This is a genomic window from Actinomadura sp. NPDC048955 (genome assembly GCF_040649435.1).
Classification (GTDB): Bacteria; Actinomycetota; Actinomycetes; order Streptosporangiales; family Streptosporangiaceae; genus Spirillospora; species Spirillospora luteofluorescens.
In genome coordinates, this window is record NZ_JBEZJI010000030.1 from 56780 (window position 1) to 106005 (window position 49226).

At 72.9% G+C, this 49226-nt stretch carries 44 protein-coding genes (1 of these 44 cut by a window edge); 20 read left to right on the top strand and 24 right to left on the bottom strand.

The genetic code is table 11. From position 1 onward, the window contains the following. Together AB0C84_RS26320 and AB0C84_RS26325 are read right to left on the bottom strand one after the other, a co-directional pair. A protein-coding gene (locus AB0C84_RS26320) for an ABC transporter substrate-binding protein (protein ID WP_361071296.1) crosses the window boundary here: on the bottom strand, positions 1 to 199 show its 5' end (the start). 1562 nt of this gene lie to the left of the window's left edge; 199 of the gene's 1761 nt are visible here — the first part of the coding sequence; the start codon lies at positions 197 to 199; its stop codon lies beyond the left edge, outside the window. Then, positions 196 to 1533 (bottom strand): aminotransferase class V-fold PLP-dependent enzyme, encoded by a 1338-nt coding sequence (locus tag AB0C84_RS26325; RefSeq protein WP_361071299.1) that lies wholly within the window; start codon positions 1531 to 1533, stop codon positions 196 to 198. Before AB0C84_RS26325 ends, AB0C84_RS26320 begins: the two co-directional genes overlap by 4 nt. Before the next feature lie 348 nt (positions 1534 to 1881). On the opposite strand from AB0C84_RS26325, the gene AB0C84_RS26330 reads away from it, so the two are divergent. Further along, positions 1882 to 3576 (top strand): ABC transporter substrate-binding protein, encoded by a 1695-nt coding sequence (locus tag AB0C84_RS26330; RefSeq protein ID WP_361071302.1) that lies wholly within the window; start codon positions 1882 to 1884, stop codon positions 3574 to 3576. Positions 3577 to 3598: 22 nt separating this feature from the next. Here the strand turns inward: AB0C84_RS26330 and AB0C84_RS26335 are convergent, their stop codons facing one another. Continuing rightward, positions 3599 to 4603 carry a methyltransferase gene (locus tag AB0C84_RS26335; RefSeq protein ID WP_361071305.1) on the bottom strand — a complete coding sequence of 335 codons (1005 nt, stop codon included), beginning with the start codon at positions 4601 to 4603 and terminating at the stop codon, positions 3599 to 3601. 133 nt (positions 4604 to 4736) lie between these two features. Between AB0C84_RS26335 and AB0C84_RS26340 the strand changes: the two genes are divergently transcribed. The 3 genes from AB0C84_RS26340 (at position 4737) to AB0C84_RS26350 (ending at position 7953) form a co-directional block, all read left to right on the top strand. Further along, positions 4737 to 5495, top strand: coding sequence for a class I SAM-dependent methyltransferase (locus tag AB0C84_RS26340; protein WP_361071308.1), 759 nt, complete (start codon positions 4737 to 4739; stop codon positions 5493 to 5495). A gap of 32 nt (positions 5496 to 5527) precedes the next feature. After that, complete coding sequence (locus AB0C84_RS26345; RefSeq protein WP_361071311.1) at positions 5528 to 6727, top strand: macrolide family glycosyltransferase; 1200 nt, start codon at positions 5528 to 5530, stop codon at positions 6725 to 6727. 80 nt (positions 6728 to 6807) lie between these two features. Then, the gene (locus AB0C84_RS26350; protein WP_361071315.1) at positions 6808 to 7953 is read left to right on the top strand and encodes a DegT/DnrJ/EryC1/StrS family aminotransferase; all 1146 of its coding nucleotides are present in this window, start codon (positions 6808 to 6810) and stop codon (positions 7951 to 7953) included. Positions 7954 to 8047: 94 nt separating this feature from the next. Here the strand turns inward: AB0C84_RS26350 and AB0C84_RS26355 are convergent, their stop codons facing one another. The 3 genes from AB0C84_RS26355 to AB0C84_RS26365 form a co-directional block, all read right to left on the bottom strand. Continuing rightward, positions 8048 to 8323, bottom strand: coding sequence for a MoaD/ThiS family protein (locus AB0C84_RS26355; protein WP_361071318.1), 276 nt, complete (start codon positions 8321 to 8323; stop codon positions 8048 to 8050). A 9-nt stretch (positions 8324 to 8332) separates the two neighbouring features. Continuing rightward, positions 8333 to 9241, bottom strand: a complete 909-nt coding sequence (locus AB0C84_RS26360) for an SUMF1/EgtB/PvdO family nonheme iron enzyme (RefSeq protein ID WP_361071321.1) — start codon at positions 9239 to 9241, stop codon at positions 8333 to 8335. A gap of 81 nt (positions 9242 to 9322) precedes the next feature. After that, positions 9323 to 10675 (bottom strand): nucleotide sugar dehydrogenase, encoded by a 1353-nt coding sequence (locus AB0C84_RS26365; protein ID WP_361071324.1) that lies wholly within the window; start codon positions 10673 to 10675, stop codon positions 9323 to 9325. A gap of 203 nt (positions 10676 to 10878) precedes the next feature. On the opposite strand from AB0C84_RS26365, the gene AB0C84_RS26370 reads away from it, so the two are divergent. The 6 genes from AB0C84_RS26370 to AB0C84_RS26395 are packed head-to-tail and all read left to right on the top strand — an operon-like array spanning position 10879 to position 16964. Next, positions 10879 to 11676, top strand: coding sequence for a crotonobetainyl-CoA--carnitine CoA-transferase (locus AB0C84_RS26370; protein WP_361071327.1), 798 nt, complete (start codon positions 10879 to 10881; stop codon positions 11674 to 11676). Next, the gene (locus AB0C84_RS26375) at positions 11669 to 12976 is read left to right on the top strand and encodes a cysteine desulfurase (RefSeq protein WP_361071330.1); all 1308 of its coding nucleotides are present in this window, start codon (positions 11669 to 11671) and stop codon (positions 12974 to 12976) included. Before AB0C84_RS26370 ends, AB0C84_RS26375 begins: the two co-directional genes overlap by 8 nt. Before the next feature lies 1 nt (position 12977). Next, positions 12978 to 14096 carry an aminotransferase class I/II-fold pyridoxal phosphate-dependent enzyme gene (locus AB0C84_RS26380; protein ID WP_361071333.1) on the top strand — a complete coding sequence of 373 codons (1119 nt, stop codon included), beginning with the start codon at positions 12978 to 12980 and terminating at the stop codon, positions 14094 to 14096. An 18-nt stretch (positions 14097 to 14114) separates the two neighbouring features. Beyond that, complete coding sequence (locus tag AB0C84_RS26385) at positions 14115 to 15059, top strand: homocysteine S-methyltransferase family protein (RefSeq protein WP_361071336.1); 945 nt, start codon at positions 14115 to 14117, stop codon at positions 15057 to 15059. Between the two features lie 37 nt (positions 15060 to 15096). After that, positions 15097 to 16095: a dTDP-glucose 4,6-dehydratase gene (gene rfbB / locus AB0C84_RS26390; RefSeq protein WP_179848732.1), complete on the top strand. Its 999-nt coding sequence runs from the start codon at positions 15097 to 15099 to the stop codon at positions 16093 to 16095. Continuing rightward, complete coding sequence (locus AB0C84_RS26395) at positions 16092 to 16964, top strand: class I SAM-dependent methyltransferase (protein WP_258942983.1); 873 nt, start codon at positions 16092 to 16094, stop codon at positions 16962 to 16964. Before rfbB ends, AB0C84_RS26395 begins: the two co-directional genes overlap by 4 nt. Positions 16965 to 16994: 30 nt before the next feature. Here AB0C84_RS26395 and AB0C84_RS26400 read toward each other — a convergent pair whose 3' ends face one another. Further along, positions 16995 to 17708, bottom strand: a complete 714-nt coding sequence (locus tag AB0C84_RS26400) for a hypothetical protein (protein ID WP_361071340.1) — start codon at positions 17706 to 17708, stop codon at positions 16995 to 16997. A gap of 300 nt (positions 17709 to 18008) precedes the next feature. Between AB0C84_RS26400 and AB0C84_RS26405 the strand changes: the two genes are divergently transcribed. The 4 genes from AB0C84_RS26405 (at position 18009) to AB0C84_RS26420 (ending at position 22907) form a co-directional block, all read left to right on the top strand. Continuing rightward, positions 18009 to 20897 (top strand): M36 family metallopeptidase, encoded by a 2889-nt coding sequence (locus tag AB0C84_RS26405; protein ID WP_361071343.1) that lies wholly within the window; start codon positions 18009 to 18011, stop codon positions 20895 to 20897. Between the two features lie 256 nt (positions 20898 to 21153). Continuing rightward, a complete protein-coding gene (locus AB0C84_RS26410; RefSeq protein ID WP_361071346.1) occupies positions 21154 to 21747 on the top strand; it encodes a lytic polysaccharide monooxygenase in 594 nt (197 codons plus the stop codon). 96 nt (positions 21748 to 21843) lie between these two features. Beyond that, positions 21844 to 22500 carry a TetR family transcriptional regulator gene (locus tag AB0C84_RS26415; protein ID WP_179848736.1) on the top strand — a complete coding sequence of 219 codons (657 nt, stop codon included), beginning with the start codon at positions 21844 to 21846 and terminating at the stop codon, positions 22498 to 22500. A 2-nt stretch (positions 22501 to 22502) separates the two neighbouring features. Next, a complete protein-coding gene (locus AB0C84_RS26420) occupies positions 22503 to 22907 on the top strand; it encodes a phosphomannose isomerase type II C-terminal cupin domain (RefSeq protein ID WP_361071349.1) in 405 nt (134 codons plus the stop codon). Here AB0C84_RS26420 and AB0C84_RS26425 read toward each other — a convergent pair. From AB0C84_RS26425 to AB0C84_RS26480, 12 genes are all read right to left on the bottom strand, one after another. Next, entirely contained in the window at positions 22892 to 23953 is a 1062-nt protein-coding gene (locus AB0C84_RS26425; protein ID WP_361071352.1) for an oligopeptide/dipeptide ABC transporter ATP-binding protein, read from the bottom strand. The genes AB0C84_RS26420 and AB0C84_RS26425 overlap by 16 nt on opposite strands. Beyond that, entirely contained in the window at positions 23950 to 24984 is a 1035-nt protein-coding gene (locus tag AB0C84_RS26430) for an ABC transporter ATP-binding protein (protein WP_258942977.1), read from the bottom strand. Before AB0C84_RS26430 ends, AB0C84_RS26425 begins: the two co-directional genes overlap by 4 nt. Before the next feature lie 25 nt (positions 24985 to 25009). After that, entirely contained in the window at positions 25010 to 25888 is an 879-nt protein-coding gene (locus tag AB0C84_RS26435; RefSeq protein ID WP_179848739.1) for an ABC transporter permease, read from the bottom strand. Then, entirely contained in the window at positions 25885 to 26811 is a 927-nt protein-coding gene (locus tag AB0C84_RS26440) for an ABC transporter permease (protein WP_258942976.1), read from the bottom strand. The genes AB0C84_RS26435 and AB0C84_RS26440 overlap by 4 nt, the downstream gene beginning before the upstream one ends. Beyond that, entirely contained in the window at positions 26811 to 27872 is a 1062-nt protein-coding gene (locus AB0C84_RS26445) for a LacI family DNA-binding transcriptional regulator (RefSeq protein ID WP_361071358.1), read from the bottom strand. Before AB0C84_RS26445 ends, AB0C84_RS26440 begins: the two co-directional genes overlap by 1 nt. Beyond that, positions 27869 to 29383 (bottom strand): ABC transporter substrate-binding protein, encoded by a 1515-nt coding sequence (locus tag AB0C84_RS26450; RefSeq protein WP_361071361.1) that lies wholly within the window; start codon positions 29381 to 29383, stop codon positions 27869 to 27871. Before AB0C84_RS26450 ends, AB0C84_RS26445 begins: the two co-directional genes overlap by 4 nt. Before the next feature lie 11 nt (positions 29384 to 29394). After that, entirely contained in the window at positions 29395 to 29736 is a 342-nt protein-coding gene (locus AB0C84_RS26455; RefSeq protein WP_361071364.1) for a hypothetical protein, read from the bottom strand. Positions 29737 to 29750: 14 nt separating this feature from the next. Continuing rightward, on the bottom strand, positions 29751 to 30701 hold the full coding sequence (locus tag AB0C84_RS26460; RefSeq protein ID WP_361071367.1) for a DUF6772 family protein: 951 nt from the start codon (positions 30699 to 30701) through the stop codon (positions 29751 to 29753). Beyond that, a complete protein-coding gene (locus tag AB0C84_RS26465; protein ID WP_361071370.1) occupies positions 30698 to 31810 on the bottom strand; it encodes a hypothetical protein in 1113 nt (370 codons plus the stop codon). Before AB0C84_RS26465 ends, AB0C84_RS26460 begins: the two co-directional genes overlap by 4 nt. A gap of 167 nt (positions 31811 to 31977) precedes the next feature. Then, positions 31978 to 34773 carry a family 20 glycosylhydrolase gene (locus AB0C84_RS26470; RefSeq protein WP_361071373.1) on the bottom strand — a complete coding sequence of 932 codons (2796 nt, stop codon included), beginning with the start codon at positions 34771 to 34773 and terminating at the stop codon, positions 31978 to 31980. A gap of 138 nt (positions 34774 to 34911) precedes the next feature. Next, a complete protein-coding gene (gene mctP, locus AB0C84_RS26475) occupies positions 34912 to 36522 on the bottom strand; it encodes a monocarboxylate uptake permease MctP (protein ID WP_361071376.1) in 1611 nt (536 codons plus the stop codon). Positions 36523 to 36526: 4 nt separating this feature from the next. Further along, positions 36527 to 36778, bottom strand: a complete 252-nt coding sequence (locus AB0C84_RS26480; protein ID WP_258942970.1) for a DUF3311 domain-containing protein — start codon at positions 36776 to 36778, stop codon at positions 36527 to 36529. A 499-nt stretch (positions 36779 to 37277) separates the two neighbouring features. Between AB0C84_RS26480 and AB0C84_RS26485 the strand changes: the two genes are divergently transcribed. From AB0C84_RS26485 to AB0C84_RS26495, 3 genes are all read left to right on the top strand, one after another. Continuing rightward, positions 37278 to 39440, top strand: coding sequence for an anthranilate synthase component I (locus AB0C84_RS26485; RefSeq protein ID WP_361071380.1), 2163 nt, complete (start codon positions 37278 to 37280; stop codon positions 39438 to 39440). Between the two features lie 263 nt (positions 39441 to 39703). Further along, on the top strand, positions 39704 to 39850 hold the full coding sequence (locus AB0C84_RS26490) for a GPGG-motif small membrane protein (protein WP_165959128.1): 147 nt from the start codon (positions 39704 to 39706) through the stop codon (positions 39848 to 39850). 68 nt (positions 39851 to 39918) lie between these two features. Next, the gene (locus tag AB0C84_RS26495; protein WP_361071383.1) at positions 39919 to 40836 is read left to right on the top strand and encodes an SDR family oxidoreductase; all 918 of its coding nucleotides are present in this window, start codon (positions 39919 to 39921) and stop codon (positions 40834 to 40836) included. Here the strand turns inward: AB0C84_RS26495 and AB0C84_RS26500 are convergent. Next, the gene (locus AB0C84_RS26500) at positions 40833 to 41819 is read right to left on the bottom strand and encodes a YafY family protein (RefSeq protein ID WP_361071386.1); all 987 of its coding nucleotides are present in this window, start codon (positions 41817 to 41819) and stop codon (positions 40833 to 40835) included. The two genes, AB0C84_RS26495 and AB0C84_RS26500, sit on opposite strands and share 4 nt — an antisense overlap. Before the next feature lie 99 nt (positions 41820 to 41918). Here AB0C84_RS26500 and add point away from each other — a divergent pair, with 99 nt between their 5' ends. Beyond that, positions 41919 to 42944 carry an adenosine deaminase gene (gene add, locus AB0C84_RS26505; RefSeq protein ID WP_361071389.1) on the top strand — a complete coding sequence of 342 codons (1026 nt, stop codon included), beginning with the start codon at positions 41919 to 41921 and terminating at the stop codon, positions 42942 to 42944. Positions 42945 to 42953: 9 nt separating this feature from the next. On the opposite strand, the gene AB0C84_RS26510 is transcribed toward add, so the two are convergent. After that, the gene (locus tag AB0C84_RS26510) at positions 42954 to 44207 is read right to left on the bottom strand and encodes a DUF1266 domain-containing protein (protein ID WP_361071392.1); all 1254 of its coding nucleotides are present in this window, start codon (positions 44205 to 44207) and stop codon (positions 42954 to 42956) included. Between the two features lie 77 nt (positions 44208 to 44284). Between AB0C84_RS26510 and AB0C84_RS26515 the strand changes: the two genes are divergently transcribed. After that, complete coding sequence (locus AB0C84_RS26515) at positions 44285 to 44686, top strand: NUDIX domain-containing protein (protein WP_361071395.1); 402 nt, start codon at positions 44285 to 44287, stop codon at positions 44684 to 44686. Between the two features lie 33 nt (positions 44687 to 44719). Here the strand turns inward: AB0C84_RS26515 and AB0C84_RS26520 are convergent, their stop codons facing one another. From AB0C84_RS26520 to AB0C84_RS26530, 3 genes are all read right to left on the bottom strand, one after another. Next, a complete protein-coding gene (locus AB0C84_RS26520) occupies positions 44720 to 44974 on the bottom strand; it encodes a GrpB family protein (RefSeq protein ID WP_361071398.1) in 255 nt (84 codons plus the stop codon). Positions 44975 to 45008: 34 nt separating this feature from the next. Next, positions 45009 to 45527 carry a DinB family protein gene (locus AB0C84_RS26525; RefSeq protein ID WP_361071401.1) on the bottom strand — a complete coding sequence of 173 codons (519 nt, stop codon included), beginning with the start codon at positions 45525 to 45527 and terminating at the stop codon, positions 45009 to 45011. A 504-nt stretch (positions 45528 to 46031) separates the two neighbouring features. Continuing rightward, positions 46032 to 48143 carry a molybdopterin oxidoreductase family protein gene (locus AB0C84_RS26530; RefSeq protein WP_361071404.1) on the bottom strand — a complete coding sequence of 704 codons (2112 nt, stop codon included), beginning with the start codon at positions 48141 to 48143 and terminating at the stop codon, positions 46032 to 46034. Between the two features lie 161 nt (positions 48144 to 48304). Between AB0C84_RS26530 and thyX the strand changes: the two genes are divergently transcribed. Next, positions 48305 to 49102, top strand: a complete 798-nt coding sequence (gene thyX, locus AB0C84_RS26535) for an FAD-dependent thymidylate synthase (RefSeq protein WP_179848758.1) — start codon at positions 48305 to 48307, stop codon at positions 49100 to 49102. Positions 49103 to 49226: the final 124 nt, after the last annotated feature.

The window sequence follows — 49226 nt, forward strand, 5'->3', positions numbered from 1 at the left end:
AGTCGCGCAGGTCCGGCGCGGGGGCGTAGCCGAACAGCTGCCGGGCGAACAGCCTGATGATCTGGTCGGCGGGCGCCTGGTGGGAGGCCGAGGGGTCGAGGCGGTGCACGGGGGCCGGGCCGTGGAGGCGGAGCGTCCCGCCGAGCCGCGGCCGATCCCCGCTCCACGGGACGGTCTGGGGGCGGTCGGAGACGGTCATGACATCTCCTCGCCGATGCGGGCCATGATGCCGATCGCCCGGTCGATCTCCTCGCGGGTGTTGAACAGATGGGTGCAGACCCGCGCCGCGTAGTGCTGGTGCGGCGAGTCCGGGACGTCGAACTCGGTCCACCGGATCCAGATGCGGTGCTCCCGCTCCAGCCGGTCGGTGAACGCGGTGAACTTCTTGATGTTCCAGGCGGCCTCGGGGTCGCGGAACGGGTTGAAGGCGATGAGGGGGGACTTCAGCAGCGGATCCTCGCCGGGCGAGAAGATCGACTCCTTGCCGAAGGCCTCCACGAGGCGCCGCCGGGCGTGGTCGCCGAGCTCCATCGCGCGCCTCTCGATGCGGTCCCGGCCGATCTCGTCCCAGATCTCGCAGGCCCGCGCCAGCGCGGCGCCCCTGGCGATGCTCGCGCTGCCGGCGCTCTGCACGTACAGGGCGGTGTCGTCGCTCTCGACCGACGTCCTCGTCCGCGGCGGGGGACTGCCGATCATCGGGTACCAGGTGGAGATCACCGGCCAGAACGTCGGCAGCGGCAGCGGGTTGTACTCGGGGAAGACCTTGTTGCGCAGGTAGAGGATGCCGGTTCCCAGCGGGCCGCACTGGAACTTCGAGCCCGAGCAGGCGATGAAGTCGGCGCCGAGCGCCCGCATGTCCAGGTTCACGAGGCCGGGCAGCAGCGCGCCGTCGATCACGGTGGTCAGGCCGTGCCGCTGCGCCAGCTCGCACAGCCTGCGCATCGGCATCATCGTGCCGGTGAACAGGGTGATCCCGGCGAACGCGAGCACCTTGGTGCGGGGGGTGATGGCCGCCTCGAACAGCTCGACGATCTCGTCGGCCGTGACGTCGTAGCCGGTCGGCATGGTCAGCGTCTTGATCGTCAGGCCGTACCGGTTCCGGACGAGGTTGAAGTTGGAGAGCACCGAGTAGCACTCGTGGCTCGTGGTGATCACCTCGTCGCCCTCGTGGAGGTCGAGCCCCTGGATGATGCGGGCGACGCCCTCGGTGGCGTTGTGGCAGATCACGATCTCGTCCTGGTCGACGCCGAACGCCCTGCCGATGAGGGCGCGGTGCTCGTAGTAGCCGGACGGCTTGTAGACGTCGGCCAGCCCGCCCGTCCACTCGCGGGTCACCCGGTCCATCGTGTCGAGCACGTCGTAGGGCATCGCGCCTACGGTGCCGGTGTTGAGGTGGGTCGTGGTCGGATCCAGGGCGAACAGTTCGCGGATGCTCTCCCACGGCGCGTCGCGGAGCCGCCGCGGCGATCCGCCGTTCGCCGTCCCGGCCGGGTCCGGGACGCTGCGCTCGCCGGGCTTCACGGACTGTGTCACGAGTGACCCCCTCCACCGTGCGGATGACCAGTCGCCCCCACAATACAATATGTTTTTGAAGTTATCTGGCCATGGGTCGCGGATGCGGGCATTCAGCGCGCCAGGGTCGGGATCGCGTGCCGTGTCCCGTTCACGTGGGTGCTGACCACGGAAGATGCGGTTATGTGCAGGGCCTCGGGGATGGCGGAGAGGGCGTCGGGCTCGGCTGCGGGAGACGCAGGCGAGGGGCTGTGGTTGGACCCGAGATCCCTCTAGTGCTTTAAGAAGAGATGGTAATCTTCGGCGTGGGACAGGTGGGGCGCCGGCGGTGGCCGCGGGGCCCGGTGACGTGCAGGGAAGGTGATCGGTGTGGAGCCTCGTTACGGCGGTACCCTCCGCTACTTCGGGCCTGGCGGAATGGACCATGTCGATCCTGCGTGCGCCTATTACGCCTTTTCGCACCAGATCATCAGGCTGTTCGCGCGGCAGTTGTTCGGCTACCCGACGGCCGTGGACGAGACGGCCCTGACCCCGGTCCCCGACGTCGCCGCGGAGTCGCCGACGGTCGCCAACGGCGGGATGAGCCCGGACGGGCTCGTGTACCGGATCCGACTGCGCCCGGGCGTCATGTGGGACACCGACCCGCCGCGCGAGGTCACCGCGGAGGACTTCGTCCGCGGCTTCAAACGGATGTGCAACCCGGTGGCCGGCGCCGGGGCGATCGCCTACTACACGAGCACGATCCGGGGGATGGCCGAGTTCGCCGACGGCTACCGGAGGGAGTTCGCCGGACGGACCCCCTCGGCCGCCGACCTGGCCGGCTACCAGAACGCGCACGAGATCTCCGGGCTGCGGGCCGACGGCGACCGCACCCTGGTCGTCGAGCTGGTGCGGCCCGCCAACGACCTGCTGAACCTCCTGTCGATGATGTTCGCGTCCGCGGCGCCGCGCGAGTACGACCGGTTCGTCCCGGACAGTGCCGAGTTCGTCGCGAACGTTCGCTCCAACGGCCCGTACCGCCTCACCGGCTACGAGAACGGCCGGTTCCTGACGATGGAGCGGAACCCGGTGTGGCGGCAGGACACCGATCCGCTGCGGCACCAGTACGTCGACGGCCTCGACGTGCGGATGGCGCGCGTCGACGACGACCGGGTGCGGGAGGCGATCCGGAGCGGGGAGGCCGACCTGTCGTGGGGCGCGCCGGTCATCAGCGAGGACCGCCGCCCCCCGGACGCGGACCGGCATCTCGGGTACGCGATGAACCCCTACCTCGTGTTCAACATGAAGAGCCCGAACGAGGGCGGGGCGCTGCGCGACGTCAGGGTGCGCAGGGCCGTCGCGTACGCCGTCGACAAGGCCTCCATGGTCAGGCTGCTCGACGACATGGATCTGGGGACGGTGACCCGGACGGCGCACACGGCGATCCCGCCGGGCAACTTCGGGCACCGAGAGTACGACCGCTACCCGACGCCGGGGGACCACGGCGATCCGGCGAAGGCGCGGGCGCTGCTCGCCGAGGCCGGGTACCCCGACGGCCTCACCCTCAAGGCGCTCTACCGCGCCGACGCCCCGCACGCCGACATCGCGCGGTACTACGCCGCCGACCTGGAGAAGGCGGGGTTCACGGTCGAACTGCGGTTGATCAGCCAGCCCGACGAGTACTACCGGTTCCTGCAGAACCCGGCCATGGCCGAGGCCGGCGAGTGGGACGTCACGGCGGCGGCGTGGACGCCCGACTGGTTCGGCAACAACGGCCGCGCCTACGTCCAGCCGATGTTCCAGTCCAACTTCGCCGCCGGCACCAGCAACTACGGCGGGTACCGCAACCCCGAGGTCGACCGGCTCATCGAGGAGGCCCTGTCCGAGCGGGATCCGGTGCGCGCGGAGGAGTTGTGGCACCGGATCGACCGGCAGGTCATCGAGGACGTCGCGATCGTGCCCGTCCTGGCCTGCGAGCCGACCATCCCCCACATGACCAGCGCCCGCGTGCGCAACGGCCTGCCGCTGCCGCAGGTGGACCGCTGGCTCGACGCGGCCTGCATCTGGCTCGACCCGCCCGGCTGACGCGGCGGGCGGCGGGCCGCGGTCAGCGCGGCACGCCCTCGGCGATCGACATGACCGAGGCGGTGGGCAGGACGCGGGCGAGCCGCAGGCCGGCGGCCTCGAACAGCGGGTGCAGTTCCGCCTCGGTGCGCTCCCGCCCGGTGCGCGCCGCGAGCATCATGAAGTCCATCGGCTTGCTCTGGTGGGCCTCGTTCCCGGCCGGGACGATCGCGTCGACGGCGAGGACCCGCCCGTCCGGCTTCATCGCCCGGCGGCAGTTGCGCAGGATCGCCACGCACTTCTCGTCGTCCCAGTTGTGCAGGATGCGCTTGATCAGGTACACGTCACCGGCGGGGACGGAGTCGAAGAAGTCCCCGTCGGCGACCTGCCAGCGGCCGGCGATGTCGCCGCCGTCCAGCAGGTGGTGGCCGAGCACGTGCTCCTCCTGGTCGAGGAGGACGCCGTGCAGCCCGGGGTTCGCTCGCAGCACGGCGCGGAGGAATCCGCCCTTGCCGCCGCCGACGTCGACGACCGTGCCCGCCGGGGGGAACGCGTAGCTCCCCGCGACGAGGGCGTTCTCGGCCTCGGAGACCATCGCCATCCCGTCGTAGAAGAGCGCCTCGGTGTCGGCGTTCTCCGCGAAGTATCCGCCGATCGTCGTGCCGAAGAGCTGCTCGAAGGTCGTCGCCTCGTCCCGGGCGACGGTCGCGGCCTCGTGGCTGACGGTCCAGAACATCCGGTCGGTGAACATCAGGATCCCGGCGCGGGCGGACATCGGCGCGTCGGCGCGCAGCGCGTCGCCCCTGGCGGTCAGCCGGAACCGCCCCGGCTCGTCCTCGTGGACCACGTCCCGCGCCGCGAGCAGGCGCAGGATCCGGTACAGCGCGTCCTGCCCCGTTCCGGTGGCGGCGGCGAGCTCGGCCGTCGTGCGCGGGCCCGCGGCCAGGTGGTCGGCCACACCGAGTTCCGCCGCCGCGCGCAGCGCGGCGGAGTAGGTGAATCCCATCGCCTCCTCGAAGAGGAAGAGCGCGGACTGCTGCGCGTCCATCGGCCCCCTGCTCCCTTCCGGCGGCGGTCCGCCGTGCTCGACCCGGCCCATTACTTACTCTATGAATATAAAGTAACTGTGGTCGCGAGCAACGGTGAGCGGCCCCGCGCCGATCCATCGTGGAGGATCCCTGATGAGCTACGGAGCGGCGCACGCCGAGCTCTACGATCCCGTCTTCCGCAGCCGCGGGAAGGACTTCGCGGGGGAGGCCGAGGGGCTGAACCGGCTGGTCCGGTCCCGGTTCCCGGGAGCGCGCACCCTGCTCGACGTCGCCTGCGGCACCGGCGCCCATCTGGAGCACCTCGCCGGGTACTTCGACCGCGTGGAAGGGCTCGACCACTCGCCCGCCATGCGGGAGGTCGCGCGGGGGCGGCTGCCCGGGGTCGCGGTGCACGGCGGCGACATGCGGGACTTCGAGCTCCACCGCACCTTCGACGTGGTCATCTGCATGGGCAGCGGGCTGGCCGAAGCGGATTCCCCCGAGCAGGTGGCCGACTCGGTCGCCAGGATGTCGGCGCACCTCGCGCCGGGCGGGGTCCTCATCGTCGAACCGTGGTACTTCCCTGACAACTTCCTCGACGGGCACGCCGCCGGGCACCTGTTCCGGGACGACGGGCGGGTGGTCTCGCGGCTGACGCACTCGGCGAGGCACGGGGCCAGGAGCCGCGTGGAGATCCGGTTCACGGTCGTGGACTCGTCCGGGTTCAGGGAGTTCACCGATGTGATCGTCAAGTACCTGCTTCCCCGCGAACGGTACGAGGCCGCCTTCGAGCGGGCGGGCTGCGCCGTCGAGCTCGTGCCCGGCTTCTCGCTGGCCGACGGCCGGCCGAACGGCCCCGGGCTCTTCGTCGGCGTCCGCGCCGGGGGAGCGGACCCGGACGTCAATACTTGACTTTAATATAGTTATGGCTCGATGCTACCGCCATGCGGAGCGCAGTGGCCCACCGGATCGCCCTCGTCAACGTCGCCAACCACGGCAGCGTGCTCCCCACCCTGCCGGTGGTGTCGGAGCTGGTCCGGCGCGGGCACGAGGTCGGTTACGTGACGTCGCCGGAGTACGCCGGGCCGGTCGGGCGGACGGGCGCGACGGTGATCCCCTACGCATCGGGGGCCTCCGGCGCGGCCGAGGCGTTCGCGGACGACGACCCGGCACGGCCGCACCTGCTGTACCTCGCCGAGAACGAGGCGATCCTGCGGGCGGCGCGTGCGCACTACGCCGAGGACGTGCCGGACCTGGTGCTGTACGGGGAAGTGCCGATCATCGCCGGCCAGGTGCTGGCCGCCGCCTGGAAGCGCCCCGCGTGCCGGATCAACCCGGGCTTCGCCTCCAACCACGCCTACTCCTACTCGCGGGAGATGATCGAGGAGACCGGCGGCGTCGACGAGCGCACGCAGGGCGTCGTCGGCGCGAAGCTGGCCGCCCTGCTCGCCGAGTACGGCCTCCAGGACCGGGCCGGGGAGTTCGCGGACCGCGTCGAGGACCTCAACCTGGTCTTCATCCCCCGCGAGTTCCAGATCGCGGCGGACACCTTCGACGAGCGGTTCGCCTTCGTCGGGCGCTCGGCCGCGCGCGAGGAGCGGCCCGGCGCGTGGCGGCCCCCCGAGGACGGCGCGCCGGTGGTGCTGATCTCGCTGGGGACGACCTTCAACGACCACCCCGACTTCTACCGGCAGTGCGCGGAGGCGTTCGAGGGCGCGCCGTGGCACGTGGTGATGGCCCTGGGGGACCGGGTCGACGCGGGCGATCTCGGCCCCCTGCCCGCGAACGTCGAGGCCCACCGGTGGGTCTCCCTCCCCGCCGTGCTCGAACACGCGCGCCTGCTCGTCACCCACGGCGGCATCGGCGCCGTGATGGACGCCCTGATCGCGGGCCGGCCCATGGTCGTCGTGCCGTTCACGTTCGACGTCAAGCCGATGGCCCGGCGGGTGGGCGAGCTGGGGCTGGGGACGGTGGTCCCCGCGGAGGAGTTCACCGGCGCGCGGCTGCGCGAGGCGGTGGAGGGGCTGGCGGGCGACCGGGCCGCGCTGGAGCGGGTGCGCCGCATGCGGGAGCACACGGCCCGGGCCGGCGGCGCCGCCCGCGCCGCCGACGTGATCGAGGAGTATCTCGCGCGGGGGCGTTGACCGGCGCGAAGGGCGAACCGTAACTTTAAAAAACGATACTGATACGGGTCGGGCGTCGTCCCCACGAGAAGGAGTCCGCGATGATTCCGCTGTTCAAGGTCGCGATGGCGCCGGACGCGCTCGGCCGGATCTCCGAGGTGCTCGGCAGCGGCCGCCTGGAGCACGGGCCCAAGATGGCCGAGTTCGAGGCGGCCCTGGCGCGGCGCCTCGGCAACCCGCGCGTCCTCGCGGTCAACTGCGGCACCTCCGGCCTGCACCTCGCGCTCAGCATGGTGGCCGACCCCGACCGGTTCCCCGCGGCGGCCCAGCCCTCCGGCGGGGCCGGCCCGGGCGAGGTGCTGAGCACGCCGCTGACCTTCGAGGCCACGAACTGGCCGATCCTCGCCCACGGGCTGCGCGTGCGCTGGGTCGACGTCGACCCGGCCACGCTGACGATCGACCTCGACGACCTCGCCAGGAAGATCACGCCGGCCACCCGGGCGATCGTCGTCGTCCACTGGCTGGGCTATCCGGTGGACCTGAACCGGCTGCGCGAGATCGTCGACCGGGCGGAGGAGGCCCACGGATTCCGCCCCCTGGTGATCGAGGACTGCGCGCAGGCGTGGGGCGCGACCTACCGCGGGTCGCCGCTCGGCAACCACGGGAACGTCTGCGTGTACAGCTTCGGCGCCATCAAGATCCTCACCTGCGGGAGCGGCGGGCTGATCGTGCTCCCCGACGAGGACCTGCACCGGCGGGCCCGGCTGCGCCGCTGGCTCGGCATCGAGCGGCAGGCCGACCGGGTGCACGGCGACTACGACGTCGCCGAGTGGGGCTACCGCTTCCCGATGAACGACATCTCCGCCGCGATAGGACTGTCCAACCTGGAGATCGTCGACGGCCTGCTCGCCAGGACGCGGAGGAACGCCGCCTTCTACGACAAGGAGCTGTCGGGGATCGCGGGCGTCGAGCACACCGAGCGGGCGGACGACCGGGAGCCCTCGTTCTGGGCGTACCCGCTGAAGGTGGCGGACCGCACGTCCTTCATGCGGAAGATGGCCGACGCCGGGATCATGACGAGCATCATCTCCCGGCGCAACGACGCCCACAGCTGCGTCGCCGCGGCGCGCGGCGAGCTGCCGGGCCTGGACCGCGTGCACGACCGCGTGGTCTACGTGCCCGTCGGCTGGTGGCTGTCCGAGGAGGACCGCGCCCACATCGCCGACACGATCCGGTCGGGCTGGTGACGGCCGCGGCGGGCGGGACCGGGCGGGACGCCTGGGCTGTGTTTCAAAGTCCCGGCCCACTTCGCTCGCCTGGCGGCTCGCTACGTGACAGGCCCTAGCCTCCCGCCAGCGGCGCGATGATCTCGACGCGGCTGCCGGGGGCGAGCTCGACGTCGTCCGCGGGCGTCGTGCGGGGCACCTGCTCGCCGTCGACGAGGAACAGGTGGTAGGGCAGCAGCTCGCCGGCCGGGGAGTAGAGCCGGTAGCCGGCCTCCGGGTGGGAGCGCACGAACGTCTCCAGGAGCTCGCGCAGGTTGGCCGCGGGCAGCTCCGAGCGCACCTTGCCGGAGGTCACGTTGTGCCAGCTGCCGGGGACGATGAGATGGGGCATGGGGCATCCTCACGGGTCGCGGACGCATCGGAAACCACTGGCGAAGCAGGCCCATCCGGTCGGATCGCCGTGCAGGCGCTCGCTGGTCCGGGCCTGGAAGCGCAGGTTCATCCAGGAGCCGCCGCGGATGACGCGGAAGCGGTCCATCACGCTCAGCAGCGACTCGTCGCAGTCGGGCGACGGGCCGTAGAGCCGGCTCGGCGAGGCCGTCCACTCGTAGACGTTGCCCGCCATGTCCGCCACCCCGTACGGGCTGTCGCCGTGCGGGCTGAAACCGCCGACCGGCGTGGTCAGCGGGATCGGGCCCCCGTCGCTCTGGAGGGCCTTCCACCACGCGCGCCACTCGGCGGCGCTGCGGGTGGCGTCGCCCAGCCGCAGCTCCGTGGTGTTGGTCCGCTCGCGGGACCATTCGTCGCCCCAGGGCCACAGCCGGTACTCGGGGCCGCGGGCCGCCAGCTCCCACTCAGCCTCCGTCGGCAGCCGCCCGCCCGCCCACGCGGCGAAGGCCTCGGCGTCCTCGACCGCGATGTGGACGGCGGGGTGGTCGTCCGGCGGGACGTAAACGACGTCCCGCCCTGCCGGACGGCGCCAGGACGCGCCGGGAGCCCCCTGCCAGTAGTCGGCCCCGTAGACCAGGCTCCAGCCGCGGCGCTCGGCGACCGTCCGGTACCCGGTGGCCTCCACGAACGCCGCGTACCTGCCGGAGGTGACCGGGTAGCGGTCGATCAGGAACGGCGCGACCTCCACGAGCGTCTGCGGGGTCTCGTCGCGGAACCACGGGGTGGGGAAGGGCTGGTCCTGCTCCGCCAGCCAGTCGATCACCCATTCCGGCGAGCCGAGCTGGAAGGCCGCTCCTTCGACGAGGACCGGTTCCGCGGCCTCCACGTCGCCGCGCATCGCCGTCTCGTGGTCTGCCACAGCGCCGTCCCGTAGACGAGGGTTCTCAACGAGCAGAAACTATATAAATATATAGCATCTGTGCGCCGGGCGTGCCACGGCTCACCGCCCGATCCCGCGGTAGCCGAACCCGAGGCCGCGCAGCCGCCGGATCGTCTCCGGCCGGTAGTGCATGCGCCCGTCGAAGATCAGGCACGGCATCGCGACCCGCCGCCGCAGCCGCTCCAGGTCGAGGTCGCGGAACTGCCGGTGCCCGGCGAGGAGGGCGACGGCGTCGGCGTCCCGCACCGCCTGGTCGAGGTCGTCGACGGGGAAGCCGCCCACCTGCGACCGGATGAGCTCCTTCTCGGCGAGGGGGTCGAAGACCCGGACCTCCGCGCCCGCCGCCAGCAGGGCTCGGACCACCCCCGTGACGGGGGTGTTGCGCAGGTCGCCGGTGTCGTTCTTGAAGGCCGCGCCGAGAACGGCGATCCGCGCCGAGGCCAGGTCCTTGCCCATCTTCGCGAGGCCGTCCCTGAGGACCTCGTAGGCGTACTCGGGCATGGCGTCGTTGACGCGCCGCGCCGTCTCCACCGTCCGCAGCCGGACGCCGCGGTCGCGGGCGGTGCGCCAGGTCATCCACGGGTCCTTGGTCAGGCACGGTCCGCCGACGCCCGCGCCGGGCCGCAGGATGTTGACCCGCCCGTCCCCCTTGGGCAGCGAGTTCGCCGCGGCGATCACCTCCATCACGTCGACCTCGAACAGCGCGCAGAACCGGGCCAGCTCGTTGGCCATCGCGACGTTCGCGTCGATCCACCAGTTGTTGGCCAGCTTCACGATCTCGGCGATGTCGGCCGTGGGCACGATCCGGACGGGCACGTCCAGCGCCGCCTTCCAGAACCGGGCCGCCGCCGCCGTGCTGCCGGGGCCGCACCCGCCGACGACGACGGTGAGCTCGCGCAGCTGGGCCAGCGCGTCCCCCTCGGCCAGCCGCTCCGGGCAGTAGGCGAGGCCGAAGTCCCGGCCCTCCGCCAGGCCGCCGCTCTCCAGCAGGGGGACGACCAGCGTGCGCGTGGTCCCCGGGGCGACGGTGCTCTTGAGGATGACCAGCTGGCCGGGCCGCAGCCGGGGTGCGAGCTGCCGGCACACCTCTTCGAGCTGCGAGGTCAGCAGGGCGCCGTTCCCGTCGACGGGCGTGCCGACCGTGATGAGCACGACGTCGGCGTCCTCCAGGGCGTCGTAGTCGGTGGTGCACGCCAGCCGCCCGCTCGCGACGAGCGGGGCCAGCGCCTCGGCCAGCCCGGGCTCGGGGACCGCGCGGCGGCCGGCCCGCAGCCCGGCGATCATCGATGCGTCGCTGTCGATGCCGACGACGCTCATGCCGCGCTCCGCCAGCGCCGCCCCGAGGCACGAGCCGATGTAGCCGAACCCCAGGATCGCGATCCGCGGGCTGGGAGAGTCTGACAGGAATTCCATGGTCGCCTCCGACGCCGCCGGACATAGTTACAATATATTACTAAAGTGATGTTGTCCCGGGCTGGCCTGCGAGGCCCTCGCTTCGCATCGGGCATGCTGCTCGTGCGTGGGGAGCTTCCGGGCATCGTCCTTGGAGTCGCCCGATCAAGTGCTATATGATAGTTAAGTGAGTGACCTCGCGCTCGTGACCTCCGGAACGGGAGATGGTGACCGAGGAACGCCCTGCCGGCGTCGATCTGTCCTCGCTGGCGCAGCGCCATGTCGACCAGTGGGCCCCCGCGGGCGGACGCGGCCCCACGATCGCCCGCCTGGCCCGGACGGCCGTCCGGCTGGACGAGGGCTACTGCCGGGCCGTGGCGGCGTACTACGACCGCGCGCCCCTGCGCGCCGACGACGCGGGTCTGCGCCGGCGCTACGCGCGGTTGAGGCGGCAGAACCTCCGGCAGTTCCGGTCGATCGTCGAGGCCGGCATCGAGATCGCGCCGTGGCTCGGGGAGGGGCAGCCGTACAAGGGGTCGCGGGACCTGCGCGAGAGCGTGCACCGGACCGGGCGGCTCCACGTCTACCTGACCAGCTCGGGCCACGGGCCGTCGCCGGCCGCCGGGGACCATCCGCTGTCGGGGCCTTCGGGTGTCGTGGTCGACGGCGTGGAGTTCTGCCACAACGACCTCTTCCGGGCCGTGCACGACATCTTCGGGCACGTGATGCTCGGCCACGGGTTCGGGCCCAAGGGGGAGTTCCTCGCGGCCTTCTGCCACATGCACACGTACTCGCGCGACGTGCGTCCCATCCTGTTCACCGAGCAGATCGGCCAGATCTGCTGGTTCTTCTACGGCCCGCACCTGCTGGACGGCGCGGGCGCGCTGCCGGGGCCCGGCGACCCCGGCCACATGCCGCCGTCCCGCCGCCCGTACCCGGAGCAGAAGGTCTTCGCGTTCCCGGCGCGGTTCCTCGACGCGTTCACGAGCCTGTTCCAGCCCGAGAGGAGTCCGGATGACTGACGTGATGCCGCAGGGAGGGGGATCTCCGGTACGGCTCGCGGACCAGGCGTTCCTTCCCAGATCCATCAGGGACGACTTCCCGATCCTGGCGGGCGGGCGGGGCGGCGATCCGCTCGTCTACCTCGACAACGCCGCGACGGCGCAGAAGCCGCGCGCGGTCCTCGACGCGCTCGTCGACTACTACTCGACGGCGAACAGCAACGTGGGCCGCGGCCACTACCGGCTGAGCATGGCCTCCACCGATCTCTACGAGGAGGCGCGCGAGACCGTCCGGCAGGCGCTCGGCGCCGAGCACGCCGACGAGATCGTGTTCACCCGGGGCACCACGGACGCGGTGAACCTGATCGCGGACGGCTTCGGCGCCCGGCTGGTCGGCGAGGGGGACCAGGTCGTCGTCACCGGGATGGAGCACAACTCCAACCTGCTGCCGTGGCGGCGGCTCTGCGAGCGGGCGGGGGCGGAGCTGGTGGTCGCCCCCGTCGACGAGCGGGGCGCCGTCGACGTCGCGGCCTTCTCCGCCGTGCTCGGCCCCCGCGTCCGGATCGCCGCCGTCGCCCACGTGTCCAACGTGCTGGGGACCGTCAACCCGGTCCGCGCGATGATCGCCGAGGCGCACCGGCGCGGTGTCCCGGTCGTCGTGGACGGCGCCCAGGCGGTGCCGCACGCGCCGGTGGACGTGCGCGGGCTCGACGCCGACTTCTACTGCTTCTCGGGGCACAAGGCCTACGGCCCGATGGGCACCGGGGCCCTGTACGGCAAGCGGGACCTGCTCGCGGAGCTGCCGCCTTACCAGGTCGGCGGCGGGACGGTGAAGGGCGTGAGCCACTCCGAGCCGGTCAGCTACGTTCCCGTGCCCGCCCGGTTCGAGGCGGGCACCCCGAACGTCGCGGGAGCCGTCGCCCTGGCCGCCGCGCTGCGCTACGTCCGCGATCTCGGCTGGGACGCCGTGCGGCGGCATGACGAGGCGCTGGTGCGGTACGCGGTCGAGTCGCTGGGGCGGATCGGCGGCGTGCGGGTGGTCGGCGACCCTGCCGCCGCGCCCAGCGGGATCGTGTCCTTCGTCGTCGACGGCATCCATCCCTACGACGTCGGCGGGCATCTGGACCGCCACGGCGTGGCCGTGCGCAGCGGCGTGCACTGCGCCAGCACCTTCCTGGACGACATGGGCCTGCTCGGAACCGTGCGGATGTCGTTCGCCGTCTACAACACCGCCGACGAGATCGACGTCGTGGCCGGCGCCCTGCGCTCGGTGCGACCCGGTTCGTGGACCGCCGACCACCCGACCACGCGGTTCCTCTGACATGCGCTTCGACACGAGGCTGGTCCACCTCGGCCAGGAAGCCGACGGCGCCACCGGGGACGTCGTGCCGCCCGTCCACGTCGCCGCGACGTTCGAGCGGCGGGTCCAGGATCCGCTGCGCTACTTCTACTCGCGCGGTGAGAACCCGACGCGCGAGGCCCTCGAACGATGCCTGGCGGGGCTGGAGGACGCCCGCTTCGCCCTCGCCTTCGCCTCCGGGCAGGCGGCGGGGACGACGGCGCTCTCCCTGCTGCGCCCCGGCCGCAGGCTGATCGCCTCGGACGACGTGTACGGCGGCACCCGTTCGCTGTTCGCGCTGCTCGGCCGGTACGGCATCACCGTGGACCACGTCGACCTCACCGACGCGGGCGCGCTCGACGCGGCGCTCGGCGACGACGTGGACATGATCTGGGTGGAGGCGCCGACCAACCCGCTGCTCAAGGTCGCCGACCTCTCGGTGGTGTGCGAGCGGGCCCGGCGGGCGGGCGCCCGCGTGGTGGTGGACAACACCCTCGCCGGCCCGGCTCTGCAGCGGCCGCTGCGGTTCGGCGCCGACATCACCCTGTACAGCACCACCAAGTCGATCGCCGGCCACTCCGACGTCATCGGCGGCGCCCTGGTCTACGACGACGAGGAACTGCACCGCGAGCTGGCGTCCCACCGCACCACCACGGGCGGCGTGCCCGGCGGCATCGACTGCTTCCTGGTGCACCGCGGGCTCAAGACGCTCTCGCTGCGCGTGGCCCGGCAGGTGGGCAACGCGGAGGCGATCGCCACCGCGCTGCGCGGGAGCGAGCGGGTGGGCGCCGTCCACTACCCGGGGCTGCCCGAGCATCCGCAGCACGAGGTGGCGGCCCGGCAGATGTCGGCGCCGGGGTCGATTCTGAGTTTCGAGTACCTGGGCGATCCGGAGAAGCTCCTGGACCGGGTGCGGCTGTACGCGTGCGCGGTCAGCCTCGGCGGCGTGCGCTCGCTCATCGAGTGCCCCGCCATGATGACCCACGTCTCCGTGCCCCGCGAGGTCCGGGGGGCGCTGGGCATCTCCGACGACCTCATCCGGGTGTCGGCGGGCATCGAGGACCCCGCCGACCTGGTGCGGGACCTGATGGACGCGCTCTGAACTGCGGAGGGATGACACATGAACGACCTATCCGGGGGCCGCCGGTCCGGAAGCGGCGGACCCCTGTGGCTGGACGGCGGGACCGCGACCGAACTGCAGCGCGCCGGCATGAGCGTCGACGGGCCGTGGTGGACCAACCGGGCCATGAACTCCGAGGCCGCCCGCACGCGGTTGCGCGGGATCCACCAGGGCTACCTGGACGCCGGAGCACAGGTGATCACCGCGAACACCTTCCGGTCCAACCTGCGGGCGCTCAGCCGCCTCGGCCTCTTCGACGCCGGCCTGGCGTGGATGGTGCACGCCGCCGTCGGCGTCGCCGAGTCGGCGGTGCGGGCCTGCCAGGACGGGCGGGCGCCGGACGCCGGCCGCCCGCGGATCGCGGGCTCGGTGGGGCCCGTCGAGGACTGCTACCGGCCCGACCTCGTCCCTCCCGACGACGAGCTGCGGGCCGAGCACCGCTGGCTGGCGACGGAACTGATGCGGGTGGGCGTGGACCTCGTCCTGGTCGAGACGATGAACTCCGAGCGGGAGGCGCGCATCGCGCTGGAGGAGGTGCGGCGGGCGGGCGCGCGGGCCTGGGTCGGTTTCGTGTGCGACGCCGACGCCCGGTTGTTGTCGGGGGAGAAGCTGACCGAGGCGGCCGCCGCCGTCGAACGCGACGGCGCCGAGGCCGTCCTCGTCAACTGCACCGGCCCGGCCGACAGCGAGACGGCGCTGCGGGCGCTGCGGGACGCCTGCTCGGGCCCGATCGGCGCCTACCCCAACATCGAGGACCGCGACGGCATCCCCCGTTCGGCGCACGTCGACCGGCACGTGCCCGCCGCGCTGGGGCCGGACGAGTTCGCCGACCTGATCGCCCGCTGGGACGCGGAGTTCTCCCTCGACGTGGTCGGCGGCTGCTGCGGCACCACGCCGGCCCATCTGGCCGCGGCCCGCGACCGGCTGCCGCGGAGCGGGCGATGAGGCTCGGCGAGGCCGCCCGCCGGGCGCGGACCGGCTCATGAGGATCCTCGTGACCGGCGGCGCCGGGTTCGTCGGGTCCCACTACGTGCGCCGGCTCCTCGGCCCGGAGCGCGCCGGAGGCGGCGCGCACCAGGTCACGGTGCTGGACAAGCTCACCTACGCCGGCAACCCGGCCAACCTCGACCCCGTGCGCCGCGCGCCGGGCTTCGCCTTCGTCCACGGGGACGTCGCCGATCCCGCGGTGGTCGACGAGCTCGTCGCCGCTCACGACGCGATCGTCCACTTCGCCGCGGAGTCCCACGTCGACCGGTCGATCCGGTGCGCCCAGGACTTCGTGGTCACCAACGTCCTCGGCACGCAGACGCTGCTGGAGGCGGCGCGGCGCCACGGCACGGCCCCGTTCGTGCACGTGTCGACCGACGAGGTGTACGGGCCGATCGGGACGGGGCGGTGGAGCGAGCGGGCCCCGCTGGCGCCCGGCAACCCGTACGCGGCGTCCAAGGCCGCGGCCGACCTCGTCGTGCTCGCCTGCCACCGGACGTTCGGGATGGACGTCCGGATCACCCGGGGCTCCAACACCTACGGCCCGTACCAGTTCCCCGAGAAGATCGTCCCGCTGTTCGTCACCGAGCTGCTCGACGGGGGGAAGGCGCCGCTGTACGGCGACGGGCTCCACGTCCGCGAGTGGCTCCACGTCGACGACCACTGCCGGGCCGTGCACCTGGCGCTGACGAGGGGGCGGGCGGGCGAGGTCTACAACGTCGGCGGGGTGCCGCTGACCAACCGCGAGCTGACCGGCCGGCTGCTCGCCCAGTGCGGCGCGGGCTGGGAGGCGGTGTCGTACGTGGAGGACCGCAGGGGGCACGACCGCCGGTACGCGATGGACTGCACGAAGATCGCGTCGGAGCTCGGGTTCCGGCCCCGCCGGGACCTCGCGGCCGGCCTCGCGGAGACCGTCGCCTGGTACCGGGACAACCGCGAGTGGTGGGAGCCGCTCACGATGCACGTGCCGCGGGACGTGGAGGTGAACTCGTGACGGCCGCGAACATCGACCCGGCCGCCGTCAAGCAGGGGCAGCGGGCCTCCTGGGACGCCCTCAGCGCGAACTGGGAGGCGGTGGGGGAGCGGTTCGAGCTGGGCGCGGCCGCGGTGACGGAGCGGCTGCTCGACGCCGGCGGCGTGCGGGCGGGCCACGCGGTCCTGGACGTCGGGACCGGGCACGGGGAGCCCGCCCTGACGGCGGCCCGGCGGGTGGGGCCCGCCGGGCGGGTGACCGGAGTGGACATCTCCCCGGCGATGCTCGACCTGGCCAGGCGCCGGGCCGAGGGCACGCCCAACATCGGGTTCGCCGAGGCGGACGTGGAGTCCATCGACCTGCCGGCGGCCTCGTTCGACGTCGTGCTCAGCCGCTGGGGGCTGATGTTCGCGGTGGACCACGTCGCCGCGTTCCGCGGCCTCGCCCGCCTCCTGGTCCCGGGGGGCGTGCTCGCCGCGGCGGTCTGGGGAGAGGCGCCCGGCGCGCCGACGATCTCGCTGGGCTTCCGGGTGCTGAGCGAGCGGCTCGAACTGCCGCCCCCGCCGCCGGGCACGCCGGGCCCGTTCAGCATGGCCGACCCGGAGCCGCTCGCCGCCGAGCTGGCTGCGGCGGGGTTCACCGACGTGTCGGTGACGGAGTTCGTGGTGCGGTTCCCCTTCGACTCCGTCGAGCAGTGCGTGGCGTTCACCAAGGCGGTGACGCCGCCGATGCTGCTGCGGAAGGTCGCCGAGCGCTTCGGGTCCGCGGACGACCCCGGCACGTGGCAGGCCTTCGCCGACGCCACCGAGCCCTACCGTTCCGGCGACGGGGCCTTCACGCTGCCGTCGACGGCGCTGATCGTCCGGGCCGCCGTCCCCGCCCGTGAGTAGTGCGCGGCGCCCGGCGCCGGGCCGCCGGCGTCACGGCGCGGGCGGCGGGCACCGGCGGGGAAGCGCGACCCTGCCGGGGCCGTGCTCGAACGTCGACATCACGAGCCACTCGTCCAGTTCGGGGTCGTAGAGGTTCTGGAGGCCGAACTGGAGGACCTGCCAGAAGGTCGTCGGGTCGCGCTGGTCGACGTAGACGTCGCCGAGCGCGATCGGGAACCTGAGGTACTTCCCCGGTGGCAGTTGTGGTGCGACGACGCCGACCCGCCAGTGGTTCACGTAGCGCTGCGGCTCTCGCTGCAGGATCTCCCGCCCGACGAAGCGCGCCGTCCTGAGTTTCCGGTTGAGCAGGCCGAGGTCGAACCCCGGGATTCGCGAGCACCGGTGGTCGCTGAGGCCGGGCCATTTGTACGTCAGGGTGTAGAGGGAATTCTTGTAGATCAGGTTCGTGAACCAGATCGGGTATCGCGGGCCGCCCGCGATCATCTGGCTGTTCCCGTTTCTCCCCGCCCAGGTGAACGGGACCGTGATGCCGAGATCCCGGACGATCCATTTGCCTGTCCCGTGGAAGTCCCGCGGGAGCTGGGGCGGTGGGGGCGTGCGCGGGCCGGTCTCCTTCGCGGTCGCGGCGCCGCCCGACGGCCGGGGTGCGGCGGCGTGGGCCGGCGGCAGGGCGGCCGGGACCATGGCGATCAACCCGGCGAGCGCCCCCGACGCGGCCGCCCGGTGCGAGCGTGTCCAGTTCATGACTCTCCCGGCCGCCGCGTCCCGCGCGGTTGCGGCGCGGCAGGTCGAACGCGGCGATCATCCTGCTCCTCCCCGGAGGCCGCGGGACCGAAGACCACAGGCAGGTCAGGGTCCCTCCTCGTCCCGGTACGGGATCGGCGCTGTCAAGGGCGAAGACCGCCGCCCGGCGGCACTTCTTAAATGTAGTAATTCGCCATAGTTGAGTGGCGATTGTGCTGCTTGTCTCTAGATCGGCCGGGTGTCCCCTCCGGCCGATCCCCCCGAGACCGGGCCCCGCGGCCCGCCTCCAGGAGGCAGAAGGTGCCCAGGACACGCTGGACCGCCGTGACCGCTCTGGCGGCCACCGGAACACTGCTCACCACCGGCCTCGCGGTCCCCGGACGGGCCGAGCCGCCGCCGCCCCGCCCGCGGCCGCCGGGCGAGCACACCGAACTCGCCGACAAGGACGCGCGGCCGGGGCGGCTGGCCCCGACGAGCCGCCAGGTGGGCGCCGCCCGCGGCGTGACCGTGCGCTGGAACAGGCTCGGCACCCCCGCCTCCGTGACCGATGCCGGCCCCCTCGCCGGCGGGCTGCCCGGGGATCCGGAGAGGGCCGCCCGCGCGTACCTGGCCGGGCATCGGGACCTGTTCGGCCTCGACGGCGCCGCCGTCGGCGCCCTGGAGAAGGTCGCCGTCAACCCGGTCGGCGACGGCGCGGCCGTGCTGCTGCGCCAGCGGTTCGGCGGCCTGCCCGCCGGCTACGACGGGCTGGTGGCGGTCGGCGTGGCAGGCGGCGAGGTCGTCTCGGTCACCTCCACCCTCTCCCGGGACGGCGCCGCCCCGGCGCCCGCCACGCTCTCCCGCAAGGACGCGGTGGCCGCCGCAGGGCGGGACGCGGGCATCCCCGCGTCGGCCGGCGACCCAGGCAAGGCGCGGCTCGTCGCGGTGCCCACGGCCGAGGGCGTCCGCAGCGCGTACCAGGTCACGCTCATGGACGCCTCCGGAGCGGAGCCGAAGGCCGTCACGTCCTACGTCGACGCCCGGACCGGGTCGGTGCTCGTGCGCGAGAACCTCGTCGACCACGACAGCGACAACCCGCGCTGGGCGGTGTTCCCGGCGACCCCGCCCGGCGACTACTCCTCCCGCGACACCAGGGAGACCTGGTGCTTCGCGCCCGCGGCGGGGTGCCGCCCGGTCGGCGGAGATCCCTCGAGCGGGCGGCCCTGGGACGTCGACCCGGCGACCGGCGCGCCCAGCGCGACGACCGTGGGCAACGCGGCGCGGGCGCACGAGAACCGCGCGAGCAGCGACCCCTTCACGGTCGGGACCCGCACCAGCGCACCCAGGCCCGACCGGAACTACACCTACCCGTGGACCAACCAGTGGCACACGAGCAAGTGCGATCCCGCGACGCTGGACGGCCCGCAGGAGGCGGACCTGGAAGCGGCCATGTCCAACCTGTTCGTCCAGCACAACCGGATGCACGACTGGTCGTACCGGCTCGGCTTCACCGAGTCGGCCTGGAACATGCAGGCAGACAACGGTGAGCGCGGCGGCAGGGGCGGCGACCCCGAGCAGGGCAACGCGCAGGCGGGCGCGCGGTTCCCGACCGTCCGCGACAACGCCAACCAGATCACCCCGCCGGACGGGACCCCCGCCATCACCAACATGTACCTGTGGCAGCCGGTCGCGGGCTCGTTCTACCCGCCGTGCGTCGACGGCGACTTCGACATGAGCGTCATCGGGCACGAGTACACCCACGCCATCTCCGGCCGCATGATCGCCGGACCGGAGGCGGGGTGGAGCGGGCCGCAGGCGGGCGCGATGAACGAGAGCACCTCCGACCTGTTCGCCATGGAGTACCTCAACGAGTACGGGCTGCGCCAGCCCGGCCGCACGCCGTACGTCATCGGCGGGTACGTCACCGGCGACCGGCGCGCCGGGATCCGCAACTACGACATGAGCCGGAGCCCGCTGAACTACGCCGACCTCGGGTACGACCTGGTCGGCACCCAGGTCCACGCCGACGGCGAGATCTGGACCGCCACCCAGTTCGACCTGCGGGAGGCGTTCGTCCGGCGGTACGGCGGCGGCGCGGCGTCGCAGCGGGCGTGCGCCGACGGGGCGGTGCCTGTGGCGAGGTGCCCGGGCAACCGGCGGTGGGCGCAGGTGTCGTTCGACGCGCTGTTGCTCATGGCCAGCGGCGCGGTCAGCTACGTCGACCACCGCGACGCCCTGCTCGCCGCCGACACGCTCCGCTTCGGAGGCAGGGACCACGAGATGATGTGGAAGGTCTTCGCCGAGCACGGCCTCGGGAAGGACGCCGCCAGCAACGGCCCCGCCGACGCCGACCCGACGCCGAGCTTCGCCTCGCCTCTGTCGCGCAACGCCCGCGTCCGGCTGGCGCCGCTCGGGGACGCCAGGGGCGCCAAGGTCCGCCTGTACGTGGGCGACTACGAGGCCCGCGCGGTCCCGGTCGCCGACACCGACCCGGCGACCCCGCTCGGCGACACCGTCGCGCTCACCCCGGGCCGGTACTCCTTCGTCGCGGTGGGGGCGGGCTTCGGGCACCGGAGGTTCACCGCCACGGTCGGCGCGTCGCAGCGGACCCTTCCGATCGCGATGTCCCGCAACGAGGCCGCGGGTGCCAACGGCGCGACGGCGGCCGGCGACGGCGTTTCCCAGGCCGCGTTGCTGGACGAGACGGAGACGACCAACTGGCAGTCGGTGACGGCCCCGGTCGCCGGCCGCCAGGTGACCGTGGACCTGGCCGGCGACCGCCCGGTCAGGGTCGGCCGGGTGCAGGTCAGCGCGATGCTGCGGCCGTCGGTGGCGGGCGACCCGGAGGGTGCGGGCGGCACGCAGAACCGGTTCACGGCGCTGCGCGCCTTCCGGCTCCTGGCCTGCGACGCCTCCAAGGCCGACTGCGCACGGCCGGGCTCGTACCGCACCGTCTACACCAGCCCGTCCGACGCCTTCCCGGCCGACCGGCCGCGGCCCACGGCGCCCGACCTGATCATGCGCTCGTTCGACGTGCGGGACGTCACCGCGACGCACCTGCGGCTGGAGGTGGTCTCCAGCCAGTGCACCGGCGCGCCGGCCTACGCGGGGGAGCAGGACGAGGACCCGCGGTCCGCCACCGACTGCGGCACCGCGAGCCCGAGCGCGGGCATCGTCCGGACCGCCGAGCTCCAGGCGTTCGCCCGGTAGGCGGCACCGGCGAGGCGGGGGGCGGAGAGCATCCGCCCCCCGCCTCGCCGTGTGCGGCGGGCGGACCGGGCGGCCATTCGGGCTTTGCAACGCCTGCCAGGGGCTTGTCCCCGCGTGCCCGGCCCGGGCCGGTCCGGTTGACGGAGCGCCTCGGCGAAGCGACTTTCTGAAAGGAAAGTTTCCTTAGAGTTGGCCCGCGGGCCGGCTCCCCTCCGCCTCCGGGTACGCCGTACCTCCCCCGCCAAGGAGAAGCAGGATGCCAAGGAAGACCAGCATCGCCGTGGCCGCCGCCGTGACCGCCGGGCTGCCGCTGGCGCTCGCCGTGCCGGCGTGGTCCCACGGGTACACCACCTCGCCCCCGAGCCGCAGCTACCTGTGCGGGACGCACCAGGTCCGCAACTGCGGCCAGATCCAGTGGGACCCCGACGGCGTCGAGGGTCAGAAGGGGTTCCCCCAGCGCGGACCGGGCGACGGCAGGATCTGCGCGGGCGCCGACGGGCGCTGGGCGCCGCTCGACGACCAGCGCGGCGGGACCGGGTGGCCGGCGACCAGGGTGACCGCCGGCCAGTCCTTCGGCATCAGCTGGCAGTTCACCGCCGCGCACGCCACCACGTCGTTCCGCTACTTCCTCACCAAGGACGGCTGGGACGCCACCAGGCCGCTGACCCGCGACGCGCTGGACCTCACGCCGTTCCTCCAGCAGAACTACAACGGGCGGCCGCCGTCCGGCCAGACCACCCACACCGGGACGCTCCCGCAGCGGCAAGGCCGGCACCTGCTGCTCGCCGTGTGGGACATCGCCGACACCGGCAACGCCTTCTACCAGTGCTCCGACCTCGACTTCGGCTGATCCGCGGAAGGCCCGGCCGGCCCGCGGCGGGCGTGCCTCCCCGCCGCGGGCCGGCCGGTGTTGTCACCGGGTAACACCCCCGGATACCGTGCTGTCATGACGAGTGCGGCGGGCCGGCCGGGGCCCGGACCACGGCGCGACCCCGGCCGCCGCCGTGCCCTGCTGGAGGCGGCCGACCGGGTCATCCAGCGCGAGGGCCCCGAGGCGTCCATGGCCGCGATCGCCGCGGAGGCGGGCATCAGCAAGCCGATCCTGTACCGCCACTTCGGCGACAAGAGCGGCCTCTACCAGGCGCTCGCCGAGCGGCACACGCGCAAGCTGATCGAGGGGATCCGGGACGAGTTCTCCCGCGGCGACCCGATCCGCGACCGCACCCGCTCCACCATCGACACCTACCTGGCGACGATCTCCAAGAACCTCAACCTCTACCGGTTCCTCATGCACCGGGCGAGCGCCGAGGACACCGCCACGCACAGCGCGATGAGCACCATGATCCGGGACGTGAGCCGCGAGCTGGCCGAGGTGATGATCGCTGAGGGGGAGATGGCGGACCGGACCCGCGCCTACGTGTGGGGGCACGCGATCGTCGGCATGGTGCAGACCGCCGGCGACTGGTGGCTCGACCACGCCGACGACGTGCCGCGCGAGGCCGTCGTGGACGGCCTCGTCGACCTCGTCCTCGGCGGGCTGCCCGCCGCCGCGTCCGAAGCCCGCGGCCCCCGGCCGCCCGACGACCCGCGATCCCCGAGGTGACCGTGCAGACCCCTGTGCAGACCCCCGCGCAGCCCCGGCCCCAGGGCGGCGCCCAGCGGCCCGAACCGGCCGTGCTCACCGAGGACCGGCCCTGGGGCCGCTTCGAGCGGTTCACCCTCAACGAGCCCTCCACCGTGAAAATCATTCACGTGGAGCCGGGGCAGCGGCTCAGCCTCCAGCGGCACCGGGACCGCGACGAGCTGTGGGTCGCGCTCGACCCGGGCGCGGTGTTCGAGGTGGCCGGGCGGCGCATCCTGCCAGAGGTGGGGGAGCGGGTGCTGATCCGCGCCGGGGACGCCCACCGGCTCGGCTCGGACGGCCCGGCCGTGCGCGTCATGGAGATCGCCTTCGGCCGGTTCGACGAGGACGACATCGAGCGCCTCGAAGACGCCTACGGCCGCGCCTGACCCCCGTCCTCCGGCGCCCGTCCCTCCACGGGCGGGGCCGTCGCGCCGGCGCCGTCGGCGAAGTGGCAGGCCACCGCCTGGGGCGGCCCGCCCCGCGGGACGAGCGCGGGCGTCTCCCGCTCGCAGACGCCGGCGGCCATGTAGCAGCGGGTCCGGAACCGGCACCCGCTCGGCGGCTCGGCCGGCGACGGCACCTCCCCGCGCAGCACGATCTCGCCCGCGTCGTCGTCCGGCCGGTCGCGGACGGACGGCGCCGCCGACAGCAGCGCCCGCGTGTAGGGGTGCTGCGGGTCGCCGAAAACCTCGGCGGCCGGGCCCTGCTCCACGATCGTCCCGAGGTACATCACGGCGACGTCGTCGGCGATGTGCCGGACGACGTCCAGGTCGTGGGAGATGAACAGGTACGCCACGCCCAGCTCGGACTGCAGGTCGGCCAGCAGGTTGAGGATCTGCGCGCGGACCGACACGTCCAGCGCGGACACCGCCTCGTCGCACACCAGGAGCTTCGGCTTCAGCGCCAGGGCGCGGGCGATCGCGACGCGCTGGCACTGGCCGCCCGACAGCTGGTGCAGGTGCCGGGGGCCGTGCTCGGGGCTCAGGCCCACCAGATCGAGGAGCCGGGCGACCTCGGCGTCCTCCCGGCCGCGCGGCACGATCCCGGAATGGACGCGCCAGCCCTCGGCGATGACGTCGGCGACGGTCATCCTCGGATTCAGCGACGTGTAGGGGTCCTGGAACACCATCTGCAGGTCGCGGCTCATGCGGCGGCGCCGCCGCGGCGGGACGGACGCCAGGTCCGCGCCCGCGAACTCGATCGACCCGGCGAACGCGGGGCGCAGCCCCACCACGGCCCGCGCCAGCGTCGACTTGCCGCAGCCCGACTCGCCGACCACGCCGAGCGTCCGCCCGGCCCGCACGGTCAGGTCGAGGCCGGCGACGACGGGCACCCGCCGCCTCCCGAACCCGTGGCGGCCGGGGCGCTCGTACCCCGCCTCCAGGCCGCTGACCTTGAGCACGACCTCGGTGTCCTGCGCGGTGGCCGTCATCGGGGCTCCTCGCTGTGCTGGGAGGCGACGACCTCCGCGGAGTGGTGGCAGGCGACCGCGCGGTCGCCGTCCTCGGCGAGCGGCGGGTCCTCGGTGCGGCACCGGTCGGTCGCGAACGGGCAGCGCGGGTGGAACGCGCAGCCACCGGGACGGTGCCGAGGGTCCGGCGGGACGCCGTCGATCGGCTTGAGGCGACCGCCGGACCCGGCGTCCGGCATGGCCTCCAGCAGGCCGAGCGTGTACGGGTGGGCGGGACGGGTGTAGACGGCGTCCAGCGGGCCCCGCTCCACGATCCGCCCGGCGTACATGACCGCGACGTCCTGCGCGACCCGCGCCACCACGCCGAGGTCGTGCGAGACCAGCAGCGTCGCGAGGTCGGCCTCGCGCTGCCGGCGCGCGAGCAGTCGCAGGATCTGCGCCTGCACGGTGACGTCGAGCGCGGTGGTGGGCTCGTCGGCGAGCAGCACCGACGGGCCCAGCGCGAGCGCCATCGCGATCACCGCGCGCTGCCGCATGCCGCCGGAGAACTCGTGCGGATGGTCGCCGTACCGGGACTCGGCGGCGGCGATGCCGACCTCGCGCATCAGCGCGACCGCCCGTTCCCGGGCCTCCCGCCGGCCGAGGCCGAGGCGCCGCCGGAAGGGCTCGGCGATCTGCGGGCCGACGGCGAAACCGGGGTTCAGCGCCGCCATCGGGTCCTGGAAGATCATCGCGACGCGGCTGCCGCGGGTCTCGCGCCAGCGCCGGGCGGAGAACCCGCCCGTGTCCTCGCCGTCCAGGACGACCGAGCCCGAGGTGACCTGCGCGCCGGGCGGCAGCAGCCCGATGAGCGCGAGGGAGGTCAGGCTCTTGCCGCTGCCGGACTCGCCCACCAGGGCGAGCACGCGGCCGCGCCGCAGCCGCAGGTCGACGCCCCGCACGACCGGCGTGACCTGCCGGCCGGAGCGGAACCCGATGTGCACGTCGCGCAGCTCCGCGGCCACGTCCCCCGGGGCGGGGGCGTCCGCGCGGTCGACGGCTGGAACGGTCATGTGCGTCTCCATGGGATGTGCGCCATCAGATCTGGGAGCGCGGGTCGGTCAGGTCGCGGAAGGCGTCGCCCACGAGGCCGACGCCGGTGACGACGGCGGCCAGCGCGATCGCCGGCATCGTGGAGATCCACCAGGCCGAGCCGAGGTAGTCGCGGCCCGCCGAGACGGTCGCGCCCCACGACGCCTGGTCCGGCGGGATGCCGAGGCCGAGGAAGCTCAGCGACGCCTCCGCCACCATGACCAGGCCGATCTGCACGGTCGCGGCGACCAGCAGCGGCTGCCAGCACGACGGCAGCACGTGCCGGAACAGGATCCGCGCGTGCCCCGCGCCGAGCACCCGCGCCGAGTCGACGAACTCCAGGTCCCGGGTCGCGAGCGCGGACGCCCGCACCACCCGGGCGAAGATCACCCAGCGGGTCACCGCCAGCGTGATGACGATGTTGGTGACGCTCGGGCCGAGGACGCCCGCGATGAGGATGGCCAGCAGGATCGACGGGAACGCCAGCTGCACGTCCCCGAACCGGGACAGGACGCTGTCGGTCCACCCGCCGAAGTAGCCGGACACCAGTCCCGCCACCAGGCCCACGGCGCCGCCGATGAGCACGGTGGCGGCGCCGACCAGCAGCGACACGCGGCTTCCGGCGAGCAGGGCGGTCAGCATGTCGCGCCCGACCTGGTCGGTGCCGAGCCACGCGACCGACCCGTCCCCGAGCCGGGAGCCCGGCGCCAGCAGCCGGTGCGGCAGGTCCGTCGCGGCCGGGTCGTAGGGCATCAGCATCGGCCCGAACACGGCCGCCAGGACGAACAGCCCGACGATTCCGAGGCCCGCCCACGCCCGCGCGGGCAGCCTCCTGCGCCGCCGGACCGCGGGGACCGGGATCGCGGCGGGAGCGATGGCACTCATGCGTTCTCCGGGGTGAGACGAGGATCGAGGGCGACGCACAGGACGTCCACGAGGAGGTTCAGCGCGATGTAGGAGACCGTGATCGTGACGATCGCGGCCTCGACGACGGCGTAGTCGCGGTTGGTGATCGCGTCCACCATCAGCGAGCCGATGCCCGGCCAGGAGAACACGACCTCGATGATCACCGCGTTGGCGATGAAGTTGCCCATCAGCAGCCCGAGGACGGTGACGACCGGCAGCGCGATGTTGCGCGCCACGTGCACGTACATCACGGCGCCCTCGCCGGTGCCCTTCGCGCGGGCGGTGCGGACGTAGTCCTTGCCGCTCTCCTCCAGCGCGCCGTTGCGGACGAGCCGGGCCAGCCATCCGACGAACGGCAGCGCCAGCGTCACCGAGGGCAGGATCACCGCCTCCGGGCCGCCGCCCGCCGTGCTCGGCAGCCAGTTCAGCTGCCGGGCGAACAGCAGGATCAGCACGATGCCGAGCCAGAACGACGGCACCGCCTGCCCGACCAGCGAGCCCGTCGAGACGAGCAGGTCGAGGATCTTGCCGGGCCGCCGGGCGCACAGCATGCCGAGCGGGTAGCCGGCGGCGAGGGTGATGACCAGCGCGAGCGCGGCCAGCGTCAGGGTGGCGGGGAACCGGTCCAGGACGGCGCCCATCGCGCCGCCGCCGAGCCGCCACGAGTCGCCGAAGTCGCCGCGCAGCACCTCGCCCATGTGCGCGAGGTACTGCTGCCAGAGCGGCTCGTCCAGCCCGAAGTCGGCTCGGACGGAGGCGAGCTGCGCGGGGCCGGCGTCTGGCCCGAGGATCAGCGTCGCGGGATCGCCGGGGACGACGCGCACGACGAGGAACACGACCGTGATGGCGCCCCAGGCCACGATCAGGGCCTGCCCGGCCCGCCTCAGCAGGAACCGTCCCATCAGGCGCCTCCGTTCGCGGTCCGCGACGAGGCGCGGACGACCAGTTCCGCGGGCAGCAGGGTCTGCCGCGGGGAGCCCGCGGCGGACTCGCCCGACATCCGTTCGAGGAGCCGGTCCACCGCGGCGGCGCCGACGCCGGCGGCCGGCAGCCGGACCGTGGTGAGCGGCGGCGCGAGGTAGGCGGCGAACGGGTGGTCGCCGTGCCCGGCCACGCGGACGTCGCCGGGGATGCTCAGCCCGTGCTCGGTGAGCGCCCGGTACACGCCGAGCGCGAAGTAGTCGTTGCCGGCCAGGACGGCGGCGCCCGGCCCCATGCGGCCGGCGAGCTCGCGGCCGATCTCGTAGGAGTCCACCGGGTCCCACGGTTGCGAGCTGGCCTCGCGGCGCCGGGTCGGCACCTTCACCATGTGGTCGTCGCGCACCGCGATGCCGTGCTCGTCGAGCACCGCCCGGAACCCCCGGACGCGTTCCGCCACGGGCGAGATGTCCAGGTCCTCCTCGACGAGGTACAGGTCGCGGGCGCCCTCGGCGACGAGGTGCTCGGTGGCGCGCCGCGCGCTGTCGTAGTAGTCGACGCCGACGAGGTCGGTGTCGAGCCCGGGCAGGTCGCGGTTGACCAGGACGACGGGCGTCCCGGACTTGCGGAGCCGGTCCCAGTGGTCGATCCCGTGCTGGACGGGCACCGCGAGGACGCCGTCCACGCCCCAGCGCATCAGCTCGTCCACGACGCGCTTCTCGTTGTCCACGCTGTCTTCGGTGACCATCAGCATCAGCGAGTAGCCGTGGACCCGGCCGCGCTCCTCGATCGCGCTGATCAGGCGCGTGTAGAAGGGGTTGGACGGGTTGGTTATGACCAGGCCGAGGGTCATCGCGTTGCCCTGCACGAGGGACCGCGCCATCGTGTTCGGCACGTAGCCGAGGCGGTCGGCCTCGGCCCGCACCCGCTCGCGGGTCTCGGGGCTGACCGCGTCCTTGCCGGCCAGGGCGCGGGACACCGTGTTGACCGACAGGTCGAGGGCGGCGGCGATGTCCCGCAGGGTGGCCCTGCGGCGGGGTGTCATGGGTTCCTCCTGACCGTGGACAGGTCCGGCTGGTTGTTCGCCGCCGGGGTGAAGCCGGTGAGCCCGCTCCGCAGCCCGTAGGCGGTGGTGAGCGCGGCGGGGAAGATCCCGACCGCGTCGTCCCAGATCGTCTTGCAGGCCCGCCCGTACAGCTCCTCGCGGCGCCCGGGGTCGGCGGCCTGCCCGGCCTCGGCGAGCACCGCGTCCAGCCCGGGGTTGCGGTAGCCCATCCGGTTGGCCTTGGAGGTGTAGAGCCGGCCGAGGGTGAAGGCGGCGTCGCCGGTCGTCACGGTGTTGGTCTGCAGCTCCATGTCCCAGTCGAGGGAGTTGAGGCGCTGCAGCCACTGGGCCTTCTCGATGCTCTGCGGCCTGACCTTCACCCCGATCCGCGCCCACGCCGAGATCATCGACTGGGCCAGCTCGCGGGCGAGGGGTCCGGTGGCGTCGAACCACATCATCGTGGTCTCGAAGCCGTCGCCGAGGCCCGCGGCGCGCAGCGCCGCGCGGGCCGCGCCCGGGTCGTGCTGGTACGGCGCCTGCTCGGCGTGGCCGAAGACGGTCGAGGGAATCGGGGCGCGCATCTGCTCGGCGCCCGCGCCGAACAGCTTCCCGACGATCTCCTCCATGTCCAGGGCCTGGCACATCGCCCGCCGGACCCGCGGATCGGTGAACGGCTTGCGGCCGCAGTTGAACCACGTGAGGTAGTAGGTCCAGCTCGGCACGGTCTCGACCCTGACCCCGCGCCGCCCCCGCACCTCGCGGAGCTGGTCGGACGGGACGGGCCACAGCAGGTCGACGTCCCCGTTGCGCAGGGCCGTGATCGCGCTGGAGGTCTCGGCGATGAACGGCATCGAGATGCCGGGCAGCCCGGCGGGGCCTCCCCAGTACCCGTCGAACCGGGCCAGCTCCACGTTGGTCGACGGGGTGAACCCCGTCACGCGGAACGGGCCCGAGCCCACGGGGCGGCGCTTCTGCGCCGGGTCGGCCACGCGCCGGGCCGGGACGATGAACAGCAGCGTCAGGTTCACCGGCAGCGTGCCCATCGGACCGTCCGTCACGAACGTGACCCGGTGGTCGCCGTCCGCCCGCGCGGACTTCACCGTGGCCCACAGCGCGGTCTGCGCCGACTTCACGGCCTTGGTGCGCTCCACGCAGGCGACGACGTCCCGCGCGGTCAGCGGGCTCCCGTCGTGGAAGCGGACGCCGGGACGCAGGTCGAACACCCACGTCGTGTCGTCCGTCCGCCGCCACGACGTCGCCAGGCCGGGCGCGAGCCGCCCGCCCTCGTAGCGGACGAGCGTGTCGAACACCAGCCGCTTGACGATCAGCGACGCCTCGTCGACCGCCGTCCCCGCGTTGTAGGGGTCGAGGTCGGTGACCGGCTGCCCGAACGCGGCGCGCAGCGAGCCGTCCGGGGCGGCCGCCGCCCCCGGCGTCGCGCAGCCGCCGAGCGCCGCGGCGGAGGCGGCCAGGCCGGTCAGGGCGAGGAACTCGCGCCTGCGCACGTCCATGACGGCTCCTCTCAGCTCTTCAGCGCGAGGTAGATCATGACCTTCGCCGACGCCTCGCCGCCGCCGTCCTCGCCCTCGACGGCGCCCTTCAGCCGCAGCCAGCCGCCGAAGCCGGACGACTCCCAGGTGACGAGGTCGCCGGTCACCTCCCGCTCGGGGTCCAGGTCGCACCAGTGCAGGCCGTCGGGGGAGACCTGCGTGGTGACCCGCATCAGGGTGCCGGTACCGGTCCGCTCCAGCGTCCGGACGAACCAGCGGGCCTCCGCGGCCCACGCCACCTCGTACGGCTCCGTCGCGAAACCGCCCGCGAGGGTGCGGTTGCGTTCCAGTACCGCCGTGAACGACTCGCGCATGCTCTGGGGGCTCCTCACCAGTCGACCGAGATCAGGACAGAGTCCAGGAACAGGAAGTTGCGCACGTCGGTGTGCGTCCTGACCGAGACGTAGAAGTTCAGCAGGTTGCCCAGGGAGCCGTACTCCTCCTCGTACGGCGGCACCGGCACGTCGCGCATGTCGTAGACGGTGTCGTTCACCTGCAGTTCGATGTTCGAGCGGGTGCTGGTGTCGATCACCCAGCGCACGTAGTGCCAGTTCACCTTGGTGGGCACTTCGTTGTAGCAGAGTTCCTGCGGACCGCCGAACGGCTTCCAGTCGTCCGGCTCCGGGGCGGTGAAGTCCGCGGTCGGCGGCAGCTTGATCTTGCCTTCGAAGTGCTCGCGCGGGGTCGGCTCGGGCACCGTGGGGTACACCCACTCGCGCCGCAGCCGGTTCTCCAGGTCGGTGTTCAGGTAGCGGGCGACGCAGTGGTAGCGGACGCCGTCGCAGATGTCGGTCGCGATGGTGAACGCGCCGAACTGCTGCTCGGACGGGTGCAGGTTCGCGTCCCACTCGCCGGCGCCCGCCTTCGACGCCGCCTGGTTCTCCTCCGAGGCCGCCTCGGTCTTGAAGGTCAGGTACGCCTCGAACTGCACCCGCCCCCGTCCGGCCATCGTGAGCCGCCGGATCGCCACGCCGGTGTGCCCGGCGACGGGACGCGTCGCGACCTTCAGCGCGTACGTCCCGGACATCGCGCCGTGCGTGCCGACGTCGAAGAAGTTGCAGGAGCTGAGCTGCGGCGGCCGGAAGTCGCGCATGTGGTCGTCGACGGTGTCGAGGTTGCCGTGCCCGTCGTAGTTGCCGAGCAGCTCGATCCAGCCGTGGGTGCCGGTGTTGAACTCGTCGTGGACGAGGATCCGGTCCAGCGGGTTGAAGCGGGACAGCGCGGGGTCGGCCCGGCGCAGCTGCGCGACCAGCGACGGGTCGCTCGCGGGGTCGGTCATCGGGTGGGCTCCTGAATCCTGACGGTGGCGTGCACCATGTTGTGGTCGGACCGCAGCAGGTCGCGCGGCTCGCCGGTCTGGGCGGTGGTCTGCGGGACGAGCGTCCACTGCAGGACGCGCGTGCCGTTGCGGACGAAGATGTGGTCGATCTTGTCCTCGGACCTCGGCAGCGGGATCTTGCCGCCGTTGAACGAGGCGTACTCGGCGCCGGTGCGGCGGTTCGCGGGCGCGGCCTCGAACGAGTCGGCGTAGCCGACGTCGGAGAAGGCGTCGTAGGCGCTGTGGCCGTCCTCCTTCGACGCCGAGTTCATGTCCCCGGCGAACACGATCGGCAGCCGCCGGGTGTAGGCGTTGTCCCGGGTGAGGTACTCGGCCGTCCGGCGCGCGTCGAGGTAGCGGACCTCGTCCCAGTTCTTGGTCCAGCCGTTGGGGTCGGCCGCGCCGTTCTTGCGGTACTCCAGGTGCATGTCGACGACCACGAAGCGCAGCCCGGAGCGCAGGTCACGCAGGGTGTTCCAGGTCATCGTCTTGCCGTAGATCTCGGTGGAGTCCGGCAGCCACAGCAGGTCGTGGGGGAGCGCGCGGCCGCGTTCGTCCAGGTGGGAGAACCTGCGGGCGTCGTAGTAGGTGTAGCGGCCGGCGCCGGACTTCAGCGGGTAGCCCTCCTGAGGGTGCCGGGTCCCGGCGTAGTCGGCGGGGGCCTCGGCGTAGCCGCGGGCGCTCATCGCCTTGGTCAGCGGGGCGCGGAACGACTCCACGTCCACGCCGGGCTGCGTCGGGGTGGGGTTGTTGCCGATCTCCTGGGTGACGACGACCCCGGCGCGCGCCCGGACGATGTCGTCGGCGACCCGCGCGGCGCGCCCGTCGGCCCAGGGCTCCAGCTTGGTCGCGCAGTCGCGCCCGATCGTGTCGACGCAGGCCTGCGTGGTCGGCAGGCATCCGTGCCCGCAGGTGTTGTAGGTCGCGATCCGCAGGTCGATCTTGCGCTGCGGGCCCTGTGCCGCCTGCGCGCCCGTGGCGGGGACGAGCAGCGCCGCGGCGGCGAGCCCGGCGGTCAGGATCGCCAGGCGGCGGGCGGGGGGACGGGCGGGGGGACGCGTGGTCCTCATCCGAGGGGGCCTTCCTGTTTCCGGGATGTCACATTAACGTTAACGTGATCGTTCACACACCTTGGATGTTCACCCGTCCGCCTGTCAAGAGCCGAAAAGAAAACGACCCGGCCGTCCGCGTGAGCGGACGACCGGGCCGTCGCCGTGCCGGTCGGGAGGCGCCCGGGTTACTGGAGCAGGGCCCAGTGGCCGGTTTCGCGGCCCGGTTCCTTGCCAGAACCGCCGCGGGTCGCGCGGAAGAGTTCGCCCTGGTGGCGCACCAGTGCGCCCGCCCTGTAGGCCGCGCCGCCCTGCCAGGCCGGGACGCCGACCGGCGAGATGCGGCTGGTGCGGCCGTCCGCGCTTCGGGTCCGGGCCAGCGCGTACGCGCCGGCCCGCACCGGCGCCGTGTAGGGGCGCCAGTCCACGCCGTCGGTGGAGTACTCGACCGCCAGGCCCGGGTCACGGACGTTCGCCGAGAGCGTCCCTTCGGAGATCTTCGCGCCGGGCGGCGGGACGCGGTAGTTCACCCCGGTGCCGCGCAGGCCCACCGGCTTGTAGAACGACAGGAGCGGGAACGTCTTCTGGCCGAGCGTGTTGCTGAAGACGTTCCAGGCCGCGTCCATCCTGTCGGGCGCGGGGGTGTCGCGGTTCCAGGCCCGCTCGGCGACGCCGAGCAGCTTCGGGAACGCCTGGTACTCGCGGATCCCGGGCGCCTTGCCGTTCTCGGCCCACAGCTGCGCCTCCAGGCCGAGGATGTTCTTGCGGCCCTCGGGGGTCAGCTTCGTCCAGGCCGGGTTCGGCGTGATCGGGTTGCCCCAGCGGTCCTCGGTGGCGTTGGCGTACACGTCGAACGGCTGGTAGCCGAAGGTGCTCTTCTCGTCCACGTAGGCGGCCCAGTAGTAGCCGGGCTCGTCCGGGTCCTTGTCGTAGGCGAGGTCCATGTACAGGTTCGTGGCGTGCGCGAGGATCACCGGTGTGCCCTCGTTGGCGAACCGGTAGGCCCAGTCCTCGCGTCCCCAGCCCCAGACGTTCTGCCAGGGCAGCGGCGTGAACCCCTTGAGGCGGAACGAGCGGTCCGGGTCGGTGATGTCCTCCCAGCCGGAGGTCGCGGGGGCGTACTTGTGCGCGATGCCGTTCCAGCGGGTGAAGAACAGCTCCTTCAGCTCCTCACCGGACTTCCCGGCCGTGTCCGGCGCCTTGCGGCACGCCGGGGAGCCGGACCACCAGCCCTCGGGCGGGCCCGGCGGCTCGTCGCCGCCGAGGTTGAGGCGGTTGAGCGGCGCGCCCGCGCGCTCGTACATCTTCGCCACCTCGGACGCGACCCTGTCCAGGAAGGCGTAGGTGCTGGGCAGGCACGGGTTCGCGAGGTTGTCGGTGTAGTACTGGACGCTGGTGTGCCGGCTCGTGTCGGCCGGGTCCAGCAGCCGGTACGCGGAGTCGTGCGTCCGCTGGTACCGGCGCTCCATCGACTGGACGGCCGCCCGCGCGTGCGCCGGGAAGTTCAGCTCGGGGACGACCTCGATGTGCCGCTCGGCCGCGTACCTGAGGATCTCCTCGAAGTCCTGGACGGAGTAGAAGCCGCTCCCCTTCCCGACGAAGTTGAGCGTGCCCTGCTCGAAACCCTGGTAGGCGGGCGTGCGGCCGAGGTTGGCCTCGGTCTCGCCGGACGCCTTGCCGGAGATGCCGTCGCCGGGGCGCAGGTCGTCCGCCGACCCCATGCCCTGGTGCAGCGCGCCGGTCTCCCGCAGGTCGAACTCGCGCCTGGAGCCGAACCCGGTCAGCTCGGGCAGCCCCGGGATCTGCAGCCGCCACCCCTCGTCGTTGGTCAGGCCGAGGTGCAGCCGGTTGAGCTTGGTGAAGCTCATCAGGTCGAGGAACTTCTCGATCGTCTGCCTGGTCTCGAAGTGGCGGCCCACGTCGATCTGCAGGCCCCGGTAGCCGAACAGCGGCGCGTCGGAGATCCGCGCGCGCGGCACGTCCACCGTGGCCGGGCGGCGCCCCTTCGCCGCCGCCGCGTACGCGCCGGCGGGAACGAGCTGCCGCAGCGTCTGGACGCCGTAAAGGACCCCGGCCCGGTCGGTGCCGGTGATCCGGACGCCGCCGCCGCCGGCGGTCAGCGTGTAGCCCTCCGCGTCGGCCTTGCCGTCGCGGTCGACGTCGAGCTTCGGGTCGACGGCAAGCGAGACGGGCGCGCCGCGCCCGGCGGTCACGTCGTCCAGCGCGGAGCGCAGGTAGGCCGCCTCCCCGCGCAGCGGGCCCGGCGCCGAGAGGCGCGACCCGCCGCCGATCGCGACCGTGCCGCCGGACGCGGCCGCCGACAGCGGCTGCGGGACGATGCTCTGCCGCAGGGTGAGGTCGAGCCTGCGCGCCGTGTTCTCGGCGTACCGCGACGCGGCCGTCTGCACCGGCCGGTGGTCGCCCGAGAAGGCGGTGGTCTGCTTCGGGTCGGCCGGGTCCAGCAGCGCCTTGGCCGGGACCCACGAGGGACGCCCGCCGCCGAAGGAGACCGTCCACCCGGCGGGCGCGTCGGACTTGTGCACGGCCCACAGCTCGAAGTTCACGTCGATCGCGCGCCGCTCACCGGGGGCGACCGCCTCGAAACCGTCCGCGGGCTCGAGCGTGTAGAAGTCGCCGCTGCGCGCGTCGTCCGCGCGGGTGATCGCGAGGCCCTGGGCCGCGAGCTGCGCGCGGGCGGTGTCGCCGGCCGCGCCGTCCAGGACGGCGGCGGGCCGGCGGACGGCGTTGAAGCGCATCGCCCATCCGCCGGAGCCCAGCGCGCAGCGGTCGCCGCGGTTGTCGATGGTCAGCCGCGCGCGGTGGTACTGCGCGTCGGCGACGGTATGGTCCACCGGCTGGTAGGTGACCATGAGATCGCGCGCGTCCGGGTGGCAGTCCGCCGCGGCGGCTCCCGGCGTGACGATGGCCGCGAGGCTCGCGGCGAGCGCGGCGGCCGACAGCACGGCCGCGGGTCGGTTCGGCATGAATAGGAAAGTAACCTAATAGTTTGCCGCGGGGCCGCGCCTGATCCGGCCACCGCGGAACGCGCAGGCGGCGCCGCCCGTCCGTTCCCGGTCAGTCCGGGAATCTTGACGCGGCGGCGCCGCCGATGATCGGAAGGATCAGGTGCTCGCGCTCAGCTCCAGATCCTTGATCTTCGGGTCGCCCTCGTCGGCGAGGTAGTCCGCCGCGCGCGTGGCGTCCTTGCCGTCCGCGAGCTTGGCGGCCTTGCAGACCAGGGTGCCGGCGACCGCGACCACCACGTTGACGGCGAGCGCCAGCATGCCGACGTACACCGTCGTCTTGGTGTCCAGGCCGAGGTCGCTCAGCGGGTAGGCCGAGCCGCCGAAGTGCTCCTTGCCCTTGGCGGGGTTCGGGATCTGGTACAGCATCCACAGGCCGGCCGCCATGCCCGCGGCCCAGCCGGCGATGAGGGCGCCGCGGTGGAACCAGCGGGTGACGAGGCCGAGACCCACCGCCGGCAGCGTCTGCAGGATGATGACGCCGCCGATGAGCTGCAGGTCGATCGAGAACTCGGGGTCGAGGGCGAGGATGCACACGACCGCCCCGGCCTTGACGATCAGCGAGACCAGCTTGCTGACGGTCGCCTCCTCCTTGGCGTCGGCGTCCCGCCGGATGTACTCCTTGTAGATGTTGCGGGTGAACAGGTTGGCCGCCGCGATCGACATGATCGCCGCCGGGACCAGCGCGCCGATGCCGACGGCGGCGAACGCCACGCCCGCGAACCAGTCCGGGAACATGTGGTCGAACAGCAGCGGGACCACGGTGTTGGTGTCGGGCTTGCCGCCGGTGCTGACCGGCTTCACCCCCGCCGCGATGGCCATGTAGCCGAGCAGCGCGATCAGGCCGAGCACGAAGCTGTAGGCGGGCAGCGCCGCCATGTTGCGCTTGATCACGTTGCGGTTCTTGCTGGCCAGCACGCCGGTGATGCTGTGCGGGTAGAGGAACAGCGCCATCGCCGAGCCGAGCGCCAGCATCGCGTAGTTCAGCTGGCCGCTGGCGGCGACCGTGATGCCGTCGCCCGGCGCGGGCGTCTTGTCGAACTTCGCCTTGGCGGCGTCGAAGATGTCGCCCCAGCCGCCGAGCTTCGCCGGGATGTACAGCACCGCGACGATGATGACCAGGTAGATCAGCACGTCCTTGACGAAGGCGATCAGCGCGGGCGCGCGCAGCCCGGACTGGTAGGTGTAGGCCGCGAGGATCACGAACGCGATGATGATCGGCCAGTGCCCGTTCACGCCCATCGCCTTCAGCACCGCCTCGATGCCGACCAGTTGCAGCGCGATGTAGGGCATCGTGGCGACGATGCCGGTGATCGCGATGACGAGCGCCAGCGTCGGGGAGCCGAACCGGGCCCGGACGAAGTCGGCCGGCGTCACGAAGCCGTGCACGTGCGACACCGACCAGAGCTTGATCAGTACCAGGAACACCAGCGGGTACACGACGATCGTGTACGGGACGGCGAAGAAGCCCGCCGCGCCCGCGCCGAACACCAGCGCCGGGACGGCCACGAACGTGTAGGCGGTGTAGAGGTCGCCGCCGATCAGGAACCAGGTGATCCAGCTGCCGAAGTTGCGGCCGCCGAGGCCCCACTCGTCGAGGCTGTGCATGGAGGCGGGCCGCCGCCACCGGGCGGCGACGAAGCCCATCCCGCTGACCAGCAGGAACAGGACGGCGAAGACGATGATCTCGGTGAGGTGGTCGCGTGCCATCGGCTCAGCCCCGCTTCTTCGTCATCTGGTACACGAGGACGGTGCAGGCGACGCCCAGCGGGATGAAGGCCAGCTGGATCCAGTAGAAGGCGGGGAAGCCCGCGAGGCGGGGCTTGTCGCTGTTGTAGAGGAACGTGAGCAGCGGGAGCGCGACGGGCACGATCAGCAGCCAGTTCCAGGGGCTCCGGTCGGTGCGGTCGGCGACCGGCGGCGGAGGCTGGGTCGGAGTCGGTTCCCGGGAGTCGTCGGGAGTCATGGGGTCCTCCTCGTCTTGCCCGCGCACGGTCCGCCCGGGTCGCGTGACGGGACCGTGCCGGGGGTGCGGCCGGGCGAGCCTACACACCCCCTGGTCACAGCCGGATATCGGCCGCGGCACGACTTCGGTGGATCGCTCCACCCTGGGAAGGGCCAGGTAGGGAACCGGTCGGCGCCGCGTCAGGGAACGGTCAGGGCGGTCCGCGCGGCAGCCGTCTCCGGCTAGGGCCGCCCGTCGCCTGCGAGCGAGACAGGGGCGCCCCCGCCCGGCTGGGGGGCGGTGTTCGTCCAGGTCATGGACGTCGCTCTCGGTGTACGGCCGACCCCGTGCGGGGGCGTCATGGTAACCTCGCCGCATGCGAACCGCAGCCTCCCGGTGGTGGTGGCGCCGCTGAGGCGGTGCCGGTTCGCGCGTGTTCAAGACCAGGCGACCGCCCTCACCCGGCGGTCGTTTCGTGTTCGCGACGCCCGGTGGGGGCCCGACATGAGGGGCCACCGCGGTGGAGACCGTCTCACGACAGCCGCTGACCAGCGAGTTCGTCACGGCCGGGGGCGTACGGGTGACCCGTACCGCCGTCCCGGTCGACTCCGAGCGCAAGTCCGACGTGCTGAACGTCCTCGTCGCCGCCGTGGGGGAGCGGCGCGGGGGCGTGCTCAGCTCCGGCATGGAGTACCCGGGCCGCTACAGCCGCTGGCACATGGCCTACGTCGATCCCTGCCTGGAGATCGTCGCGCGCGGCCGGACGGTCGCCGTCCGGCCGCTGAACGGGCGCGGCCGGATCGTGTTGCCCGCGCTGGCGGGGGCGCTGCGCGGCGTCGGCGAGGTGCGGACCGACGAGCCCGGCCTGTTCGAGCTCTTCGTCCCGGCGGCCGAGGGCTTCTTCACCGAGGAGGAGCGCAGCCGCCAGCCGACCGTCTTCACGGCGCTGCGCGCCATCGTCGACCTGTTCCGCTGCGACGACCCCCACCTCGGCCTCTACGGGGCGTTCGGGTACGACCTGTCGCTGCAGTTCGAGCCCCTGCGGACCAGGCTGGAGCGGCCTGACGACCAGCGCGACCTCGTCCTGCACCTGGCCGACGAGATGGTCGTCGTCGACCGCAAGCGCGAGACCTCGCACCGGATCTCCTACGAGTTCGAGGTCGACGGGTCGGGCACCGCGGGTCTGCCGCGCGACACCGGGGCGACGCCGGTCCGGCGGCGGGCCGGCGTCCCGGCGCAGCCCGTCCCCGGCGTCTACGCGCAGATGGTGCGAAACGCCAAGGAGAAGTTCGTCCGGGGCGACCTGTTCGAGGTCACGCCGGGGCACGCGATGTACGGCCGCTGCGACGCGCCCGCCGCCTTCTTCGAGCGGCTGCGGGAGTCCAACCCGGCCCCGTACGAGTTCCTGTTCAACCTCGGCGACGGCGAGTTCCTGGTCGGCGCGTCGCCGGAGATGTTCGTCCGGGTCAGCGGCGACCGCGTCGAGACCTGCCCGATCGCCGGGACGATCAGGCGCGGCGCCGACCCGCTGGAGGACGCCGAGCAGATCCGCACCATCCTGTCCTCGGCGAAGGACGAGTCCGAGCTGACCATGTGCACCGACGTGGACCGCAACGACAAGTCCCGGATCTGCGTGCCCGGCAGCGTGCGCGTCCTCGGCCGCAGGCAGATCGAGATCTACTCCCGGCTCATCCACACCGTCGACCACATCGAGGGGCGGCTGCGCCCGGGCTTCGACGCGCTCGACGCGTTCCTCACCCACATGTGGGCGGTCACCGTCACGGGCGCGCCCAAGGCGTGGGCGATGCAGTTCATCGAGGACCACGAGGACTCGCCCCGCCGCTGGTACGGCGGCGCGGTCGGCTGTGTCGGCTTCGACGGCTCGATGAACACCGGCCTGACGCTGCGGACCGCGCAGATCCGCGACGGCGTGGCGACCGTCCGCGCCGGCGCGACGCTGCTCTACGACTCCGACCCCGACGAGGAGGAGCGCGAGACGCACCTCAAGGCCAGCGCCCTGCTGAGCGCGCTCGCCGCCGCGCGCAAGGGCGCCGGGGCCGCGCCGCAGGAGGCGCCGCTCCCCGCGCAGCCGGGCGAGGGCGTCAGGGTGCTGCTCGTCGACCACGAGGACTCGTTCGTCAACACCCTGTCCGACTACTTCCGCCAGCACGGCGCCTCTGTGGCGACCCTGCGGCACGGGTTCCCGATCCGGATGCTGGACGAGCACGCCCCCGACCTGGTCGTGCTGTCGCCCGGCCCCGGACGCCCGGAGGACTTCGGCACCCGCGCGCTCCTGGACGAGCTGGACGCCCGGAAGCTTCCGGTGTTCGGCGTCTGCCTCGGGCTGCAGGCGATGGTCGAGCACGCCGGCGGCGAGCTGTCGCTGCTGCCCGAGCCGTCCCACGGCAAGCCCGGCCAGGTGAAGGTCACGGGGGGCGACCTGTTCGAGGGCGTGCCGGAGGAGTTCACCGCCGCCCGCTACCACTCGCTGCACGCCACGCCCGACCGGGTGAAGGGGTTTCAGATCACAGCGCTGACCGGGGACGTCGTCATGGCGATCGAGGACCCGGTGCGGCGGCGCTGGGCCGTGCAGTTCCATCCCGAGTCGATCCTCACCGCGGCCGGGGGCGCCGGTCACCGCATCGTCGCCAACGTCCTGCGCCTGTGCCGCGCCGGCGGCTGACGGCCCCCTGGGCGGAGGGCCCGTAGTTCCGAAGCACTAGGGACGGGGGCCCGGAAATGGGCCTGAGGTTCCTGTCGCGGCCCCCGTCGCGGCGGAAGACTTGTTCCCGGTCACAGCGCGCCGCCGGTCCGGGGTGCGGGTGATCGCCGTTATCCCGCGGAGGGGGGAGGGCTGCCCTCCCTCCTCCGCAACAAAACGGATAATTCGGTCATCCGTAACGTGCTTGTGGTTTCTTGGGTCTCTCTGGGGGGACGCCGGGGGCCATGATGACAATCCTGTGGCTCATCGCGGTCATCCTGGTGATCGCCGGCATCTACGTGATCCTCGCGCGGCGCGATCTTCTCTGGGGCATCGTCCTCATCGTCGTCGGACTTCTCGTCGGCCCCGGCGGGGTGAGCATCTTCACCTGACCGGAACATGGCCGGCCGGGGTGAAAACCTGACGAGAACTGTCAGGTTTCGGTGCCAGCATCGTCCCCATGAGCCGTCCACTGACAGGAAAGATCGCACTGGTCGCGGGCGCCACGCGCGGAGCGGGCCGGGGAATCGCCGTCCAGCTCGGCGCCGCGGGCGCGACCGTCTACGTGACGGGACGGTCCACCCGGACCCAACGGTCGGAGATGGACCGTCCCGAGACCATCGAGGAGACCGCCGAGCTGGTCACGGCCGCGGGCGGCGAGGGCATCGCCGTCCAGGTCGACCACCTCGACCCGGCACGGGTCGCCGCCCTCGTGCGCCGCATCGACGGCGAGCGCGGGCGGCTGGACGTCCTCGTCAACGACGTCTGGGGCGCGGACCGCCTCTTCGAGTTCGGCAAACCGCTGTGGGAGCAGTCCCTGGACGACGGCCTGCGCATGCTCAGGCTGGCCCTCGACACCCACGCCATCACCAGCCACTGCGCCCTGCCCCTCCTGATCCGCGAGCCCGGCGGCCTGGTCGTGGAGATCACGGACGGGACGGCCGAGTACAACGCGGCCTACCGCAAGGAATGCGGCTACTTCTATGACCTCGCCAAGACCGCCGTCATCCGGATGGCCCTCGCGCAGTCGGAGGAGATCGCGCCCTACGGCGCGACCGCCCTCTCGCTGACGCCCGGATGGCTGCGCTCGGAGGCGATGCTCGACAACTTCGGCGTCACCGAGGAGACCTGGCGCGACGCGACCAAGGCGACGCCGCACTTCGCGATCTCCGAGTCGCCGGCGTTCGTGGGACGCGCCGTCGCGGCCCTGGCCGCCGACCCGGAGCGGGCGCGCTGGAACGGGGCGTCGCAGTCCAGCGGCGGGCTCGCCCAGGTCTACGGGTTCACCGACGCCGACGGCAGCCGTCCCGACGCCTGGCGCTACATCGTCGAGGTGGAGCAGGCGGGCCGCCCCGCCGACGTCACCGGGTACCGCTAGCCGGCGGGCCGGTCCGCCGCCCGGTACAGCTCCGCGAGCCGGGCGGCGTCCCGCGCCATCCGCTCCCGCAGTTCCGGCGGGGCGAGGACCTCGATCTCCGGTCCGAGCCGCCTCAGCTCGGACGCCGCGACGAGCGCCGACTCCACGGGCAGCACGGTCACCACCCACCCCCGCTCGTCGGGCTCGCCCGCGGCGGCGGCCGCCTGCCGGGCCGCGTACGGCTCGACGGCGTACCGCAGGATCCGCATGCCGGCGGGGGACAGGCGCACCGTGGCCTCCTCGCGCAGCACCGACCGCACGAAGGCGGCGGCCTGACCGCGCCAGTGCCCGGCGAGGTCGAACTCCTCGTCGCGCCGGAAGAACTCCCCGGTGGGGCGGACGGCGGCGACGCGGTCCACCCGGTAGGTGCGGTGCCCTCCGCCGGCCCGCGCGACCAGGTACCAGGTGCCGTTCTTGAGGACGAGCCCGTACGGCTCCGCCGTCCGGGTGACCTCGGTGTCCTTGCGGCGGTAGCGCAGTTCCACGGTCTCGTCGTCCCACACGGCGCGGGCGAGGTCGCGCAGCAGCGGCGGCGGCCCGCTCTCGCCGAACCAGCCGGGCGCGTCGAGGTGGAAGCGCTGGTTCGCGCGGGCGGGCGCGTCCCGCAGCGCCCTCGGCAGCGCGGCGAGGACCTTCAGCTCGGCGGCGGCCAGCGCGTCGGCGCGTCCCATGTCGCCGGCGGGGCCGGGCAGCCCGGACAGGAACAGCGCCTCGGCCTCCTCGCGGGTGAGCCCGGTGAGCCGCGTCCGGTAGCCGCCGACCAGCCGGTACCCGCCGCCGCGCCCCTGGTCGGCGTAGACCGGGACCCCGGCCGCCGACAGCGCCTCCATGTCCCGGTAGACGGTGCGCTCGGACACCTCCAGCTCGCGCGCCAGCTCGGCGGCGGTCATCGTCTCCCGCGACTGCAGCAGGAGCACGGCGGAGATCAGTCGGGCGGCGCGCACGGGGACCATCCTGCCGAACGGGAGGGTTCCTGACAATTTCGTGGGAGGTTCGCCGCATTCGCCTGTCCCGGCAGACCGGGGGGCTGTTAATTTCGCGGCGTGCCTACCGACGACACCACCCTCGCGGCGTTCATCGACGCCCTCCCGAAGGTCGAGCTCCACGTCCACCTCGTGGGCTCCGCCTCCGTCCCGACCGTCCTCGAACTCGCCCGCCGCCACCCGGACGGGCCCGTCCCCGTCGGCGAGGGCGAGCTGCGCGCCTTCTACGAGTTCCGCGACTTCCCGCACTTCGCCGAGGTGTACGAGTCGGTGTCGAGCCTCGTCCGGACCCCGGAGGACGTCGGCACGCTCGTCTCCGGCGTCGCCCGCGACCTCGCCGCGCAGAACGTCCGGTACGTCGAGCTGACCGTCACGCCCTACACCCACCAGCGGGCCGGGATGCCGATGCCCGCGGTGACCGAGGCGCTCGACCTCGCCGCCCGCGAGGCCCGCGACCGGCTCGGCATCCGCGTCGCCTACATCTTCGACATCCCCGGCGAGTTCGGCGCCGAGGGCGCCCGCGGCACCCTCGACCACGCACTGCACCACCCGCCGGAGACGCTCGTCGGGTTCGGGATCGGCGGCATCGAGCAGTGCCGCCCGCCGTTCCGGGACGCGTTCCGCGACGCCTTCGCCGCCGCCCGCGCCGCCGGCCTGCGCAGCGTCCCGCACGCCGGGGAGATGACCGGCCCGGAGACGATCTGGGAGGCCATCGAGGGGCTCGGCGCCGAGCGCATCGGCCACGGCACCAACTGCCTGGACGACCCGCGCCTCGTCGCCCACCTGCGCGAGACGCAGCTGCCGCTGGAGGTCTGCCCGACCTCCAACGTCTGCACCGGCCAGGTCGCCGACCTCGCCGCCCACCCCCTGCCGCGGATGCTGGAGGAGGGGCTGTTCGTCACCCTGAACAGCGACGACCCGCCGATGTTCAGCACCACCCTCACCGGCGAGTACCGCGTCGCGGCCGAGGCGTTCGGCCTGGGCCGCGCCGAGCTGGCCTCCCTGGCCCGCAACGCGGTGACGGCCTCGTCGCTGGACGAGGAGGGGCGCAAGGCGATCATCGCCGACATCGACGCGCTGGGCTGAGCCGGACGGTCAGCCCCAGGCCATGCGCCGCCAGGGGCTGCCCGGGTCCTCGGCGAGGACGCGGTGGCCGGTGAGGGAGCGTTCGTACCATTCGCCGAACTCGCCCTCGTCGAACCGCAGCATCCGGCCGAGGACGTACCCGGCGGAGAACTCCTGCCACGACCCGTACACCTGGTGGGCGCGGTGCCCCGCCGTGAGGACGCGCTTCTCGGCCTCCTCCTCGTCGCAGTACCCGGCGTTCAGGCCCCAGCGGGCCATGTTCACCGCGCGACCGAAGTCGTAGCCGAAGACGCTCTCCACGCGGCCGTCGGGCGGGAGCAGGCCGTCCGCCCGGAAGCGCGCCTCGTAGCGCAGGACCGCCTCGGACAGCTCCACGACCTCCCGGACGGTCTGCTCCGAGATGTCGCGCTCGCCGCACCAGGCGACGATCGCCTCCTGCCAGGCCCGCTTGCCGGTGCCCCTGCCGCGCCGGTCGAGCACCATCTGGATCGCCGGGTCGCTGTTGCGGGCGTCGAGCAGCGCGTCCATCTGCTCGCGCCAGCCCTCGGAGTCGGTGACGCCCCAGTCGCGCTCCAGCAGCACCCGGTCGTCGCGGGCGCCGTCCCGGTCGGCGAGCCTGTTCCAGGCGACGCCGTTCCCGACGGCCAGATGGGCGCCGACGGCGAGGGCCGCGGCGAGCCGCCCCCACGCGGCGCCGCCGGGGTCGGTGACGAGGATGTCGTGGTCGCGGTCGGGGCGCCGCTCGGCGTCGGCGAGCAACTCGGCGACCCGCCGGTGCGCCTCGCCGCCGGGCGGTATCTGCGCCAGCAGTTCGCGCAGCGGCAGCAGCGCGCCGCGCGGGCCCGCGTCCTCCAGGATCAGCCGTGCGGCGTGAAGGCCCGCGGCGCCGGCGCGCTTGGGGTCCTGCAGCGATCCGAACCCCGACATCGCCGCCCAGGCGCGCCGCGCGGCCTCGCCGGTCCGCCCCGCGGCGGCCAGGACGTGGGCCGCCTGCGCGTCCAGCCCCGCCCGGACCCCGGCCGGCATCGACGCGGCCCCCCGGTCGAGGACGTCCAGGACGCGCTGGGCCTCGCCGGTCCTGCCCGCGGCGGCGAGCGCCCGCGCGTACCGCGCCCGGGCCCCCGCGGCGGCGGCCGGCTCGCCGCGCGCCTCCATGGCCTCGGCGGCGTCCGCGTAGGCGGCCGCGGCCTCCGCGTTCCGCCCCTGCCGCTCGTACTTCCTGGCGCGGTCGAGCACGGCGCCGGCATCGGCCTGAAACGTCATCGATCCCTCCAGGCCACACCGTACCGCCCACGAAGATCTTGGTGACCGCCCTCCCGGAAAGCCGTCAGGATGGAGCGGTGAGCACCTTCATCGACAAGATCGCCTGGATCCACCTGGACGGCGGCAGGATCCTCAGCACCCGATCGCGGGGCAAGGACGTCTACTACCTCCCCGGCGGCAAGCGCGAACCCGGCGAGAGCGACCTCGACACCCTGGTCAGGGAGATCCGGGAGGAACTCGCCGTCACGATCGCCCCCGCCACCGCCGCGCGCCTGGGCACCTTCCAGGCCCAGGCCCACGGCCACTCCGAAGGCGTCACCGTCCAGATGACCTGCTACACCGCCGACCATCAGGGCGAGCCGACCCCGAGCAGCGAGATCGAGGAGGTCACCTGGCTGACCTACGCCGACCGCGCCCGCGTGTCCCCGGTCGACCAGATCATCTTCGACCACCTCCACACCACCGGCCACCTCCACTGACCGCCCCGCGAGAGCGGGGCGTCCGGCCCGTCCTCACAGCCGGTCAGACGAACCCGGCCCGGGTTCTCGGCGTGCCCAGCGTTCGGCGTGTGCGAGAGCCTGGCTGATCCAGGGCATCTTGTCGCGCCCGTAGTCGTCGACGTCATGGCCTGGTCGCCCGGCCAGCGCCCGCTTCAACGACGCGTACTCGTCCCGGTGGCGCCGGTCGGCGCGGAGCCAGTCCCGGAGCAGCAGCATCTCCCGCCAGATCGGGGACGCGAGAGGATGGAAGACCGTCACCTTGAACACGCTCACCACCCCTAGTGATCGCCTCGTAGGGGTCTCATTCTCCGGTTCGGCCGTCTAGGGCTTCGCGCAGGAGGTCGGCGTGGCCGTTGTGGCGGGCGTACTCTTCGATCATGTGGAGGTAGACCCAGCGGAGGGTCAGGTCGCGGGTCCTGCCAGGGAACTCCTCCTCCAATGACCGGCCCTGTGTGGTCTGCCGAGCCTGTTCGACCTCCCTGTCGTAGACGGCGAAGTCCTCCTGGGCGCCTGCCGCGTCGCCGAGGTCGAAGTCTCCGTCGGGATGCTCCTCCGAGCAGTACAGGTCACCGAGGGCTTTCTGCCTGTCGAACATGCGGCGGAACCACCATCGTTCGTTCTCCGCAAGGTGGCGTACGAGGCCGAGCAGGGTCAGGGTCGTGCTCGGCACGGGCCTTGACGCGAGTTGTTCACCGGTCAGTCCGCTGCACTTGAGCAGCAGCGTGGAGCGGTGGAAGTCCAGATACGCCTCCAGCGACGCGCGCTCGTCGTGTCCGTATGGGAAGGTGCCGCGATCCACTGCGGGTGCAGTCCATGTCATGGGAGCGAATCCTCGTCTACGGGCATCCGGGGATCCACGGGATATTGCCTCCGCTGGTCAACTCCCGCGGAGGGGCGCACGTCACATCGGTACGTTCTTGACCAGGAGCCGCCGATGTACTCGCAGCCAGTTCCGCCCCGATTCCCTCGCACGCCGGGACCGCGCGGCGGTTTACCAGGTGCCGTCGTGGCGGTGATCGCCGGGGCGTGCCTGCTCTTCGGCGGGCTCGGCGGCTGCGCGGTCGGCATGGGGATCGGCAGCGCGGCGGGGCCGACCGCTCCGCCGTCCCCCGTGGCCTCCACCGGCGAGCTGACGTCCGGTCGCGCGACGCCTTCCTCTCCTGCGCCGTCCCCGTCGACGTCCGCTCCGAAGCGCAGGGCCCGCCCGACCGTCAGCCCCACTGTTCGCAAGGTAAAGCCGAGGCCGACGCGCCACAGGACGCCCCAGCCCAGGCGGACCAGCGTGCGCCCGCAGGCGCGGACCGTCCATCCGGGGGCGTTCTGCTCACCCGCCGGAGCCGTCGGCACCGCCAACGGCAGGGTCTACACCTGCAAGGGGCCCGGCCAGCCCAGGTGGCGCCGGTAGGGCGGTGACCTCTACGCGGGTGTCGTGGAAGACGGGCCCGCCGCCGAGGTCGGTGTCGCGCTCGTCGACCACGGCGTTGGCGTTGGAGCCGCCGGAGAGCTTGGCCCAGTGGCCCTTGGAGGTCGCCGCGACGCCGGGGCGCACGTCGTCGGTGATCTTCAGGACGGCCTCGAAGGAGCCCCGGTCGTTGGCGACCGCGACCCGCTGGCCGTCGCTGAGGCCCCGGGCCTTCGCGTCGTCCTCGTGGAGGCGGACGGTGAGGCCGCCGGAGCGGCGCCTCAGCTCCGGGTTGTTGGCGAACTGGGTGTTGAGGAACTCGTGCGACGCCGCCGAGACCAGGGCGAGCGGGTACTTCCCGGCCCGCTGCTCGTCGGCGACCTCCGCGGGCGGGACGTACCCGGCGAGACCGGCGGCGGGGGAGCGGAACTCGAACCGTCCCGACGGGGTGGGGAAACCGTCGGCGTACGGCAGGAACGGGTCCGGGACCGACATGCGCACGAACCCCTCCTTGCGAAGCCGGTCCAGCGTGACGCCCGCCATCCACGGGTGGTCCGACGCCAGCAGTTGCTCGGCGAGGCTCTCGTCGGAGTCGTACAAGGCCGGTTCCCGCAGGCCCATCCGGCCCGCCAGGCGGCGGAAGGTCTCGGTCGTCGGCAGGCATTCGCCGGGCGGCGCCACCGCGGGCTCGTTCCACGTGAGGTACAGGTGGCCGTAGCCCTCGTGCAGGTCGGCGTGCTCGTGCTGCGCCGTCGCGGGCAGCACGATGTCGGCGTAGTCGACGGTGTCGGTCGGGAACTGCTCCAGGACCACGGTGAACAGGTCGTCGCGGGCCAGGCCCCGCCGCACCTTGTTCTGGTGCGGGGTGCTGCCCGCGGGGTTCGCCGCGATGACGAACAGGGCCTTGACGGGCGGGTCCTGGACGTCCAGGAGGCCCTCGCCGAGGCGGCTCATCGACAGCGTCCGCACCGGGTGGGGGCGCAGGTCGTCGCGCCACAGCGCGGCCTTGGCCAGCTTCACATGACCGGACGTGGAGAACGCGAGCCCGCCGCCGCGCCGTGCCCAGTCGCCGGTCACGGCGGGGATGGCGGCGATCAGCCGGAGGGCGGCCCCGCCGCCGGCGTGCCGCTGGAGCCCCTGCGTCGCGCGGATCGCGGTGGGGCGGGTGCGGGCGATCCGCTCGCCGAGCGCGACGACGCGGTCCGCGGGGACGCCGGTGATCCGCGCGACCCGTTCTGGCGGATACTCGGCGATCCGGTCCCGGAACTCCTCCCAGCCGAGCGTGCCGCGGTCCAGGAAGTCCGCGTCCTGCGCGCCGAGGCCCACGATGACGTGGAGCAGGCCGAGCGCGAGCGCGCCGTCCGTTCCGGGCAGGGGCGCCAGATGCTCGTCGGCCTGCCGCGCCGTCCGCGTCCGGACCGGGTCGATCGCGACCAGGTGCGCGCCCGCCTTCCGCGCGTCCTGGACGAACTTCCAGACGTGGTGGCCGCTGGTCAGGGGGTTCGTGCCCCACAGCAGGACGAGCCGGGCGTGCGCCAGGTCCTCGGGATCCATGCCGCCCGGCGAGCCGACCGCCTCGGCCATCCCGGCGCTGCCCGCCGCCGAGCAGATGTTCGCGTCGTGGGCCGAGGCTCCGAGCACGTTGAAGAAACGCCGGCCGGAATACCCTTCGAGGCCCTGCAGGTAGCCGAGCGTCCCCGTCCCCCAGTAGGGCCAGACCGCCTCGCCGCCGTGTTCCCGGACGACGTCCTCCAGCCGCGCGGCGATCTCGTCGAGCGCCTCGTCCCACCCGATGCGCTCGAACCGTCCCTCGCCCTTGGCGCCGACCCGGCGCAGCGGGTGCAGGATGCGGTCCGGCTGGGCGGCGCGCTCCAGCCACCGGTTCACCTTCGCGCACAGGGCCCCGCGCGTGTACGGGTGGTCGGGGTTGCCGCGCAGCCGGACCGCCACCCCGTCCCGCACGGTGACGACCCAGGAGCAGCCGTCGGGACAGTCCAGCGGGCACGCCCCCAGCACGGTCAGCTCCGATGGCATGAAACCTCCTCTAGCTGGACGAACCTCTCCAGTGTGCGGCACGACACCATGAGCGTCGTCCAGGACGTTCATTACCTTCGATGGCCGTGCCCCGGGTCGCGGCCGGGGGGCCGGGGTGGTTTCCTAATGGGCGACGGAAACGACCTGTAGGGGGAACGAGAGTGAAGAGCGTCGAGCCCGAGGTGTATCTCGTTGCGCGGCCCGAACTGGACTACGACGAGGTCGCCCGGTACCTGCGGGACGTGGGCGGGGAGGGCTGGCTGGAGCGGCTCGACCGCGGCGACCTCGACGACGAGCTGAACGACCCGCAGAACCTCGCCGAGTTCGCGGGCCGCCTCTGCTACCGCTCCTGGGAGCCGGGACTCAACCCCAACGTGACCAAGATCCGCACCGACTCCGGCCAGTACCTGGAGAACATCCTGCGCAGCCTGCACGGCTCGGTGCTGGAGCACGTCAGCTTCAGCTTCGTCCTGCACAACGTGAGCCGGGTGCTGACCCACGAGCTCGTCCGGCACCGCCCGGGCGTGGCCATCTCGCAGGAGTCGCTGCGGTTCGTCCGGCTGCAGGACATCCCCTTCTGGTTCCCCGAGTGGGCCCGCGAGGACCCCGAGCTGATGAAGCGCGCCACCGCCGTGCTGGAGCAGATGGAGGAGTTCCAGGGCTGGATGGCCGCGCACTTCGGCCTCGACGACGAGGGTGTGCCGTTCAAGGAGAAGAAGCACAAGACCTCGTTCATGCGCCGCTTCGCCCCCGAGGGCGTCGGCACCGGCCTGGTCTGGACGGCCAACGTCCGCACCCTGCGCCACACCCTGGAGAACCGCACCGCGCCCGGCGCCGAGGAGGAGATCCGGTTGCTCTTCGGCAAGATCGGCGAGGTGATGCGCACGGAGGCCCCGGACCTGTTCGGCGACTACGTCGTCGAGGACGGCTCCTGGGTGCCGAAGTGGCGCAAGGTCTGACCCGGCGCCACCCGCGTTGGGTCTAGGCCGTGTTTCAAAGTCCCGGCCCACTTCGCTCGCCTGGCGGCTCGCTACGTGACCGGTACTGGGCGAACGCGGCATCGCTTCGCGATCTGCCCGGCTC

Excerpts from the sequence above, each read along its gene's own strand:
- AB0C84_RS26470 (WP_361071373.1), bottom strand. The coding sequence starts at position 34,773 with ATGCCGAACCGACCCGCGGCCGTGCTGTCGGCCGCCGCGCTCGCCGCG.
- AB0C84_RS26510 (WP_361071392.1), bottom strand. The coding sequence starts at position 44,207 with ATGACGTTTCAGGCCGATGCCGGCGCCGTGCTCGACCGCGCCAGGAAG.
- AB0C84_RS26465 (WP_361071370.1), bottom strand. The coding sequence starts at position 31,810 with ATGAGGACCACGCGTCCCCCCGCCCGTCCCCCCGCCCGCCGCCTGGCG.
- AB0C84_RS26495 (WP_361071383.1), top strand. The coding sequence starts at position 39,919 with ATGAGCCGTCCACTGACAGGAAAGATCGCACTGGTCGCGGGCGCCACG.
- AB0C84_RS26385 (WP_361071336.1), top strand. The coding sequence starts at position 14,115 with ATGAACGACCTATCCGGGGGCCGCCGGTCCGGAAGCGGCGGACCCCTG.
- AB0C84_RS26370 (WP_361071327.1), top strand. The coding sequence starts at position 10,879 with ATGGTGACCGAGGAACGCCCTGCCGGCGTCGATCTGTCCTCGCTGGCG.
- AB0C84_RS26435 (WP_179848739.1), bottom strand. The coding sequence starts at position 25,888 with ATGAGTGCCATCGCTCCCGCCGCGATCCCGGTCCCCGCGGTCCGGCGG.
- AB0C84_RS26525 (WP_361071401.1), bottom strand. The coding sequence starts at position 45,527 with ATGACATGGACTGCACCCGCAGTGGATCGCGGCACCTTCCCATACGGA.
- AB0C84_RS26345 (WP_361071311.1), top strand. The coding sequence starts at position 5,528 with ATGCGGAGCGCAGTGGCCCACCGGATCGCCCTCGTCAACGTCGCCAAC.
- rfbB (WP_179848732.1), top strand. The coding sequence starts at position 15,097 with ATGAGGATCCTCGTGACCGGCGGCGCCGGGTTCGTCGGGTCCCACTAC.
- AB0C84_RS26425 (WP_361071352.1), bottom strand. The coding sequence starts at position 23,953 with ATGACGGCCACCGCGCAGGACACCGAGGTCGTGCTCAAGGTCAGCGGC.
- AB0C84_RS26365 (WP_361071324.1), bottom strand. The coding sequence starts at position 10,675 with ATGGAATTCCTGTCAGACTCTCCCAGCCCGCGGATCGCGATCCTGGGG.
- AB0C84_RS26410 (WP_361071346.1), top strand. The coding sequence starts at position 21,154 with ATGCCAAGGAAGACCAGCATCGCCGTGGCCGCCGCCGTGACCGCCGGG.
- AB0C84_RS26460 (WP_361071367.1), bottom strand. The coding sequence starts at position 30,701 with ATGACCGACCCCGCGAGCGACCCGTCGCTGGTCGCGCAGCTGCGCCGG.
- AB0C84_RS26430 (WP_258942977.1), bottom strand. The coding sequence starts at position 24,984 with ATGACCGTTCCAGCCGTCGACCGCGCGGACGCCCCCGCCCCGGGGGAC.
- AB0C84_RS26380 (WP_361071333.1), top strand. The coding sequence starts at position 12,978 with ATGCGCTTCGACACGAGGCTGGTCCACCTCGGCCAGGAAGCCGACGGC.
- AB0C84_RS26355 (WP_361071318.1), bottom strand. The coding sequence starts at position 8,323 with ATGCCCCATCTCATCGTCCCCGGCAGCTGGCACAACGTGACCTCCGGC.
- AB0C84_RS26480 (WP_258942970.1), bottom strand. The coding sequence starts at position 36,778 with ATGACTCCCGACGACTCCCGGGAACCGACTCCGACCCAGCCTCCGCCG.
- AB0C84_RS26490 (WP_165959128.1), top strand. The coding sequence starts at position 39,704 with ATGATGACAATCCTGTGGCTCATCGCGGTCATCCTGGTGATCGCCGGC.
- AB0C84_RS26375 (WP_361071330.1), top strand. The coding sequence starts at position 11,669 with ATGACTGACGTGATGCCGCAGGGAGGGGGATCTCCGGTACGGCTCGCG.
- AB0C84_RS26440 (WP_258942976.1), bottom strand. The coding sequence starts at position 26,811 with ATGGGACGGTTCCTGCTGAGGCGGGCCGGGCAGGCCCTGATCGTGGCC.
- AB0C84_RS26450 (WP_361071361.1), bottom strand. The coding sequence starts at position 29,383 with ATGGACGTGCGCAGGCGCGAGTTCCTCGCCCTGACCGGCCTGGCCGCC.
- AB0C84_RS26350 (WP_361071315.1), top strand. The coding sequence starts at position 6,808 with ATGATTCCGCTGTTCAAGGTCGCGATGGCGCCGGACGCGCTCGGCCGG.
- mctP (WP_361071376.1), bottom strand. The coding sequence starts at position 36,522 with ATGGCACGCGACCACCTCACCGAGATCATCGTCTTCGCCGTCCTGTTC.
- AB0C84_RS26530 (WP_361071404.1), bottom strand. The coding sequence starts at position 48,143 with ATGCCATCGGAGCTGACCGTGCTGGGGGCGTGCCCGCTGGACTGTCCC.
- AB0C84_RS26455 (WP_361071364.1), bottom strand. The coding sequence starts at position 29,736 with ATGCGCGAGTCGTTCACGGCGGTACTGGAACGCAACCGCACCCTCGCG.
- AB0C84_RS26445 (WP_361071358.1), bottom strand. The coding sequence starts at position 27,872 with ATGACACCCCGCCGCAGGGCCACCCTGCGGGACATCGCCGCCGCCCTC.
- AB0C84_RS26335 (WP_361071305.1), bottom strand. The coding sequence starts at position 4,603 with ATGGACGCGCAGCAGTCCGCGCTCTTCCTCTTCGAGGAGGCGATGGGA.
- AB0C84_RS26400 (WP_361071340.1), bottom strand. The coding sequence starts at position 17,708 with ATGAACTGGACACGCTCGCACCGGGCGGCCGCGTCGGGGGCGCTCGCC.
- AB0C84_RS26415 (WP_179848736.1), top strand. The coding sequence starts at position 21,844 with ATGACGAGTGCGGCGGGCCGGCCGGGGCCCGGACCACGGCGCGACCCC.
- AB0C84_RS26340 (WP_361071308.1), top strand. The coding sequence starts at position 4,737 with ATGAGCTACGGAGCGGCGCACGCCGAGCTCTACGATCCCGTCTTCCGC.